Source organism: Solwaraspora sp. WMMB335, from assembly GCF_049179075.1.
Taxonomy (GTDB): domain Bacteria; phylum Actinomycetota; class Actinomycetes; order Mycobacteriales; family Micromonosporaceae; genus Micromonospora_E.
Map to the genome: position 1 here is coordinate 5,173,874 of NZ_JBMHMF010000001.1, position 57,671 is coordinate 5,231,544.

General features: G+C 70.6%; 50 protein-coding genes, 1 tRNA gene and 1 pseudogene (2 of these 52 running past the window's edge). 39 read left to right on the forward strand and 13 right to left on the reverse strand.

Going from position 1 to position 57,671, the window contains the following annotated elements; genetic code table 11:
• The 5 genes from ACN27F_RS22520 to ACN27F_RS22540 form a co-directional block, all read left to right on the forward strand.
• Positions 1-1,385, forward strand: the 3' portion of a protein-coding gene (locus ACN27F_RS22520) for a vWA domain-containing protein (protein WP_421436551.1). 259 nt of this gene lie to the left of the window's left edge; only the last 1,385 of its 1,644 coding nucleotides appear in the window; its start codon lies off the left edge, out of view; it ends in the stop codon at positions 1,383-1,385.
• Entirely contained in the window at positions 1,382-1,978 is a 597-nt protein-coding gene (locus ACN27F_RS22525; protein ID WP_421436554.1) for a 5-bromo-4-chloroindolyl phosphate hydrolysis family protein, read from the forward strand. The genes ACN27F_RS22520 and ACN27F_RS22525 overlap by 4 nt, the downstream gene beginning before the upstream one ends.
• Before the next feature lie 49 nt (positions 1,979-2,027).
• A complete protein-coding gene (locus ACN27F_RS22530; protein WP_421436555.1) occupies positions 2,028-3,137 on the forward strand; it encodes a hypothetical protein in 1,110 nt (369 codons plus the stop codon).
• A 10-nt stretch (positions 3,138-3,147) separates the two neighbouring features.
• Entirely contained in the window at positions 3,148-4,458 is a 1,311-nt protein-coding gene (locus ACN27F_RS22535; protein ID WP_421436558.1) for a toxic anion resistance protein, read from the forward strand.
• 182 nt (positions 4,459-4,640) lie between these two features.
• Entirely contained in the window at positions 4,641-5,933 is a 1,293-nt protein-coding gene (locus ACN27F_RS22540; RefSeq protein ID WP_421436560.1) for a serine hydrolase domain-containing protein, read from the forward strand.
• Between the two features lie 97 nt (positions 5,934-6,030).
• Here the strand turns inward: ACN27F_RS22540 and ACN27F_RS22545 are convergent, their stop codons facing one another.
• Positions 6,031-6,714: a maleylpyruvate isomerase N-terminal domain-containing protein gene (locus ACN27F_RS22545; protein ID WP_421436562.1), complete on the reverse strand. Its 684-nt coding sequence runs from the start codon at positions 6,712-6,714 to the stop codon at positions 6,031-6,033.
• A 78-nt stretch (positions 6,715-6,792) separates the two neighbouring features.
• Positions 6,793-7,059 carry a DUF7660 family protein gene (locus ACN27F_RS22550; RefSeq protein WP_421436565.1) on the reverse strand — a complete coding sequence of 89 codons (267 nt, stop codon included), beginning with the start codon at positions 7,057-7,059 and terminating at the stop codon, positions 6,793-6,795.
• 433 nt (positions 7,060-7,492) lie between these two features.
• Here ACN27F_RS22550 and ACN27F_RS22555 point away from each other — a divergent pair, with 433 nt between their 5' ends.
• The 3 genes from ACN27F_RS22555 to ACN27F_RS22565 all read left to right on the forward strand — a co-directional run bounded on the left by ACN27F_RS22555 (position 7,493) and on the right by ACN27F_RS22565 (position 10,574).
• The gene (locus tag ACN27F_RS22555; protein ID WP_421436567.1) at positions 7,493-8,698 is read left to right on the forward strand and encodes a cytochrome P450; all 1,206 of its coding nucleotides are present in this window, start codon (positions 7,493-7,495) and stop codon (positions 8,696-8,698) included.
• A gap of 137 nt (positions 8,699-8,835) precedes the next feature.
• Positions 8,836-9,201, forward strand: a complete 366-nt coding sequence (locus tag ACN27F_RS22560; RefSeq protein ID WP_421436568.1) for a PadR family transcriptional regulator — start codon at positions 8,836-8,838, stop codon at positions 9,199-9,201.
• On the forward strand, positions 9,198-10,574 hold the full coding sequence (locus tag ACN27F_RS22565) for a permease prefix domain 1-containing protein (RefSeq protein WP_421436571.1): 1,377 nt from the start codon (positions 9,198-9,200) through the stop codon (positions 10,572-10,574). Before ACN27F_RS22560 ends, ACN27F_RS22565 begins: the two co-directional genes overlap by 4 nt.
• 193 nt (positions 10,575-10,767) lie before the next feature.
• Here the strand turns inward: ACN27F_RS22565 and ACN27F_RS22570 are convergent, their stop codons facing one another.
• Positions 10,768-11,673, reverse strand: coding sequence for a DMT family transporter (locus tag ACN27F_RS22570; protein WP_421436572.1), 906 nt, complete (start codon positions 11,671-11,673; stop codon positions 10,768-10,770).
• 518 nt (positions 11,674-12,191) lie between these two features.
• Here ACN27F_RS22570 and ACN27F_RS22575 point away from each other — a divergent pair.
• Both ACN27F_RS22575 and ACN27F_RS22580 read left to right on the forward strand, forming a co-directional pair.
• Positions 12,192-12,890, forward strand: a complete 699-nt coding sequence (locus ACN27F_RS22575; protein ID WP_421436575.1) for a bacteriorhodopsin — start codon at positions 12,192-12,194, stop codon at positions 12,888-12,890.
• Between the two features lie 266 nt (positions 12,891-13,156).
• On the forward strand, positions 13,157-14,773 hold the full coding sequence (locus ACN27F_RS22580; protein ID WP_421436578.1) for a DUF885 domain-containing protein: 1,617 nt from the start codon (positions 13,157-13,159) through the stop codon (positions 14,771-14,773).
• Positions 14,774-14,843: 70 nt separating this feature from the next.
• Here ACN27F_RS22580 and nudC read toward each other — a convergent pair whose 3' ends face one another.
• Together nudC and ACN27F_RS22590 are read right to left on the reverse strand one after the other, a co-directional pair.
• On the reverse strand, positions 14,844-15,686 hold the full coding sequence (gene nudC / locus ACN27F_RS22585) for an NAD(+) diphosphatase (RefSeq protein ID WP_421436580.1): 843 nt from the start codon (positions 15,684-15,686) through the stop codon (positions 14,844-14,846).
• Positions 15,687-15,704: 18 nt separating this feature from the next.
• Positions 15,705-16,442 (reverse strand): hypothetical protein, encoded by a 738-nt coding sequence (locus tag ACN27F_RS22590; protein WP_421436582.1) that lies wholly within the window; start codon positions 16,440-16,442, stop codon positions 15,705-15,707.
• A gap of 224 nt (positions 16,443-16,666) precedes the next feature.
• Here ACN27F_RS22590 and eno point away from each other — a divergent pair, with 224 nt between their 5' ends.
• The 13 genes and pseudogenes from eno to ACN27F_RS22655 form a co-directional block, all read left to right on the forward strand.
• Complete coding sequence (eno, locus tag ACN27F_RS22595; protein ID WP_421436585.1) at positions 16,667-17,950, forward strand: phosphopyruvate hydratase; 1,284 nt, start codon at positions 16,667-16,669, stop codon at positions 17,948-17,950.
• Positions 17,951-18,118: 168 nt separating this feature from the next.
• Positions 18,119-18,850: a septum formation initiator family protein gene (locus tag ACN27F_RS22600; RefSeq protein WP_421436588.1), complete on the forward strand. Its 732-nt coding sequence runs from the start codon at positions 18,119-18,121 to the stop codon at positions 18,848-18,850.
• Complete coding sequence (locus ACN27F_RS22605) at positions 18,847-19,428, forward strand: DUF501 domain-containing protein (RefSeq protein WP_421436591.1); 582 nt, start codon at positions 18,847-18,849, stop codon at positions 19,426-19,428. The genes ACN27F_RS22600 and ACN27F_RS22605 overlap by 4 nt, the downstream gene beginning before the upstream one ends.
• Positions 19,421-19,942, forward strand: coding sequence for an amino-acid N-acetyltransferase (locus ACN27F_RS22610; RefSeq protein WP_421436592.1), 522 nt, complete (start codon positions 19,421-19,423; stop codon positions 19,940-19,942). Before ACN27F_RS22605 ends, ACN27F_RS22610 begins: the two co-directional genes overlap by 8 nt.
• Before the next feature lie 63 nt (positions 19,943-20,005).
• Positions 20,006-20,962, forward strand: coding sequence for an exopolyphosphatase (locus ACN27F_RS22615; RefSeq protein WP_421436593.1), 957 nt, complete (start codon positions 20,006-20,008; stop codon positions 20,960-20,962).
• 175 nt (positions 20,963-21,137) lie between these two features.
• Positions 21,138-21,845, forward strand: coding sequence for a dienelactone hydrolase family protein (locus ACN27F_RS22620; protein ID WP_421436595.1), 708 nt, complete (start codon positions 21,138-21,140; stop codon positions 21,843-21,845).
• 48 nt (positions 21,846-21,893) lie between these two features.
• The gene (locus tag ACN27F_RS22625) at positions 21,894-22,634 is read left to right on the forward strand and encodes a uracil-DNA glycosylase (RefSeq protein ID WP_421436597.1); all 741 of its coding nucleotides are present in this window, start codon (positions 21,894-21,896) and stop codon (positions 22,632-22,634) included.
• Between the two features lie 50 nt (positions 22,635-22,684).
• The gene (locus tag ACN27F_RS22630) at positions 22,685-23,428 is read left to right on the forward strand and encodes a DUF4129 domain-containing protein (protein ID WP_421436599.1); all 744 of its coding nucleotides are present in this window, start codon (positions 22,685-22,687) and stop codon (positions 23,426-23,428) included.
• Positions 23,421-24,005, forward strand: a complete 585-nt coding sequence (locus ACN27F_RS22635; RefSeq protein ID WP_421436601.1) for a hypothetical protein — start codon at positions 23,421-23,423, stop codon at positions 24,003-24,005. Before ACN27F_RS22630 ends, ACN27F_RS22635 begins: the two co-directional genes overlap by 8 nt.
• A complete protein-coding gene (locus ACN27F_RS22640) occupies positions 24,002-25,027 on the forward strand; it encodes an AAA family ATPase (protein WP_421436604.1) in 1,026 nt (341 codons plus the stop codon). The genes ACN27F_RS22635 and ACN27F_RS22640 overlap by 4 nt, the downstream gene beginning before the upstream one ends.
• A complete protein-coding gene (locus ACN27F_RS22645; RefSeq protein ID WP_421436605.1) occupies positions 25,024-26,505 on the forward strand; it encodes a DUF58 domain-containing protein in 1,482 nt (493 codons plus the stop codon). The genes ACN27F_RS22640 and ACN27F_RS22645 overlap by 4 nt, the downstream gene beginning before the upstream one ends.
• Positions 26,502-27,065, forward strand: coding sequence for a hypothetical protein (locus ACN27F_RS22650; protein WP_421436607.1), 564 nt, complete (start codon positions 26,502-26,504; stop codon positions 27,063-27,065). The genes ACN27F_RS22645 and ACN27F_RS22650 overlap by 4 nt, the downstream gene beginning before the upstream one ends.
• 147 nt (positions 27,066-27,212) lie before the next feature.
• Positions 27,213-28,517 (forward strand): annotated as a pseudogene (locus tag ACN27F_RS22655) (NAD(P)/FAD-dependent oxidoreductase); the annotation flags it as partial.
• 85 nt (positions 28,518-28,602) lie between these two features.
• Here the strand turns inward: ACN27F_RS22655 and ACN27F_RS22660 are convergent.
• Positions 28,603-30,483 carry a hypothetical protein gene (locus ACN27F_RS22660; protein WP_421436609.1) on the reverse strand — a complete coding sequence of 627 codons (1,881 nt, stop codon included), beginning with the start codon at positions 30,481-30,483 and terminating at the stop codon, positions 28,603-28,605.
• 140 nt (positions 30,484-30,623) lie between these two features.
• Here ACN27F_RS22660 and ACN27F_RS22665 point away from each other — a divergent pair.
• The 3 genes from ACN27F_RS22665 to ACN27F_RS22675 all read left to right on the forward strand — a co-directional run bounded on the left by ACN27F_RS22665 (position 30,624) and on the right by ACN27F_RS22675 (position 32,157).
• Positions 30,624-30,704, forward strand: a tRNA-Leu gene (locus tag ACN27F_RS22665).
• 93 nt (positions 30,705-30,797) lie between these two features.
• Positions 30,798-31,634: a Bax inhibitor-1/YccA family protein gene (locus tag ACN27F_RS22670; protein WP_421436611.1), complete on the forward strand. Its 837-nt coding sequence runs from the start codon at positions 30,798-30,800 to the stop codon at positions 31,632-31,634.
• Between the two features lie 121 nt (positions 31,635-31,755).
• Positions 31,756-32,157 (forward strand): hypothetical protein, encoded by a 402-nt coding sequence (locus tag ACN27F_RS22675; protein WP_421436614.1) that lies wholly within the window; start codon positions 31,756-31,758, stop codon positions 32,155-32,157.
• Positions 32,158-32,215: 58 nt separating this feature from the next.
• Here the strand turns inward: ACN27F_RS22675 and ACN27F_RS22680 are convergent, their stop codons facing one another.
• Positions 32,216-33,022: an SGNH/GDSL hydrolase family protein gene (locus ACN27F_RS22680; RefSeq protein ID WP_421436616.1), complete on the reverse strand. Its 807-nt coding sequence runs from the start codon at positions 33,020-33,022 to the stop codon at positions 32,216-32,218.
• A 42-nt stretch (positions 33,023-33,064) separates the two neighbouring features.
• Positions 33,065-34,207 (reverse strand): SGNH/GDSL hydrolase family protein, encoded by a 1,143-nt coding sequence (locus ACN27F_RS22685; protein ID WP_421436618.1) that lies wholly within the window; start codon positions 34,205-34,207, stop codon positions 33,065-33,067.
• A 158-nt stretch (positions 34,208-34,365) separates the two neighbouring features.
• On the opposite strand from ACN27F_RS22685, the gene ACN27F_RS22690 reads away from it, so the two are divergent.
• Both ACN27F_RS22690 and ACN27F_RS22695 read left to right on the forward strand, forming a co-directional pair.
• Positions 34,366-34,722: a YkvA family protein gene (locus ACN27F_RS22690; protein WP_421436620.1), complete on the forward strand. Its 357-nt coding sequence runs from the start codon at positions 34,366-34,368 to the stop codon at positions 34,720-34,722.
• Between the two features lie 166 nt (positions 34,723-34,888).
• Positions 34,889-36,286 carry a cystathionine beta-synthase gene (locus ACN27F_RS22695; protein WP_421436623.1) on the forward strand — a complete coding sequence of 466 codons (1,398 nt, stop codon included), beginning with the start codon at positions 34,889-34,891 and terminating at the stop codon, positions 36,284-36,286.
• Between the two features lie 298 nt (positions 36,287-36,584).
• Here ACN27F_RS22695 and ACN27F_RS22700 read toward each other — a convergent pair whose 3' ends face one another.
• Entirely contained in the window at positions 36,585-37,094 is a 510-nt protein-coding gene (locus ACN27F_RS22700; RefSeq protein WP_421436624.1) for a GNAT family N-acetyltransferase, read from the reverse strand.
• A 757-nt stretch (positions 37,095-37,851) separates the two neighbouring features.
• On the opposite strand from ACN27F_RS22700, the gene ACN27F_RS22705 reads away from it, so the two are divergent.
• Positions 37,852-38,919 carry a helix-turn-helix domain-containing protein gene (locus tag ACN27F_RS22705; protein WP_421436627.1) on the forward strand — a complete coding sequence of 356 codons (1,068 nt, stop codon included), beginning with the start codon at positions 37,852-37,854 and terminating at the stop codon, positions 38,917-38,919.
• 45 nt (positions 38,920-38,964) lie between these two features.
• Here ACN27F_RS22705 and msrA read toward each other — a convergent pair whose 3' ends face one another.
• Entirely contained in the window at positions 38,965-39,621 is a 657-nt protein-coding gene (gene msrA, locus ACN27F_RS22710) for a peptide-methionine (S)-S-oxide reductase MsrA (RefSeq protein ID WP_421436629.1), read from the reverse strand.
• Positions 39,622-39,744: 123 nt separating this feature from the next.
• On the opposite strand from msrA, the gene ACN27F_RS22715 reads away from it, so the two are divergent.
• From ACN27F_RS22715 to ilvA, 3 genes are all read left to right on the forward strand, one after another.
• Entirely contained in the window at positions 39,745-40,887 is a 1,143-nt protein-coding gene (locus ACN27F_RS22715; RefSeq protein ID WP_421436631.1) for a cystathionine gamma-synthase, read from the forward strand.
• A gap of 69 nt (positions 40,888-40,956) precedes the next feature.
• Positions 40,957-42,351, forward strand: coding sequence for an amidase (locus ACN27F_RS22720; RefSeq protein WP_421436633.1), 1,395 nt, complete (start codon positions 40,957-40,959; stop codon positions 42,349-42,351).
• A gap of 60 nt (positions 42,352-42,411) precedes the next feature.
• A complete protein-coding gene (ilvA, locus tag ACN27F_RS22725; protein ID WP_421436635.1) occupies positions 42,412-43,638 on the forward strand; it encodes a threonine ammonia-lyase in 1,227 nt (408 codons plus the stop codon).
• Positions 43,639-43,715: 77 nt separating this feature from the next.
• Here the strand turns inward: ilvA and greA are convergent, their stop codons facing one another.
• On the reverse strand, positions 43,716-44,216 hold the full coding sequence (gene greA, locus ACN27F_RS22730) for a transcription elongation factor GreA (protein ID WP_421436637.1): 501 nt from the start codon (positions 44,214-44,216) through the stop codon (positions 43,716-43,718).
• Between the two features lie 78 nt (positions 44,217-44,294).
• Positions 44,295-44,747 carry a DUF4307 domain-containing protein gene (locus ACN27F_RS22735; protein WP_421436638.1) on the reverse strand — a complete coding sequence of 151 codons (453 nt, stop codon included), beginning with the start codon at positions 44,745-44,747 and terminating at the stop codon, positions 44,295-44,297.
• A gap of 114 nt (positions 44,748-44,861) precedes the next feature.
• Here ACN27F_RS22735 and mca point away from each other — a divergent pair, with 114 nt between their 5' ends.
• The 7 genes from mca to purE all read left to right on the forward strand — a co-directional run bounded on the left by mca (position 44,862) and on the right by purE (position 53,492).
• Positions 44,862-45,743, forward strand: a complete 882-nt coding sequence (gene mca / locus ACN27F_RS22740) for a mycothiol conjugate amidase Mca (protein ID WP_421436640.1) — start codon at positions 44,862-44,864, stop codon at positions 45,741-45,743.
• Positions 45,744-45,800: 57 nt separating this feature from the next.
• A complete protein-coding gene (locus ACN27F_RS22745) occupies positions 45,801-46,094 on the forward strand; it encodes a hypothetical protein (protein WP_421436643.1) in 294 nt (97 codons plus the stop codon).
• 284 nt (positions 46,095-46,378) lie between these two features.
• Positions 46,379-49,150: a putative bifunctional diguanylate cyclase/phosphodiesterase gene (locus ACN27F_RS22750; RefSeq protein ID WP_421436646.1), complete on the forward strand. Its 2,772-nt coding sequence runs from the start codon at positions 46,379-46,381 to the stop codon at positions 49,148-49,150.
• A complete protein-coding gene (locus tag ACN27F_RS22755; protein WP_421436648.1) occupies positions 49,147-49,734 on the forward strand; it encodes an HAD-IA family hydrolase in 588 nt (195 codons plus the stop codon). Before ACN27F_RS22750 ends, ACN27F_RS22755 begins: the two co-directional genes overlap by 4 nt.
• Before the next feature lie 13 nt (positions 49,735-49,747).
• Positions 49,748-51,808, forward strand: a complete 2,061-nt coding sequence (locus ACN27F_RS22760; protein WP_421440403.1) for a thioredoxin domain-containing protein — start codon at positions 49,748-49,750, stop codon at positions 51,806-51,808.
• Between the two features lie 12 nt (positions 51,809-51,820).
• Complete coding sequence (locus tag ACN27F_RS22765) at positions 51,821-52,972, forward strand: 5-(carboxyamino)imidazole ribonucleotide synthase (protein WP_421436650.1); 1,152 nt, start codon at positions 51,821-51,823, stop codon at positions 52,970-52,972.
• Between the two features lie 25 nt (positions 52,973-52,997).
• Positions 52,998-53,492, forward strand: a complete 495-nt coding sequence (gene purE / locus ACN27F_RS22770) for a 5-(carboxyamino)imidazole ribonucleotide mutase (RefSeq protein WP_421436652.1) — start codon at positions 52,998-53,000, stop codon at positions 53,490-53,492.
• Positions 53,493-53,566: 74 nt separating this feature from the next.
• Here the strand turns inward: purE and ACN27F_RS22775 are convergent, their stop codons facing one another.
• Positions 53,567-57,671, reverse strand: partial view of an SCO7613 C-terminal domain-containing membrane protein gene (locus ACN27F_RS22775; protein WP_421436655.1) — the 3' portion only. 1,049 nt of this gene lie beyond the right edge of the window; only the last 4,105 of its 5,154 coding nucleotides appear in the window; its start codon lies off the right edge, out of view; its stop codon occupies positions 53,567-53,569.

Sequence of the window (57,671 nt, forward strand, 5' to 3'; positions counted from 1 at the left end):
CCGACTACGACGCGTACTGGTTCGCATCGAGCGTCTTTTCGCAGATCGGCGACCAGTCCGGCAAGCTGCAGGACGTCAGGACGATGTTCCTGACTCCGGTCGTCTTCGCCGGCTGGCGAAGTGAGATGCAGAAGCTCGGCTTCGTCGGCCGGGCCGACGTCTCCATCGGCGACATCCTGCAGGCCGTCGAATCGGGCAATACCAAGGTGTGGGCGACCAACCCGACCCAGTCGAACTCGGGTGCCACCGTGTTGTTCGGATTCATGAACTACTTCGCCGGCAACGGGCCCGGCACCGCACTCACACAGGAGCAACTGGACTCGGCCGCGGTCGAGGACGGGATCACCCGGTTCATCGAGGCGATGGACCAGACACCGCCGTCGACCGGCACGCTGATGGACCGGTGCGTGGAGCAGCCCGACGTGTGCCGGACAATGTTCACGTACGAAGACTTGGTGATCGAGAAGAACCAGGGGTTGGTACAGGCCGGCAAGGAGCCGCTGGTCGTGGCGTACCCGCGCGGGTCGCTGGCGATTAGCGACGCGCCCCTGGGATTCTTTCCGCACGGCAACAGCGTCGATCCCGCTAAGCGGCAGATTCTCAACGAGCTGCAGGACTATCTGCTCGAAGACCCTGAGGCGCAAGCCAAGCTGCTGAAGCTGGGTCGGCGACCGGCGACGAGCATCGGGCTGACCCTCGACAACCCGGACACCACCGTCTTCAACCCGGCGTGGGGCATCCAAGCGACGATCAACGAGCAGGGAATCCAGTACCCATCCGCGTCGGTCATCCAGGCCGCGTTGGACCGCTACCAGACTCGCTACCGGCGCCCGGTCAATACCTACTACTGCCTCGACGGCAGCGGCTCGATGTTCGGCAACGGCGGATGGAACGGTGTCGCGGAGGCCGCACACCAGGTCTTCGACCAGGACCAGGCGGCGTTGAACTTTCTGCAGAGCCACCCGCAGGACGTGACCACCGTCGCCATCTTCAACAACGGCGTCACCGGCGGCAGCCCGTGGACCGTTCAGGGCAACGAGGCGCAGGCGTTGCACGGACTGACGGAGAAAATCAACGGATACCGTCCTGGCGGCGGTACCGACATGTACACCTGCCTCAACCAGGCCGCAGACGAGCTTGCCAAGCCACAGACCGACAACCGCAAAGGTCTGGTGGTGCTGATGACCGACGGTCAATCGGAGACCGGCCAGCGAGACTCCGCGCTGGCCGCATTGCAGCGCGCCGACGTGCCGGTCGTCGCGATTGCGTTCGGCAGCAACGCTGACCCGAGCCAGTTGGAGGAAGTCGCGGCCGCCACCGCAGGCGCATTCGTCCAACAGACCGACCTGGTGGCGGCGCTGCGTCAGGCAGCGGGTTACAAATGAGGTGGCGGTTCGCCGCGCCGGCCGGGCTCGTCTCGGCCCTGCTGGTGTTCGGGTCCGTCTTCGTGATCACGCGCAGCTTGCTGTGGGCGCCGATCCTCGCCGGCGCGGCGGCGATCGGTTTCTATCTCATGCTCGACGACCGCAACCAGGCTCGGGTCAGCAGCGACGACTACGCCGCCGAGGCCCGCCAAAAGGTGGACGAAGCGCTCGAGCTCATCCGTGGTATCGAGCGCCTCGCCACGGAGGTACGGACGCCAAGCGCACGCAAGGCGCTTGAGTCCGCCTGCCACTATGTGCCTGAGTTGTTCACCCGGGTACAGGCAAAGTCACCGAACAGTCTGTACTCGACTGCCAGCCAGATCTGCGGGCACCTGCGCAGCCTCGACGGCGCGGTGCACCAGTACCTCGACATCCAGCGTCAGCCCGTCCTGTACCGCGATCCGGACGCCCTGTGCGGCAGCGGCGAGCAGGCTTTCCAGCGCTTCGCGGACTTCACCCTGGAAAGCGTGCGGCTGGTCAACCAGGGCGACCTTGCGCAGTACAAGGCGAATCTCGACACCGTCGCGCCGCCGAAGCTTCCTGAGTTGGGATGAAGGAGTCACGTTGAGACTGCCAAGCATCCGGTTCCTGATCGGGCTGGCCATGGTGATCATTGTCTGTATCGCCGTTGCCGTCCTGTGGCCGACGCTCGGCCAGCCGGACGGCCAGCCGGACGGCCAGCCGGAGAAGACGCTGAGCTGCCTGGGCGGCTCCGAGAAATCCGAGCTCATGGCCGATGCGAACGTCAAGCGCATCCTGCACGACAAGTACCGTCTGACGATCGACTTCCAGGCGCTGGGCTCCTACGACCAGGTACAGCTGAGCACCGACGAACTCAAGGCGCGCAATCTCGACTGCTTGTGGCCGTCCAGTGCCAGCGCGCAGAACGTCTTCGAGGCACAGCACCAGGGCGAGTTCACGGAGTATCGCGTGGAGAACATCCTGCAGTCGCCCGAGGTGATCTACGCCGGGCCGCGTGGCACCGACGCACTCGTTGCCGAGGGCATCGTCGAGCTACGCGACAACCGGTACTACATCGTCGACATGAAGTCGCTGCTGCTCGACTACGTCACCAAGAAGCAGACCTGGGAGAGCATCGGTGCCGCCGACCTGCGTGGCCCGATCACGGTGTCGAGCACCGACCCGGCCAGGTCCAACAGCGGGTTCGTCCTCGCGCAGCTCCAGCTGAACATCCTCGCGACGGAGGACGTCTTCTCGGCCCCGAACCTGGACCAGGCGCGCAAGGTGCTGCCTGTGGTGAGGGCCTTGTACGACGCCCAGGGCTTGCAGGCACGCAGCTCTGACGCCGGGTTCCGGGAGTGGCTCACACAGGGCGGCGAGTTCAAGTCCCCGCTCTACGCCGGATACGAAAACCAGGTTATCCAGCAGGTCGTTCAGGCTGGCGTAAACAGTGCCGGCATTTTGAACAATGTCAGGGTGCTGTACCCCGACCCGACCATCTACAGCGACCACCCGGTGCTCGCGCTCAACGCCGACGCCGCCCGGTTCATCGAGGCGATGAAGGACTCCGAGATCCAGACGATCGCGTGGAAGAGCTACGGCTTCCGCTCCGCCGTGCAGGTCGGCGCCAACGACACCGCCGATTTCAAGGACATCAGCTTGGCCGAGCAGGTCCGTACCACGGCGCCGCCGGCCGCCGATGTGACTCTGGCGCTGCTCAGCTGCATGAAGGACGCCAAGACCTGTCAATGAAAGGACCGACATGAGCGACGGACTTCAGATCGACTTCGGCGACCTCGTCGGCGGTCCCGCCGAGCCGGAGGCGGGTTCGGCCGACACCGCCCTCACGGCGGCAGCCGCCGTGAGCGAGCCACGCGCTCTCGTCTGTAAGGACTTACTCAGCCCGGCGCAGATCCAGCAGGCGGAGGCGGCCGCCAAGCAGCTGTATCCGATGATGCTCGCCAACACCGATCAGCTGGCCTCCTTCGGCAACAGCGCGATCGACGGGGTCAACAGCCAGGTGACCCGAATCTTCCGCGAGGTCGGCCACGTCAACATCCCCGAGCTCACGGACATCATGCACGAGCTCAACGACCGGATGCGCAGGTTCCGCCGCAAGTACGACCCGAGCGACCCGAAAGTCCGCGAAACCTTCAACAAGTTCTCGGAATCGATCAGGGGACTGTTCCTCAAAGGCCGCGACCTGCTGGAGATGCTGTTCGAAGAGGCGAAGACCGTCGAACAGCAACTCGACAAGGTCGCCGGTCAGCTCAGCGACAAGCAGCGGCAGCTCAAGCGCAATGTGGTGCTGTGCGACGAGCTTTACAAGGCCAACGAGACCGCGATCGGCCAGCTCGTTGGCGCAATCGCGGTGATGGAACTGATCCGCGACGTGGCCCTGGAAGACGCCCGTTCCGCCGGGATCGTCCCGGGTACACCTGACGAGCACGACCGGCGGGAGCGGCTGTCACTCATCACGGAATTCATCCAGGCACTCGAGGTGCGCATCAACGAGTTCCAGCAGCGGCTCTTCGTCGCCTGGTCCACCTCGCCGCAAGTGCGCAACATCCGCACACTCAACTACGGCCTGGGTCAGCGGCTCGCACTGCTCCTGAACCTGACCATTCCAACGATGAAGCTGACCATCGCCCAGTGGGCGCTACTGTTCCAGGCCAACCAGGCAGCGGACATGCAGCAGGCGGTAGCGGACGGCGCCAACGATGTCCTGTCGGCCTACGCGCAGGCGTCCAGGACGGCGGTACCGCAGATCGCCCGCGTCATCCAGGCCCCGACGGTCCGCCCGGAAACCATTCTGGAGATCGCCGACTCGATCGACGCGCAGGCCCGCGGTATCGAGGAGGCCGTGAAGTACGGCCAGCAGAAGCGGGCCGAGGTCGTCACCGCGATCGTCACGGCCAACGAGTCCATGTCGCAGACCTCGCAGCGGCTGAGCAAGACCGTGGTCGAGCTCATTTCCCGGGCCAAGGCCCCTCTCGCACTGCCGGCCGGCCCGCAGCTGCCGGCGTCGATCCTCGATCAGGTCCCGGCCGTGACACCGAAGGCGGACGCCTGACCGTCGCCGTCGACGAAGCCGGCGGCACGACTCGACCACGAGGGCGGCACGGTGCGCAAATTCGACGTCCATATCAAGAACCTCAGTGAACGACAGCCCTGACCGTGCGGATCTCGGCGCGGGTCGTGGCGCCGAACTGGTGGCGGGTCCACCGCGTACGGCAGGCTTGATACGGAGTCGGGGTGCTGGCGGCGAACACGGTACCCGTAGTCGGCAATTCCGTTGCCGGGCAGCGGGGTCATCGTGAAGGATGTGACCGCTCTGGTCTTCCGAAGGGGATGACGTTGGCAGAGGGCGAGGTGCGCGGATCTGTCCGTGAGGACGTCACGGGCGTCCGTGCCGCGTTCGAGCAGAACTTCACCGACGGCCTCGAAGTGGGCGCATGCTTTTGCGCCACCATCGACGGTGAGACGGTCGCCGACCTCTGGGGTGGGTACGCCGACGCGGCCCGCACCCGCCCCTGGGAGCGGGACAGCATCGTCAACGTCTATTCGGTCACCAAGACCATGGCGGCCTTGACGGCACTGCTGATCGCCGACCGTGGCGAGCTCGACTTCGACGCGCCGGTGGCCCGATACTGGCCGCAGTTCGCGGCCAACGGCAAGAGCGAGATCACGGTGGCGCAGGTGATGAGCCACTCTGCGGGGCTGTCCGGCTGGCGCGAGCCGCTGCGACCTGAGGACCTGTACGACTGGGAGAAGGCGACCGCGTCGTTGGCGGCCCAGGAGCCGTTCTGGGAACCCGGCACCGCTTCGGGCTACCACGTGGTCACCCAAGGGTTCCTGATCGGTGAAATCGTACGGCGGATCACCTGCCGGTCGCTGGGTACGGTGTTCCGCGAGGAGATCGCCGAGCCGCTCGGCGCGGACTTCCACGTGGGACTGCCGGAATCCGAGGAGTCTCGGGTCGCCGAGCTGGTCCCGCCCGATCAGGAGCCCTTTTCCGACGACGTGACAGAGTTGCAAGACAACGCGGCGCACAACCCGCGGCTCGACGCGTCGGTGGTCAATTCACGGGCGTGGCGTGCTGCCGAGATACCCGCAGGCGGCGGCACCGGTAACGCGCGCTCTGTCGCCCAGGTGCACACGATTCTTGCCAACGGCGGTATCGCCCAGGGCCGGCGCTTCCTGTCCGAGGCGACATGTCGCAAAGCCCTCGAGGTCCAGATCGAAGGCCGGGACCTCGTTCTCGGCGTACCCGTCCGGTTCGGGCTCGGATTCGCGGTCGGTGGCGCCTTCATGCCCAATTCCAACACCCTGTTCTGGGGCGGCGCGGGTGGTTCGCTGGCCATCATCGACATGGACACGCGTGCGACCTACGCCTACGCCATGAACAAGATGGATGGCGGTCGCACCGGCGACATGCGCGCCTTCGCGCCCATCTTCGTTGTCTGGGAAGCTCTCGCCAGAGCCGGTCGCAACGCGACAGAAGAAGGCAAGGCTCGGTGCAGCGCTGGCCGTGGCAACGCCACGTGAGCTGAGCCGAGGCAGCGCACGGTCGGCGGCAGATCCGGGCGTGTGATTCTGGAGGCGGGTGGCGGCAGCGGTGATCCGCAGGTATCCAGGAAGGTTGCTAGACGACGCTGAATCCGTCCGGCAGGGTGGCCCGGCCGGTGAGTGCCCGCAGCACAGAGGCGCCGTCACCGACGACTACGGCGATCCGTGCCGCCAGGACGAGGGCCTCGGCCAGGACGTCGTCGGGGATCTGTGCCGGTACGTCGGTGGCTGCGGCGATGTCGAGGCTGTGGGTGGCCAGTTCGAAGGTGCGCGTCGGTAGCCAGGCATCGATCGGCATGCCGCCGGCCACTGTGGTGACCACGGTAGTGGGGGCGATGCCACCAAGTCGGTGTTCGACGGCCTCGACCAAGTGTCGGATCGTTCCGGCAGGGTCGGTGCCCAGGGACTGCCCGGTGCGCCGCGCCGCGTGGGCAGACGCGGTCACAGCGGCGTCGTACACCGCCGGATCAACGGTCCTGGCCAGGGCGTAGTACCGCTCGGGTGAGGGGATCGCGACTGTGTCGGTCACCCGGTCGAGCGCGTCCAGAACCTCCTGCAGGCCGCCGCTGACCGTGTGGCCGACCAGTTCGCGCAGCGTCCAGATGCCGAGTCCGGCGCCGTCCCAGGGTTCGTCGCTGATTCGCTCGGCCAGATCGGCGAACGTGGTGGCGGCAGCGAGGTATTTCTGGCGGGTGTCCATGCCGAACTGTTCCACACCGGGCCGCGCCGGCCAGCGGCGCCCCGGTCTGCCGATCCACACAGAAACGGACACCGGAACCTAGATCAACCGATTTCAATCAAAAACGCAACCGTGCGGGTCACGGCATGAGCGTAAGGGCTACTCGTATCCGGTCGCCGCCTGAACGAGCTGGGCGAACAGGCGCCAGGAGGCCTGCTCCTGCTCTTGTTTCGGTTCGTCGACGAGTCGGGCCTCCGCGACCGCCGAGAACGCCTCAAGGAAACGATCAAGCGTGCCGTTCTCCCACTCGGATGCCCCGGTCGATCGGAAGTCGACGAGCACAGCGGAGAGGAAGTCAGTGAACTCCTCGCGCGTCTCTACATCGCTTGGGTTGGCGTCCGTGGCTCGTCCGGTCTCATAGGTCACCGAATCATGCTGGCACGGTTCAGGACTGCACGCTCACCGGCAGTTCCGGATCCGATTGACCTTGCCCGAGTGCCGTCCTTGCGGTAAATGGTCAAACTGACGGACCGGCTACGGACGATGTCGTCGGCCACGGTCATCGTGCCAGCGTAGCGAGCGCGCAGGCCGTGTCCGTGCCGCGCCCGCAGGACTGAGAGCTCGTCATGCACGGCGGAGGCGGTGACCGGCGTTCGTACCGCGCATGGTCGTCGGCTGCGCCGTCCGGAGTAGATGGCGTGGCGTGCTACTACGGCGGGCGCAGCCAATGTGCCGCCGCCGGCTGGATGCGACGGGTCCGCCGAGTCGGCCACGCTGTCGGCATGATGTCCAGTACCATTGATGTTTTTGGGACCGGTTCCCAAGGTCTCTTCCTGCCAGCCGCGTCCGCCGTGGCGTCATGAGGGCTGTCGATCTCGCCCGCCGCCACGAGACGCGGCTGCTGGCCGCCAGCAGGCCCGCCTTTCCGGCGCTGCTGACGCTTGGCCGGATCGCGCGACCGATTCGCCGTATCCCCGGGTTGGGCTGGGTAGTCGGCGATCCGGCCACGATGCGCCGGATCCTCACCGATCGCGGCCATTTCACGATCGTCGGCGAGGGCGTCGTCGGTCACCTTTGGGCCCGGGTACTGGGCGACTGGGTCTACGACATGTTCGACGGAGCCGGTCACCACGCCCTGCGGAAGACCACCCGGGACCTGTTCACCGAGGACCGTGCGGCGGCGCTGGTGTCGCGGGCGGCCGGGCCGCGACTGCGGCGGTTCACCGCCGACCTCGTCGCCGGTGCCACCGTCGACGTCGCCGATCTGGCCCGGGTGGTGGTTGGCCGGATCGTCGCCGATCTGCTCGGGCTACCCATCGGCCGGTCGGATCGCAGCCGTGCGCGGCCGGACGACGACCCCGCCTACCGGGGGATCTTCGACACCGGTACGGCGTTGGCCGCGCTCGCCGCGGGCACCACCACGTCGGCCCGAGTACCTGAGCGAACGGTCGTCGCCGGCCGGACGGTCGTCGCCAGGATGACGAGCGAGGTCGCGGCCGGATGGCGCGACGCGCCCGACGACACACTGCTCGGCCGTTGCCGGGAACTGGGACTGGGACTGCGCGAGACCGAAGGGCTGGCAGCCTTGTTGGTGGTGGCCGGAACGCAGACCACCGCCAGCGCGATGGCCCGGACCGTGGCGCTGCTGCACGACACCGGCCAGCAGGGTAGGTTGCGGGCGGACCCGGGGCGGGTCGCCGACGCGGTGCGCGAGGGACTGCGCGTCACCACCCCGGTCCCGGTCATCGGCCGGTCGGTCACCGCCGACGTCGTGATCGCCGGTCGGCGGCTGCGCGCCGGCCAACGTGTCCTGATGCTGACCCATACGGCGAACAACGCGTACGGCGGGTTCGACCTCGACCGCGTGAGCCCGGCCGATACCCGGCCCCTGTGGTTCGGTGCCGGCAACCACTTCTGTCTCGGGGCGCCGGTCGGTCGAGCCGAGCTCTCAGCACTGCTCACGGCGCTGCTCGCTGCCGGCCGGCCATGGCGGATCGCCGGGCGGCGCTACGGGTCGAGGACACTCATCCCGGCGTACGACCGGCTGCGGATCGTCCTGGCTTGAACCCCCGCCGGCCGTGGTGAGCGCCGCCGCCATCCGTGGCCTCGTTCGGGACGAGACCCGTGGCCCGCCGTTGCGCCCAACAATACCTAAAGGTACTATGCATCGCAGTTCTAGGTGTTGGAGTGGGGTGAGGTCTCGTGAAGATCACCAAGGACCTGGTGGCCGCCTCGGCGACACCGATGGTTCTCGGCATCCTGGCCGAGGGTGAGAGCTACGGCTACGCCGTCCTCAGGCGGATCAACGAGCTGTCCGGGGGCGAGCTGGACTGGACCGAAGGACTGCTGTACCCGCTGTTGCACCGGCTTGAGCGCCTCGGCCATGTCGAGTCGAACTGGCAGTCGGTCACCGGCGAGCGAAAGCGCAAGTACTACCGCATCACCGACAAAGGCCTGGCTGAGCTGGCCGAGCAGCGCCGGCAGTGGGACACCGTCGTCGACGCGCTCAAGGAGATCTGGCATGACCGTGTGCCGCTGACCGTGAACCCGCTGGAGGGTCTCGCATGACGGAGCAGGACCGACAGGCGGAGTTGGAAACGCAGTTCGAACAGTGGCGCCAGTACGTGCTACGCCGCAGGGAGCTCCAACCGTCGGACGCAGACGAGCTCGAAGACCACCTCCGCGGCTCCGTCGACGAACTCGTCGCGGCAGGCCTGAGCCCGGACGAGGCGTTCCTGGTCGCGGTCAAACGGATGGGCAGCCTCGACGAACTCTCCCGCGAGTTCGCCCGGGAGCATTCGGAACGACTGTGGAAGCAGCTGGTGCTGACCGGCGACACCGGCGGCTCGGCCGCCGACACGCGCTCCCGGCGGGACCTGTGGGCCATGGCCATTTGTGCGGCCGGCGCGGTGGTGTCCGTCAAGGCGCCGGCACTGTTCGGGCTGGGCTTCGACGACGACAGCTCGTTCTACGCTCGGAACTTCACCCTGTTTGCGCTGCCCTGGCTGGCGGCGTTCCTGGCCTGGCGCCGCAAAGCCCGACGGTCGGTGATCGCGATACTGGTGGCGCTGTTCGCTCTCGGCGCCGTGGCGGCCAACGCCTACCCTCTGGCGGACACATCGCAGTCCGTGGTCGTCACCAGCATCCACCTCCCCATCGCCCTGTGGCTCGTGGTCGGTCTGGCCTATGTCGCCGACGACTGGCGCTCATCCCGTCATCGCATGGACTTCATTCGCTTCACCGGCGAGTGGTTCATCTACTTGGTACTCATGGCCCTCGGCGGCGGCGTACTCTCCGCGTTCCTGTTCAACACCTTCAAGGCGATCGGGATTCTACCGGAGGAGTTCATTTCGCATTGGCTCCTTCCCTGCGGCGCTGCTGCGGCGGTCGTCGTGGCCGGGTGGCTCGTCGAGGCCAAGCAGAGTGTCGTCGAGAACATCGCGCCGGTCCTCACGCGGCTGTTCACCCCGCTCTTCACGGCGGCCCTGCTCGCCTTCCTCGTCGCCGTCGTCTGGACCAGCGACGGCATCGACGTCGAGCGCGAAGCGCTGATCCTGTTCGACCTCCTGCTGGTCGTGGTGCTGGGGCTGCTGCTCTACTCGCTCTCGGCCCGCGATCCGCTGACCCCGCCCGGCCCGTTCGACAAGCTCCAGCTCGCGCTCGTGGTCAGTGCGTTGGCCATCGACGTCCTGGTGCTGCTGGAGATCACCGGACGCATCACCGACGAGTACGGCAGTACGCCCAACAGGGCGGCCGCGCTCGGCGAGAACGTCATCCTGCTGGTCAACCTCGCGTGGTCGGCGTGGCTTCTGCTGACCTTCATCCGTCGGCGCACGCCATTCGGGGCGCTCGAACGTTGGCAGACCGGTTATCTGCCGGTGTACGCCGTGTGGGCCTGGATCGTGGTCCTCGTCTTCCCCCCGTTGTTCAGCTACGTCTAACCGAGAATGTCCACTCAATTTTCGCTGATCAAAGCCGGCGGCTGTACCGGATTCTCGCGCTGCTCGGTGCAGCGCCGGCCGTGGCGACGCCAGGTGAGCTGAGCCGAGGCAGCGCACGGTCGGCGGCAGAACAGCTCACTCGATCTTGCTGCACGAACCGCAGTGCGTAAGCCAGCCGTATCCGCGCCTCGACTCATGGACTGGACGTTGTGCCGCTGCGGTTGAGGGCCAGAACCGCGCCGAGGATGAGCAGTGTCCCCGCGAGGCCGGGGATACCGATCCTCTCGTCGAGGAACAGCGCGGCAACGACGGTCGCCGTGACCGGTTCGAGGAGCGCTGCGATCACGGCCGCGCTTCCAGGGACGGTTCGTAGTCCGGCGTACAGCAGACCGTAGGCGAGCGCCATCGTGAAGATCCCTAGGTAGAGCAGCGTCGCAATGGTTGTCGGGTCGGAAGTCACGAAGGGTCCCCCGCCGATCGCCGCCATCGGGATGAGCAGGAGCGTCCCGGCGGTGGTTGCGACGGCGTTCAGAGCGAGCGGTTGCGTGTTGGTGGCTGCTCCACGTGAGATCGCTGTGGTCAACGCCCACAGCGAACCGGATGCCACCGCTTCGATCACGCCGCGGACGGGATGCCCGCCGGATTCTCCTCCGCCTGCAGCGCTGACGAGCACGAGTCCCACCAGCGCCGTCGCCAGTACGGCGGTCTTCATCCGGCTTGGTCGACGGCGCGCACGGACAGCCTCGCCGATGGTAAGTAGCACAGGCGCGACGCCAAGGCTGATGACGGTCGAGACCGTGACTCCAGCATCCAGCACCGACGCGAAGTACAGCGCCTGATAGCCGCCGGTGCAGACACCGGCCAGTGCCGCGCGTACGGGATGGCGAGCCAGCAACGATCGCACCTCAAGCGCTGCACCGCGTACGGCGACGAGTGCGGTGAGCACGACGGCGGCGATGCCCATGCGCCACGCGCTCACTGTAAGAGAAGTCAAGGAGGAGTGGTCGGCGACAAGTTCCATGCCGAACCCGCCGGTACCCCACAAGACACCGGCGAACGAAACCTGAAACAGCCCAAGACGGGCATGCTGAGTAGACAAGGAGTGCTCCAACGACAGAGAGAAATCGATGCTTGTCGGAGCACGACAAAGGACCGCCGCTATTCGGCGGTCGGAGGCGCTCCGGTCAGAGGACCGGAGGCGGAGAGACGGAGCGGAAGCGCGAAGTCACGGGCCAACGGTACCGGGCCGCGCCGGTCACCGAACCGCAGGCCCTCGCCCAGGGGCCATTGCATAGTTGATTGAGGAGTGACTGAGCTGGGCTTCTGTGGAAAACCGTCCGCGTCGCAGTGGGCATGTGTCCACCGGGCCGGGTCCAGGTGGCCGAGGTTGGCCGCCGCCGGCTGGTCGGGGTGGACCGCGTCGCGCCGGCTGAGATTCGCTGCCGGCCGTCCGCCCGTACCGTCCCTCCCGAGCGGCAGGCCGTCGGCGGTGCCGTCGACCGCTCGACCTCCCGGTATAAGCTACAGCTACGCATGAAATAGCCCATAACAGGGATAACCACGAGATATTCCGGTGACAATACTCTCGGCAGTCTTCCCGACCGCAGAGGGTTCGCGGTGTCGCAATGGTGGTTGTGGTCCTTCGTGGTGATCGCGTCCGGTGCCGTGCTGTGGATCGTTCGCTGGATTCGCGAGCCCAAAGGTGTCCCGGTCACCGCCCACCTGCTCGCGGCCGTCATCCTGATCTGGTCCGCCATCTGGCACGCGGTGATGGCGCTCGGCGGTGCGCACATCACGACCGGCCACCACGAGGTGCACTGGGGGTACTACGCCGATTGGATCGTCACCGCGCCGTTGCTCGGCTACGCGCTGGTCCTGACCGGGACGCACGCCCTGACCGGTAAGAGGACCGATCTGGTGGTGCTCATAGCAGTGACCAGCGTTTCCATGGTTTTGTCCGGTCTGGTTGGTGACCTGGCACTCGAACCGACCCCGCGATATCTCGCCTACGGCGTCGGCGTCCTCGCGCTCGCGGCCAACTTCGTGGTGATCTGGGGGCCGTTGCGGTTGGCCGCAGCCCGGCAGCCGGCCCAGATGGTGGCGCACTTCATCCCGCTGGCCGGGCTGCTCAGCGTACTGTGGCTCGGCTTCACCCTGGCCTGGCTGCTGGGGCCATCCGGTCTTGGCGTGCTCGACGACCCCACCACGACCGCGGTGTTCGTGGTCCTGTCGGTGTTGATGAAGGTCGTCTGGAGTGTGCTCGACCTGAGGCGGCTGCGGTTGCTCGCCGACCGTGACCATCTGCAGGTCGGATGAACGCCAGCCGGTGGCCGCTGCGCCGACCCCAACGACGCTGTCGCGCCGGCCGCACTGTGTTCTGGCTTGACCGGCAGGGTGCCCGGCACGGGGGCGCCGGGTTCCGGGGGAGCCGGGTTCCGGGGCCAGTTTCCACCCGTCCCGCAGGTCAGGCTGAGCGCAACGTCATGCGGATCCGGCCCGCCGAGCGGGTCCGGACCCGCAGCGCCGGGCCCAGTCGCGCCGCCAGCCCGGTTACGTCGGTGGCATGGAATAAGGTCGGTGCCATGGCGCCGTTCGTACCCTTGGCCGAGCGCATCGTCGATGCACTGTTGGCCAGCGACCCAGCCCTGGCCGCGTCCGCCGGTGACCACCGGTTCGACGACCGGCTGCCGGACCAGTCCGCCGACGCGGTCGCCGCCACCGCCACCATGCTGCTGGACGCGACGAACGCGCTCGCCGAGGTCGACACCGACGCGCTGTCGACTCAGGAGCGGGTGGACCACGCGATCCTGTCGGCCATCGTCGACCGACGGTTGTTCGAGCTGACCGAGATCCGGTCCCGGGAGTGGAACCCGCTGATCTACAACCCGGGCCCGCTGTTGCACGGGCTGATCGCCCGCCCGTTCGCCCCGGCCGAGCAGCGGCTGATCAGCCTTGCCGGCCGGCTCGGTGCGGTCCCGGATGTGCTGGCCACCGCCCGCGAGACGCTGCGTGGCATTCCGGCGATCCACGCCGAGACCGCCGCCGGTCAGTTCGCCGGTACCGCCGAACTGGTCCGCAGTCAGGTGCCGGCGCTGCTGGCGGCGGAGCCCGGCCTGCGCGACAAGGTCGAGCCGCTGGCCGCCGAGGCCGTGCACGCGCTCGACGAGTTCGCCGGCTGGCTGCGCGAGGTTCCGGGCCCCGACGGCGACCGGCGCGACCCACGGCTGGGCCGGCGGCTGTGGGAGGCCCAACTGTGGCACACCTTGGACATCGAGCTGACCGCAGCCGACGTTCTCGACCGGGCGTGGGCCAACCTGGACCGGATCACCGGCGAGATCCGTGCGGCGGCGGCCGAGCTGACCGGCGGGCCGGCCACCGACGCCACGGTCCGCGCCGCGCTGGACCAACTCGCCGGCGATCACCCGGATGATGCGTCGATAGTCGGGCTCGCCCAGACCGCGATGCGCGAGACGACGGAGTACGTCGCCACTCACGACCTGGTGTCGTTGGTGGACGACCGGTGCGTGATTCAGGAGATGCCGGAGTTCGCCCGAGGCGTCGCCGTGGCGTACTGCGATCCGCCCGGGGTGCTGGAGCGGGCCGATGTGCCGACGTTCTACTGCATCGCGCCGACCCCGGCGGACTGGTCGGCGCAGCGGGTCGAGTCGTTCTACCGCGAGTACAACGACCACATGATGCGCAACCTCACCGTGCACGAGGCGATGCCCGGGCATTTCCTGCAGATGGCGCATGCCCGCCGGTATCTCGGCACCACCCGGGTGCGGGCCGTCGGCCGCTCCGGGCCGTTCGTCGAAGGCTGGGCGGTGTACGCCGAGGAGCTGATGGTCGGCACCGGGTTCGGTGGTCTGCCGGTACGCCTGCAGCAGCTCAAGATGCAGCTGCGGATGACCATCAACGCCATCCTCGACCAGCTGGTGCACTGTGCGGATCTGCCCGAGGCCGACGCAATGGAGTTGATGACCGGCCGTGGCTTCCAGGAGGAGGGCGAGGCGGCCGGCAAGTGGCGGCGCTCCCTGCTCACCTCCGCCCAGCTGTCCACCTACTTCGTCGGCTACCTGGAGGTGGCGCAGGCAGCGGCGGCCCGGCCGGCTGGCGTGCCCGTGCGGCAGTGGCACGACGCCATGCTGGCACACGGCTCACCGCCGCCGCGCCACCTGCCGGCCCTGCTCGAGTTCTGAGCGGCGATCAGCAGGCGGTCAGCAGGCGGTCAGCACCAGCGAACATCCAGCGGCCGCCTACCCCGGCCAGCTACGCGCCGCGCTGATGGTCGATCAGCCATCGGGAGATCGAGTAGGGCGCCGGCAACTCGGCCGGCAGTTCGTCGAGCGGGAACCACCGGGCCTCGGCGATTTCCCGGCCGTCGACCACCGGCTCGGCGTCGCAGCGCGCGCGGGCGGTGAAGCCGGCGAGCACCACTCCCGGTCCGGACATCGCCCATGGCTGGCTGCCGAAGTAGGCCACCTCGTGCACGTCCAGGCCGACCTCTTCGGCCACTTCCCGGTGGACGGCCTCCTCCAGCGACTCGCCGGCTTCGACGAACCCGGCGATCAGCGCCCAGATCGCGGTCGGGCCGTAGGTGTGCCGGACCAGCAGCAGCTGTTCGGCGCGGCCGGTGCCGACCGGCCGGGTGATGGCGGCCAGCACCGCGGGCGAGAGCTGCATCGGTACGTACAGGTCGCAGGCGGGGCAGCGGCGGGCGTGTTCGCCGGACACGTCGACGAGCTCCGCGGTGCAGGCGCCGCAGAACCGATGGGTACGCCGCCAGGTCATCACCTGCAACGCCCGTCCGGCCAGCGCGGCGAGTGGCTCACCGTGCTCACTGGCCATGGCCGGCCAGCTGCGCCAGGCACCGAGGGACTCGTCGGTGTCGGGCAGCCCGGCTGCCCACACCCGGGCACCGTCCAGACTGCCCAGCGGCACCCACTCGATCCCGGTCGGCAGGTCGGCCACCCGCAGCAGTTGCCCGCTGCCCCCGACGAGCAGCCGCCGTCCGGCGACGACCAGGCACGGATCGTCCGGGTCGGCGGTCGTGCCCGCAGCGGCGTCGGGCAGGAACCGCCGACCTCGGCCGGGAGCCGGTCCACCGATCATCGGCCTGCCCTTCGCCGGTCAGGCCGGTCCGGGGCGCCGATCGACCGAGCGGGCGCCGTCGGGCAGTTCGAACGCGGTGGCGTCGGCGGTGTCACGGTACCGGCTTATCGCTATCTCGACGGCTTGTCCATCGACCACCCCGGCGAAGCTGCCCAGCGCGCCCTCGGTGGTGATACAGGCGTCGAAACGTGAGGCCGCGGCATTCTGCACCTGGCTGATCTGTACACAGGTGGCGTGCCGTCCGGCGACGGTGGTGTCGTTCTGGGTGACCACCGCGGCCGGATCGAGCGCGGCGGCGTTGAGCAGCGAAATCACCACCGGTGGGGTCACCAGCCCTCCGGCGTTGGCATCGCTGAACACTTCCGGATCGGGCTGGTTCGACGGTGACGGCGGCGCGGTGAGCGTGCAGAGCGCGCGATCGGATCCGAGATCACACTCTGTGGTCGCGCTGGCGGTGACGATCAGCTTACCGCCCGGATAGCTGTACGCGACGCGTTGCGGATCCTGCGCCTGCACGATGCTGGCGCTGGCTCCGCCGGCGAGCTGGTACTCGGCCGAGTAGGTCAGGGCGCTGGCGCTGTCGAGCCGGATGGCGAGTTCGTTGACCAGGTCGGCAGGCTGGATGGTCTGGCCGGCATCGGCGATGGTGCCGCAGCCGGCTGCGAGCAGCAGCACCCCGGTCAGCCCGGCGACCAGCCGCAGCGCGGGCGGCGGGGCCGACTTCCTCCGGCCGCTCCGCCACCCTGTTGTACGCATGGTGACAGCCTGACCGATCCGGTCCACCAGCCGCAAACTCGTTATCATCAATGTCGGCAAATGGCACTGATGCGGGAAGCGGGCCGAAGCGGACTGTTTCGGTGGTTGACATCCCGTTTCCGCCAAGGCCATGCCCGGGGTGTCACCGCAGCCGGTTACGCTGCCACCGGACGGTCGGCCGCACCGCTGCGGCCTGCGGGAATTTGATCACGAGGAGCGACTACGTGGCTACCATCGAGGGAATCGTCGCCAGGGAGATTCTCGACTCGCGCGGAAATCCGACCGTAGAGGTCGAGATCGGGCTCGACGACGGCACGGTCGCCCGCGCGGCGGTGCCGTCCGGGGCCTCCACCGGCGCGTTCGAGGCACTGGAACTGCGCGACGGCGATGCCGAGCGGTACGCGGGCAAGGGCGTCGAAAAGGCCGTCACCAACATCGAGGAGCGCATCGTCGATCAGCTCGTCGGCCACGAGGCCAGCGAGCAGCGCCTGATCGACCAGAAAATGCTCGATCTCGACGGCACCGCCGACAAGTCCGAGCTGGGTGCGAACGCGATTCTCGGCGTCTCCCTGGCCGTGGCCAAGGCCGCCGCGAACAGCGCCGAGCTCAGCCTGTTCCGCTACCTCGGCGGGCCGAACGCGCATCTGCTCCCGGTGCCGATGATGAACATCCTCAACGGCGGTGCGCACGCCGACTCGAACGTCGACGTGCAGGAGTTCATGATCGCGCCGATCGGCGCGCCGACCTTCCGCGAGGCGCTGCGCTGCGGGGCCGAGGTCTACCACAAGCTCAAGGCGGTGCTGAAGAAGAAGGGCCTGGCGACCGGGCTCGGCGACGAGGGCGGCTTCGCGCCGGACCTGCCCACCAACTCCGCGGCGCTGGACCTGATCGGCGAGGCGGTCGGGGCGGCCGGCTACCAGCTGGGCACCGACATCGTGTTGGCGCTCGACGTGGCGGCCACCGAGTTCTACTCCGACGGCGCCTACGTCTTCGAAGGCGCCAACAAGACCGCCGACGAACTGGTCGCGTACTACACCAAGCTGGTCGGTGAGTACCCGATCGTGTCCATCGAGGATCCGCTGGCCGAGGAGGACTGGGCCGGCTGGTCGGCGATGACCACGGCGCTCGGCGACAGGATCCAGATCGTCGGTGACGACCTGTTCGTGACCAACCCCGAACGGATCGCCCGGGGCATCGCCGAGCAGGCCGCCAACGCCGTACTGGTCAAGGTGAACCAGATCGGCTCGCTGACCGAGACCTTCGACGCGGTCGAGCTGGCGCACCGTAGCGGCTTCCGGTGCATGATGAGCCACCGGTCCGGCGAGACCGAGGACACGACCATCGCCGACCTGGCGGTCGCCACCGGTTGCGGACAGATCAAGACCGGTGCGCCGGCCCGGTCCGAGCGGGTGGCCAAGTACAACCAGTTGCTGCGTATCGAGGAGGAGCTGGCGGACGCGGCGCGCTACGCCGGGGCCGGTGCCTTCCCCCGGTACCGTTCGGCATGACGTCCCGCCGCCGGGCGGCTTAGCATCTCGCCGCCCGGCGGCGTAACATCCGCCGGTCGAGTGGCCGATGGTGCCTGGGTGGGCTGACCAGCCGGTCGATCGGTCGGCCGCCCGGGCACCAGCACGGTGCCCGGTACAGCCAGCCGCCCGGGGGGAGGCGTGACGACGATGACGCAACGGCGTACACCGAGTGGGCAGGGCCCGACCCGTCGTTCCGGGCCGGGGCAGGCGGGCCGCTCCGGCGCCCGTGGCCCGGTGCGGGTCACCGGTCGGGATGCCGGTCCGCGTACCGACCGGCGGACCGCCCCGCTGCGTCCAGTTGCCGACGGCGCCGGCGGCGACCGTACCGCCAGCGGTGCCCGGTCCGCCGGCGGTGCCCGGTCCGCCGGTGGTCGCCCCGCGAACGGCCGGGCCAGCGATCCCGACCGCCCCGCCAGCCGGCCAGCCGCTGCCCGGCGGGTGCCCGCCGGGCAGGTCAAGCGGATGTCGGCGGCACAACCCAACCGGTTCACCGGACGGGCCACGGTCCTGTTGGTCGTTCTGGTCGCGTTGGCACTGGCCTACACCTACCCAGTGCGGATCTACCTGAGCCAACAGTCTGACATCGCCCGGATGGAGCAGGCCCAGCAGGCACAGCGGGAGCGGATCGCGGAGCTGACCGAACAGGCGGAGCGCTGGCAGGACCCGGACTTCATCCGTATCGAGGCCAAGCGGAGGTTCTACATGGTCTATCCGGACGAGGTGCCGTTGCTGGTGCTGCACGACCCACAGGGGGCGGCCCGCGACGCGGGTGCGCCCGTCGAGGCGGTGCCGGGGGACCGTCCCGCGCCGGCCGACCCGTGGTACGACACCCTCTGGTCGAGCGTCCGGGCGGCGGACGCCGAGGGGATGTCGCGGTGACCGGCGCGACGCCACCCACCGCCGCCGACCCCACCCTGCCGGTGGACGAGCAGGATCTCGCCGCGGTCGCCGCGCAGCTCGGGCGAGCGCCGCGCGGCACCCGGGCGGTCGCGCACCGTTGTCCGTGCGGGCTGCCGGACACGGTGGAGACGATGCCGAGGCTCGCTGACGGCACGCCGTTTCCGACGGTGTTCTACCTGACCTGCCCGCGCGCCGTGGCGGCGTGCAGCCGTCTCGAGTCGGCCGGGCTGATGCGGGAGTACGCCGCGCTGCTCGCCGAGGATCCCGAGTTCGCCGCCGGCTACCGGGCCGCGCACGAGGACTACCTCGCCCGACGGGAGGCGATCGGCCACGTACCCGAGATCGCCGGGGTGTCCGCCGGTGGCATGCCCGGCCGGGTCAAGTGCCTGCACGTCCATCTCGGGCATGCGCTCGCGGTGGGCCCAGGGGTGAACCCGGCTGGTGACCGGGTCCGCGAGCTGATCGGACAGTGGTGGGCCACCGGCCCGTGCGTGCGGGTTGAGGCCGGGCCGCCGCCGGCACAGGACCGGGCCAACGGCGACGGCGACGATGCCTGAGGTGGACACCGAGGTGGTCGTCCGGCGGGCCCGCACCCGGGACGTACGCGGCATCCGCCGGTTGATCGACCTCTACCGCCCCGACCGCCGGCTGCTCAGCAAGGCCACCGTCACCCTGTTCGAGGATGTCCAGGAGTTCTGGGTGGCGGAGCGGTCCAGCGACGGGGCGATCGTCGGTTGCGGGGCGCTGCACGTGATGTGGGAGGACCTGGCGGAGATCCGCACCGTCGCGGTGGACCCACGGTTGCGGGGCCGCAAGATCGGGCACCGGATCGTGTCCGAGCTGCTCGCGGTGGCCCGCGAGCTGGGTGTGGCGCGGGTGTTCGTGCTGACCTTCGAGACCGAGTTCTTCGCCGGGTTCGGCTTCGCGGAGATCGACGGGGCGCCGGTGCCGCACCAGGTGTACGAGCAGCTGCTGCGCTCGTACGACGAGGGGGTTGCCGAATTTCTCGGCCTGGAGCGGGTCAAACCGAACACCCTCGGCAACACCCGGATGCTGCTGCATCTCACCTGAGGCAAGTTCCACCGGCCGGCGACGACGAGCACGACGGTCGAGCGGGACGGTAACGTGACGCGCGTGGCGAAGCGGGTAGCGGGGATCGACTGCGGCACCAACTCGGTTCGGTTGCTGGTGGCCGACCTCGCCGAACCGGGTTCGAGCCGGTCCGGCGGCGGACCGTTGACCGACGTGGTCCGCCGGATGGAGATAGTCCGTCTCGGCGAGGGGGTCGATCAGACTCAGCGGCTCGCCCCGGCCGCGATCGAGCGGACCAGGCTCGCGCTGACCGACTACGCGGCCCAGATCCGGGCCTGCGGTGCCGAGCGGGTACGCATGTGCGCCACCTCGGCCACCCGGGACGCCGGCAACGCCGCCGAGTTCGTGACGATGGTCGAGGCCACTCTCGGCGTCACTCCTGATGTGCTCACCGGTGCCGAAGAGGCCCGGTTGACCTTCGCCGGTGCGGTCGGTGGGCTGGCCGGCGTGGCGCCGGCCCCGTACCTGGTGGTCGACATCGGTGGGGGTTCCACCGAGTTCGTCCGTGGCACCGGCACGGTCGAGCGGGCGGTGTCGGTGGACATCGGATGCGTCCGGATGACCGAGCGCCACCTGGCCGGGGATCCGCCCACGGCGGCACAGATCACCGCCGCGCAGCGGGACATCACCGCCGCCGTCGACCGGGCCCTTGGCGCGGTCGACCTGCCGGCCGGGGCGGGCCGGCCACAGGTCACCCTGGTCGGGCTGGCCGGGTCGGTGACCACGGTGGCCGGGATCGCCCTGGGGCTGGACGAGTACCAGCCGGCGCTGCTGCATCATTCCCGGATCAGCTACGACCAGGTCGCGAAGGTGACCGCCGAGCTGCTCGCCATGCCGGTCGCGCAGCGGCTGCGTGTCCCGGTGATGCATCCCGGCCGCGCGGACGTGATCGGTGCCGGCGCGCTGGTCCTGCGGATCATCATGGAACGCGCGGCGGTGCCCGTCGTCGTCGCCAGCGAGCACGACATCCTCGACGGAATCTGCCTCAGCCTGCGCTGACCGGTGCCCTGCCCGGCTGCATGCCTGGTGACGGCAGAGCATCCGGCAGGTCACCAAGAGGCGTACGCCACCCTCCGCGTGCCTTCCCCGGGCCAGGTCGCGCGTGTCAGGCTACCCGGACACGTGAGCCACTGCGCGCCAGCCAACGATGACTGACCGACAGGAGGACCCGGCCATGGGTGAGATGGTGAGCTACCGCAGCAACGGCGGGACCAGCGAGGGATATCTGGCCACGCCGGCACCCACCGGGTCCGGTTCGTCGGCGACCGGCACACCTGCGGTCATCGTGATCCAGGAATGGTGGGGGCTGGTCCCGCACATCGTCGCGGTGGCCGATCGGTTGGCCGAAGCCGGTTTCGTCGCGCTCGCTCCCGATCTCTACCACGGTGTCGCGGCCACCGAGCCGGACCAGGCCCGTCGGCTGCTGATGGGGCTGGCGATGGACCAGGCGGCCAAGGACATCGCCGACGCCGCGGAGTTTCTCGCCGGCCGCCGCGACACGGCGGGCGACAGCGTCGGTACGGTCGGCTTCTGCGCCGGGGGCAGCCTGGCACTCTGGTCCGCCACGCTCTCCGACCGGATCACCGCCACGGTCGGTTTCTATCCCACGCTGCCCTGGGAGCGGATGCGCCCCGACTGGTCGGGTTACGCCGGCAAGAACGCGGTGATCCACTGCTCCGAGCAGGACGGCACCTCCGCCGCCGACGGCATTCAGCAGGCCAAGAAGTACGTCGAGGCGGCCGGTGGGCAGTGCGTCGTGTACGACTACCCTGGCACCCGGCATGCGTTCTTCAACGACGATCGTCCGGAGTCGTACGACGACGACGCGTCGACGCGCGCCTGGGCGCGGACCTTGGAACTGTTCCGGACCCGGCTCGGCTGATCCGGCGACGTCGGCCGGCGGGTCAGCCCCGCCGCCGCAGGGAGCGCGGTGGTGATCCGTACCGCAGACGACGTAGCCGCCACCGCGGCGCACGCACCGGATCTGGCCGTGCTGGACCGTGCGGTCGTGCGTTGTCGGGCATGCCCGAACCTGGTCGCCTGGCGGGAAGAGGTCGCGGCGACGAAGCGGGCGGCGTATCGCGACCAGACCTACTGGGGGCGGCCGGTTCCCGGGTTCGGGCCGGCTGATGCCCGGATCGCCGTCCTCGGCCTGGCGCCGGCGGCGCACGGTGGCAACCGTACCGGCCGGGTCTTCACCGGCGACCGCTCCGGTGACGTGCTGTTCGCCGCGCTGCACCGGGCCGGGTTGGCCAACCAGCCGACCAGTGTCGCCATCGACGACGGCCTTCGGCTCGCGGACACCCGGGTGGTCGCCGCGGTGCGCTGCGCACCGCCGGCCAACAAGCCGACCCCGGCCGAGCGGGACACCTGTGCGCCCTGGCTGCACCGGGAGGTCGCGTTGCTGCGGCCTACCCTGCGGGTGGTGGTCGCGCTCGGCGCGTTCGCCTGGGCGGCGTGGTGGCCGGCGATGACCCAGGTGTACGGCCGGCGTGCGCCCACGCCCCGACCCGTGTTCGGCCATGGGGCACACTGGTCGGGCGGCGGGCCGGTGCCCGACGTGCTTGGCTGCTACCACGTGAGCCAGCAGAACACGTTCACCGGCCGGCTCACCCCCGCCATGCTCGACGAGGTGTTCAGTACGGCGAACCGCCTGGCGGGGCGGAGTTGACCGGGACGCGAGTCGACCTGGTGGAGGATTCGAGAGGCGTCACGACGTCAATGGATTTCGCGGCTTTCCGCCGGCTGTGGCCACTCGCTGCGGTCGCCGTCCTGCTTGCGCTGACCGCGGTCGCGGCGGCGAACTCGATGCTGCCGCTGAATCCCATCGGCAGCAGCGGCGGGCGGGAGCTACCGGCCCTGCCGGACTATCAGCAACCGCAGCCCGCACCCACCTATCAGCCGCCGCCGGACGACTTCGCCGCCGCCGAGCAGCAACAGATCGCGTCGTGGATCCCGGTCCTCGCCGCCGCGTTCTGCGGCATCACCGTGCTGGTGGTGATCGGGCTGGCGCTGTGGTCACTGCTCCGTGACCTGTTCAGCAGCCGGCACCGGCGTGCCCTGGCCTCGACGCTGCGGCGCCGCCGCAGCGGGCCCGGCCCGGCCAGTGCGGCAGAGGTGGTCGCTGCGGTGGACGCCGGCCTGGTCGAGCTCTCCGACGCCGACGCCGATCCACGCCGCGCGGTGATCGCCTGCTGGGTACGCCTGGAGCAGGCCGCCGCGGCGGCGGGCACCCCACGCCAGGTCGGCGACACGCCGACCGACCTCGTCACCCGGCTGCTGGCCGGGCACGCGATCAGCGCCGAGGTGCTCAGCGCGTTCGCCGCCGTGTACCGGCAGGCCCGGTACGCACGGCGGGCCGTGCACGAGCAGACCCGGGTACAGGCCCAATCGGCGCTGCGCCGGCTGCGCGGCGAGTTGACCGCCAGCGTACGGGCGACCGGTGGGGGGCGGGTCGATGAGTGACCAGTCCACCAGCATCGACGACCTGCTCTACCACGAGGAGGAGACGCCGGCGCGGGACCGCCCTCGCCGTGGCCGGGTCCGGTCCTGGGCCACCGCCGGGCTGATCGCTGCGGCGTGCACCGCCATGGTGGTGTTCGGGGCCCGGATGTTCGGCTTCGCGGTGCCGGCCACCGCGGCCTTCGCCGGCTGCCTGGCACTGGTCGTGTTGCGCCGTACCGTCCGGTCGGTCGCCGCGCCGGCGCCGGCGCGGCTGCGCCGGGTCGGCGCCGACCCCGAAGACGGCAGCTACGTCTTCGGCAGCCAGGACGGACTGCGGGAGGCGGTACACCGGTGGGAGACGCGGCTGCGATGGACGCAGCACGACGCCAGCCGGTTCACCGAAGTCATGCTGCCTGTCCTGGGCGGACTCGTCGACGAACGGCTGCGTCAGCGGCACGGGCTCACCCGGGCCAGCGACCCGGCGCGGGCCCGGGTGATCTGCGGCGAGGAACTGTGGGCCTTCCTCGACAACCCGGGCCGGCGCAAGCCGTCGGCAAAGGACTGTGCGGTCTTCGTCAGCCAATTGGAGAAACTATGAACGACGTGGTGGCTGCCCCGGCCGCCGAAGCGAACCGGCTCGCGCACGCCGTCCTGGATTCGGTCGGCACAGTCGTGGTCGGTAAGCGGGACGCGCTGGAACTCGTCCTCGCCGGGATCCTCGCCGGCGGGCACGTGCTGCTGGAGGATCTGCCCGGACTCGGCAAGACACTCACCGCCCGCTCGTTCGCCCAGGCTCTCGGGTTGGACTTCCGCCGGTTGCAGTTCACGCCCGACCTGCTGCCCGCCGATGTCACCGGCTCCTTTCTCTACGACCAGCGCAGCGCCGACTTCAGTTTCCGGGCCGGGCCGGTCTTCACCAACCTGCTGCTCGCCGACGAGATCAACCGGACGCCGCCGAAGACGCAGGCGGCGTTGCTGGAGGCGATGCAGGAGAAGCAGGTGTCGGTGGAAGGCGTGACGTATCGGCTCGAAGTGCCGTTCCACGTGCTGGCCACCGCCAACCCGATCGAGTACGAGGGCACCTATCCGCTGCCCGAGGCGCAGCTGGACCGGTTCCTGCTGCGGGTGTCGTTCGGCTACCCCTCCCACGACGAGGAGTGGGAGGTGCTGCGTCGGCGGATCTTTCGCCGCCAGGAGGAGACCGAACTGCCGGCGGTGGTCGACGCCGCCGGGCTGCGGGGGATGCAGGCGGCTCTGGAGAACGTGGTGGTCGAGGACTCGATCGGGCGGTACATCGTCGCGCTCACCGCAGCCACCCGCGAGCACCCGTCGGTACTGGTCGGGGCCTCCCCCCGGGGCTCGCTGGCGCTGCTGTTGCTGGCCCGGGCGAAGGCGGTGCTCGCCGGGCGCGACTTCGTCATTCCGGAGGACGTCAAGGATGTCGCCGCCCCGGTGCTGGCGCACCGGATCACCCTGCGACCGGAGATGTGGCTGCGGCGGGTCGACCCGTCCTTCGTGGTCGCCGAGGTGTTGGCGCAGACTCCGGCACCGGCCAGTGGGGCGCTACCCAGCTACGCCGGTGAGTTGGGCGCGGCGGCCGGCCGCCGCCCGGCGCCATGACCGGCACCGGTACGCCGCCCGACACCACGTCCGGCACGGAATGGCTGCCCACCCGGGCGCTGGGCCGAGCGCTCGGGATCACCGGGCTGCTGCTGATCGCCGGGGTGATCCTCGGCCGGGTCGATCTGGTCGCGCTCGCCGTACCGTTCGCGGTCGGCACCGCGTACGCGCTGCGCCGGCGCCCCGACCGCGGCCCGGTCCTGGACGTGGCCGCGGTCGACGACCATCTGGTCGAAGGCGGGCAGATGGCCGCGACGGTCGGGGTCGCCAACCCCGGTGATGCCGGGTACGACCTGGTCGTGGTCCGGTCGCTGGTGTCGCCGTGGCTGCGTATCGGCCAGGTCGGGCTGCTGCCGCCGGTGGCCATCCGCGGTGACCGGGCAGCCGTCCCGGCGGCTGGGCCCGGCGGAGTGGCGGATCCGGTCACCGCCGAGGTGGTGGAGCAGTTGGGCGAGGCACCGCGGCTACTACCGACCGGCGGCGTGCCCGATCGACCGTTCGGCCTGGTGACGCCCACCGGGACCGCCGCCGGGTTCGAGCTGCGCGGGGTAGCGTCGCGCTGGGGACGTCAGCTGGTCGGCCCGGTCGCCGCGCGGGCGATCGCCTGCGACGGGCTGCTCGCCTGCCGGCCGCTGGTAGCCGAGCCGGTCGGGGTGCCGGTCTATCCGGTCATCGAGCCGTTCGAAGCCGACGAGGCGATGCCCCGGGCGGCCGGCCTGGTCGGCGGGCACCGGTCCCGTCGGCCGGGGGAGGGCGGCGAGCTCGCCGGCGTCCGCATCTTCGGCCCCGGTGACCGGCTGCGCCGCATCGACTGGCGGGTGTCGCTGCGGGCCCGTCAGCTGCACGTCGCGGCCACCCTGTCCGACCGCGACGCCGAGGTGGTGCTGCTGCTGGACGTACTCACCGAGGTGGGCGATTCCGGCGGGGTGTCCGGTGGCGCCTCCGTGCTGGACACCACGGTACGGGCGGCGGCGGCCATCGCCGAGCACTACCTGCACCGGGGGGACCGGGTCGCGATGCTGGAGTACGGCCCGTCGGCCCGGCGGCTGCGTCCGGCCACCGGTCGTCGGCAGTACCTGACCGTGCTGGAGTGGCTGCTCGACGTCAAGGCCGAGCCGACCCCGTACGAACCGTACGATCAGGTCTTCGGACCGCAACTGCTCTCCTCGAACGCGCTCGTCGTGGTGCTCACCCCGCTGGTGGACCCCCGCTCGGCGGAGATGCTGGCCCGGATGGCCCGCTCCGGGCGGATCGTGGTCGCCGTCGACACACTCCCGGCCGCGGTGCCGTCGCCACCGCACCGCGGCCCGTGGACCGGGGTGGCGTTCGGGCTGTGGCGGCTGGACCGGGACAACACCATCGGGCAGCTGCGCGAGCACGGCGTGCCGGTGGTGGCCTGGGCCGGCGCCGGCAGCCTCGACCAGGTACTGCGGGACGTGGCGCGGTTGGCCTCGGCGCCGAAGGCGGTGCTGCGGTGATCACCGCCGTCCGCGACCGGGTGGCTGCCGTGCGGACCTGGTTCACCCGTGCCACTATCGCCCCGATACTGCTGCGGGGGGCGACATCGGTCGCCGCGCTGCTGGCCATCGGGCTGGCGTATCCACTGAACCTGCTGCTCAGCCGGCTCGGCCTGGCGCTGCTCGCGGTGGCCGCGCTGCCGGCGCTGGCGCCGCGTGGGCTCGCTCCGGCCCTGGCGGTGTCGACCGGGATCGCCGGTTGGGTCGTGACTACCACGGTGTACGGAATGCCGGTGCAGTTGTGGCGGTTGCTCGCGGTCGGCTCGCTGCTCTACCTGACGCACAGCCTCGCGGCGCTGGCCGCCGCGGTGCCGTACGACGTGCTGCTCGCGCCCGAGGTGCCGATGCGCTGGCTGAGCCGCACCGCCGGGGTGCTGCTCGCCGCCGCGGTGCTGGTGGTGCTGCTGCTCACCGTCGCCGGCCGAGCGGCCGGTGAACCGTTCCTGCTCGCGATCGTCGTCGGGCTGGCGGTCGCGGTCGGTGCGGTGGCCATGCTGACCTGGCTGGTGCATCGCCGCTGACGCCTGATCCGGGTCGCGCAGGTCGGTGACGGCCGCCGACCTGCTGACCGCATCGTCACAACCGTGCTGCGGCTCACACGGGCTAGCTGGGTCACATATCCGGCTTTGGAGTCCGCGTCAAGAGGCGAACGGGAGCAAAATGAAGACGTGAAGCCGCAGCGGATTCTTGTCGTCGGTGCCGGGCACGTCGGTCTCTACGCCGCCCTGCGCCTGTCCCGCAAGTTGCGTCGGGGCGAGGCGGAGGTGATCGTCGTCGACCCGCAACCCCACATGACCTACCAGCCGTTCCTGCCGGAGGCGGCGGCGGGCAACATCTCGCCGCGGCACTCGGTGGTGCCGCTGCGTCGCGAGTTGCGCCGGTGCCAGGTGATCGCCGGCGCGGTCACCCGCATCGAGCACGCCCGCAAGGTGGCCAGCGTGCAGCCGATCGTCGGTCCGGCCCGCGAGATCTCCTACGACCACGTGATCGTCGCGCCGGGGTCGGTCTCCCGGACGCTGCCGATTCCGGGGCTACGCGAGCACGGCATCGGGTTCAAGACCATCGGAGAAGCGATCTACCTACGCAATCATGTGCTGGAGCGGCTCGACGTGGCGGCCGCGACCGCCGACCAGCGGGTCCGCCGCAGGGCACTGACCTTCGTCTTCGTCGGCGGCGGCTACGCCGGCATCGAGGCGCTGGCCGAGATGGAGGACATGGCCCGGGACGCGCTGCGCTACTACCCGGAGCTCAAGCCCACCGACATGCGCTGGGTGCTGGTCGAGGCGACCCAACGGGTGCTGCCCGAGGTCGACCGGGACATGGGCGCGTACACCGTCGCCCAGCTGCTCAAGCGGGACATGGACATCCGGCTCGACACCCGCTTGGAGTCATGCGTCGACGGCTTGGTCCGCCTCTCCGACGGAGACGGCTTCGACGCCGACACGATCGTCTGGACCGCCGGGGTCAAGCCGTCGCCGATGCTCGACGCCACCGACCTGCCGCGCGACGAGCGGCGCCGGATCAGTTGCCGGCCGACCCTGCAGGTCGTCGATGGCGACCAGGTGGTCGACGGCGCGTGGAGTGCCGGCGACTGCGCGGCCGTGCCGGACCTGACCGGCCCGCCCGGGGCGTACTGCTCGCCGAGTGCGCAGCATGCGGTGCGGCAGGCCAGAACGATGGCGGACAACATCCTGGCGGTCATCCGTGGCCGCCAGCCGGTGGCATACCGGCACAAGCACGCCGGTAGCGTGGCCAGCTTGGGTCTGCACAAGGGCGTGGCCCAGGTGTACGGCATCAAGACGACCGGTCTGCCGGCCTGGTTCATGCACCGGACCTACCACATGAGCCGAATCCCTTCCCTGAACCGCAAGGTGCGGGTGATCGTCGACTGGACCCTCGCGCTCTTCCTCAAGCGTGAGGTGGTGGCCCTCGGCCAGTTGCACGATCCGCGTGAGGAGTTCCTCGGCGCCACCCCGCAGCTCAACCTCAGTACGTCAGGCAGCAGCGAGTCCGCCCCACAAGGGGAACCGGCCCGGGGACAAGGGGAACCGGCACAGGTCAGCTGACCGGCCAGAGCCAGGCGTCCGCGACCCGCCGCCCCGGGCCGAGCAGCTCCTCGGTGACCTGCCGCAACTGGCCGGCGTTGGCTGTCCCGTCGACGAGCACCAGACAATCGGCCGCCCAACGGGCCAGGTCCCGCTCGGCGTGGGCACGGGTCTCGTCGGTGATCTCCGGTACCTCACCGGTCCGGGCGACATCGGCGAGCAGTCGGGACGTCGGCTGTTTGAAGGTGCCCATCGACGCTCCCCCGTCGGAACCGTAGGGGCCGATGAAGAAGCCCTCAGGCATGCCGAAGGCGACCGTGGTGGCGGTCGCCCAGGCCATCGGCCACGGCTCCCGGGGGGTGGCGGGCGGCACCGGGACGAGGACCCCACCCGGTGGTACGCATTCCCGCCAGTGTCCGGCGGCGATGAACTCGGGCAGCGGAGCCCGATCCACGCCGGGCAGCGGGGCCGGCACCACCGGCAGCAGCGCGACCACCACCGCGGCCGGAATCAGCAACCGAACCGGTCGGCGACGCCAGCGCGTCCGCAGCGCCTGATCGACGGCGAGCACCAGGATCGTGGCGACCAGCGGGATCACCGCCAGCGCGAACCGCATCGGCAGCGCGCCGTCGACCACCGGCAGCCCGTCCAGCAACGCGTACGGCCCGGCCACACCGGTTTCGGTACCGCCGACGATGATCCGTGGGCCGAGCGACAGGCCCGCCATCAGCACCGCCGCCACCGCACAGGTGGACACCACCGGCCGCCGGATCAGCCAGACGGCACCGGCCAGCGCGGCGATCAACAGCGGCCAGCCGAGGAAGGTGTTGTACTCTGCCGGACCGGTGGTCAACTCCGCCGCCTCGGCAGAGCCGGCGACCGACAGCTCCGAGACCGCCGGCCAGCTCGCCAGGTCGGCGGAGAAGTACGCAGGGTCGAAGACCCCGTCGGAGACGCCCTGCGGGCCGGCGAACTGGAACCACAACGGATACGCCAACAGCACCACGCCGACCGTCACGGCGATCAGCATGCCGGCGACGAACCCGGGCAGGATCCGCCAGCTGTAGCGGGGCCGGACCGTGGCGAAGGCGAGCGCCATGATGATCAGCGTGGCCGCGGTGAGAAACAGCACCTCTTCGCCGACGAACACCTGCAGCGTGACGACCACCCCGAGCCAGATCCCGGACGAGACCAGCCGGCGGAGGTCGGCGGGACCCGCCGGCCCGAGAATCCGTCCGTCGGGTGCCGATCCGGTCGGGTCCGCGGCGCGCATCATCCGGACCAACAGCCAGACCATGGCCGGAATGAGCCAGATCGCGGTCATGTGCAGGTGGCTGTTGCTCTGCGAAACCATGCCGGGGGCGAACCCGCAGAACGCGCCGCCCAGCGCGGCGGCCAGCCGGTGTGCCTGGGCGACCCGGCGGAACAGAAGATGGAACGCGATGGCGCTGGCGGCGAGATTGCCGGCGACGAGCAGCGCGAACGTGACCGGTGCGCCGAACAGCAACGTGACCGGGGCGAGCAGGAAACCCAACGCGATGACCGTGGTGTTGGTCATCAGGTTCACTCCGTCTGGTGCGTTGAGCCGGTCACTGAGCAGGGCGAAATCGCCCAGCAGCAGTCGCGCGTCGCTGGCCAGGAACCACTCGTACAGGGTCTGGTCGGCGGGGTTGAAGGCGAGTAGCCGGGTGCCCGGCACCGGCCATAGCTCGTGGGTCAGCCAGCCCGCGAAGGCGATGAAGACGAGGCATATGGCAAGATCTGCCCGGTAGCCGCGGGCCGCCGCAGCGAACCGAAACGGCCTCGGGTGGCCTGCCGGTGCAGCTGGGGTGCTGGTTTCCGGGCAGGCCGGACCAGGTCCGGTGTCCTGCGCGGCGGTGGCTGAGCGGGTCACCTTTCGAACCCTAGTGCCGGGACCCGGCCGGGCTGCGCTTGGCTGGGCTCGACCCGCTACCGTGACATTCTGCGGTCGCGTCCGTGCGCGGTGCGGGCCCGGCGACGAGCCGGGGCACCGTCGCCCGATGACCGGCCCGGGCCCGGGTGGTGGAACGGCAGACACGGCTGCCTTAAAAGCGGCTGCCGAAAGGCGTGCGGGTTCGAGTCCCGCCCCGGGCACCGTGCGCTGCGGTGCATGCTCCACAACCTCGAGGAGGCCGTCTACCCTTGAGTCACGCTCATCGTGTGAAACCCCCTTAGGGAGGCTGGACAGTGAAGACATCCAACCCGGTCCTGGCCCGGCTCGGCCAGGCGGCCGAGCGGGAACGGGCGGCCGGGTACGCCCCGGCCGGCGCCTACGGGCAGCCCAGCGGGCAGGCATATCCGACGGCTGCAGGCTACCCGACCCAGGCCGGCTACCCCGCCGCGCCACCCACCGTGCAGCCGATGACGGTCGACGACGTCGTCGTCAAGACCGTCACCCTGCTCGGGATCACCGGTCTGTCGGCCGCGGCGGCCTGGATCCTGGTCCCGGACGCGATGCTGTTCGGCGCCTGGATCGGCGCGGCGGTCGTGGGCCTCGTTCTCGGCCTGGTCATTTCGTTCTCGCGGGTCGCGAACCCGGCTCTGGTGATCACCTACGCCGTCGTCGAGGGCGTCTTCGTCGGCCTGGCAAGCAAGGTCTTTCAGGAGATCGCCGGCCACCAGGGCATCGTCCTGCAGGCCGTGGTGGCGACCTTCGGCGTGTTCTTCCTGATGGCCGCGCTCTACAAGATGAAGGTCATCAGGGCTACCCCGAGGTTCACCCGCGGGCTCATCGCCGCGATGGCCGGGGTCTTCGCGGTGATGCTGATCAACCTCGTGCTGGCGCTGTTCGGTGTCGACACCGGCCTGCGTAGCGGAGGCGGCCTCGCCATCGTCTTCAGCCTCGTCTGCATCGTGATCGCCTCGCTCAGCTTCGTGCTCAGCTTCCACGAGGTCGAGGAAGGCGTGCGGCTCGGCCTTCCGCAGCGGTACTCCTGGACCGCCGCTTTCGGCATCCTGGTGAGCCTGATCTGGCTCTACATCGAGATCCTGCGACTGCTGAGCTTCCTGCAGGGCGACGATTAGTTTCGGCTGGTCGACCGGCTCCAACGACCCGGAAGCGGTTGGCCCGGCCAACGTCGGTGCCCGGTCGGCGGATACCCGCCACCGGGCACCGACGTCCTGGTGGCCGCACTAGACTGCGCCGGTGACCGGTGCGGAGTCCACCCGTGACACGGTGCCGGGTCGACCGGTCGCCGGGTCCGACCCGACCGCACGGCCTGGTTCGACCCCGGGGCCCGCCTCGGTCGCGGAGCTGACCCGGGTGGTCGATCTGTTGGTGCGCCAGGTGGCGCACTGGGAAGCCGCGCGATGGGCGAGCGGTGACGGGCGGCGCGCAGTCGTGTTCCACCAGCTCGTCCAGCGGATCGCGGACCTGGGGGCAATCGCCGAGAACCGACCCGGTCGGCCGGTACCACGGCTGCCACACGACACGGCGTTACCGGACCAGTTGCGGGTGGTCACCGCAGACCTCATCCGGGTTGAACCGAGTACGGCGCTGCTGGCGACCGCCGTCGCCGCGGTCACCGAGGCTCGTGGCAGGTTGTGACCGACTGCGTCGGGTGCGGGTACCGGTCGCCGTAGGGACACGGGCCGGCCGGCCGCGGTCAATGCCGGGAGACAGCCGCCGCCGCGCCCAGGACCGCCGGCAGGAGGGCATGCGCCCACACCCGGTAGCCGTCAGCCGACGGGTGGAATCCGTCGTAGCAGTAGGCTCCCGGGTCGGCACGGAACACCGCACCGGTTTCGCCGGCCAAGTCGACCACCCGTGCCCCGGCGTCCTGGGCCGCGCGGGCCTGCGCCTGCGCGGTGCGTCGGCCCAGCCAGCCGGTCACCTGCCGCAGCGGCGGCGCGATCGCCCGGGTGGCGCCGAGGTCGGGGCAGGTGCCGACGACCACCTCGGTGCCGGCGCCACGCAGCCGCCGTACCGCGGCGGCGAGGTGGACCGCCGACTCACCGGGGCGGCGTAACTGGGTCGCGTCGTTGCTGCCGATCAGGACCACCGCCACGTCTGGGCGCTCGCCCAACAGCGCCCGGGCGACCTGGGTCGCCAGATCGCTTGAGCAGGACCCGGCAACACCGACGCTGGACAGCAGCACCCGGTAACGAGCGGTGCCCGACCCGCGGTCGTGCTCGGCGACCAGCCGGGCCACCTGCCCCCCGACGGTGTCGGCCGCCCGGTCCACTCCGACGCCGAGCGTCACCGAGTCACCGAGGAGCACCAGTCGCAGCGGAACCGCCCCGGCCGGCCCGACCGCGGCCCGGACAGCCATCCCCAGCTCGGGTTTGGCATACCGGCGATGCCGGGCGGCGAGCATCTCGGTGACCAGCACGGCGGCGCTGCCGACCGTCCCGGCGACGGCTGCGGCGGCGGCCGCTTGCCCGATTCGTCCGGCAACGCTTTTCGGGCTCACGGTGGTCACCTTTCGTCCGGGCGGCGGTGGCGAGGCACTTCCTCAACAGTCCTGGGCGGTCGTCGACAGCCCCGGCTGAGAGCCGGTCGGCATCGGCTGTTGTGGATGATCGGTCTCCCGTTCCACGCCTGCGCCGGATGGGCCGAGCAACCAGCGCAGCGCGACGGTCTGCCAGGACCGGCCGGACAGGGCCGGCCGGCGGCGTAGGCGTGCCCAGCGTCCGGCCGGCCCGCGTTCGTGGCCGCCGACGCGGGTCCCACGGACCTCGGTTCCCGCGTGGCGGACCGCCTCGTGGGCGGCCTGTGGCAGCGTCCGCACCTTCTCCCGGCCGGCGACCGCGGTCCGCGACGCGGTGCTGGCGCCGAGCGCGCCGAGCGCAGCCGGTAGCAGCACGGCCGCGGCCACCGCGTAACCCTCGGCCGAAGGGTGGAACCGGTCCCAGGAGTACAGCCGGGTCGGCTCGGCGGCGAACCGGGGGCCCAACAGGTCGCCGAGGGAGACGGTCCACGCTCCGGCCTCGACCACCGCCACGGTCTGCGCGGCGGCCAGTTGCCGGCTCCAGCGCCGGGCCAACCAGCGCAGCGGTGGCTGGATCGGCTTGATCGCGCCCAGGTCGGGGCAGGTGCCGACGACGACCTCGGTGCCAGCTGCCCGTAGTCGACGTACCGTGTCGACCAGATGGCCGACCGCTACGTCGACCGGCGTGCGGGCTGTCACGTCGTTGCCACCGATCAAGATGACAGCCAGCTCGGGCCGCAGCTCCACCGCTGCCTCGACCTGCGGAACGAGGCCTTCCGAGCGGGCGCCTACCACGGCCAGCCGATGCAGCCGCACCGGTCGACGCAGCCGCCGCGAGATCCCGGTGGCCAGCAGCGCACCAGGTGTTTCCCGAGGACGGTGCACGCCGTACCCGGCGGCCGACGAGTCGCCGAGCACCACCATGGTCAGCGGCTTGCCGGGCAGGCGAGCTCCGTACAGCCCGTCGCAGCGCGGCGGCGGCGCTTCGGCCAGCGGAATGATCCGCCGCGCCTGCCTCGCCTGGCCGTACAGCAGCCCGGCGGCGGCGATCGCGGTGGCGGCGGTGGCACCGGCGCTGAACGCGGCCAGCTGGGCGGTACGGACGAACGTGGTGCGGCCGATCGTGATCCGGCCTGTTGGGCTCGGCCTGTGGCCAACCGTGCTCATCGCGCTCCCCGACTGCGGTCGATGCTGCGGCCGTGCTGCGTGCTTCGAGATTATCTCGGTTCGTCGTCGCGGATGGGCCGCACTGCGGTGCTTGCCCGCAGCGGGCATCATGGAAGCAGGCGACGTGCAGTACGGCGACCGTGACGAGGAGGCGGCCGATGGCCAGGACACTCAAGCGAGCTGCGGCGTTCGCCGCATTGGGCCGGGCGCTGACCGCCGGTGCCCGCGGCGGCCCGTCGCTGGGGCGCCGGATCGCCGCGCTGCCCCGCATGATCCTCGCGACGATGCGCGGCGAGTACGACGGTGGGCTTCGCCTGGCGTTGATGACCGCCGCTGTCGCCTATGTCGCCTCCCCCTTCGACCTGGTGCCGGAGGCGTTCCTGATGGTGCTCGGTCTCGCCGACGACGCGCTCGTCGTGACCTGGCTCGCCGGCAGCGTGCTCGCCGAGACCGAACGCTTCCTGGCCTGGGAGGCACGCCGTGACTCGGTGGTGCCGGGCCAGGTCGTCGGCTGAACCGACCCACCGCTGACACGTAGGCTGACGGCAGAAGTCGGCCGCCGCGTTCCGCGTAGGCTGACAGCGACTGTCAACGCCTACGCCGGCCGCGGGGGCTGTCGTCGGCTGACGACCTCAACCTGACGATGGCGCCTCGCCGGCGCCAGCAGAAGGGCACAACGAGGTGCGTTACCACGACAACGTCGTTGATCTGATCGGCAACACCCCGCTGATCCGGCTGCGCAACGTCACCGCCGGGATTTCCGCGACCGTGCTTGCCAAGGTCGAATACTTCAACCCGGGCGGTTCGGTGAAGGACCGCATCGCACTGCGGATGGTCGAAGCCGCGGAACGGGCCGGGCTGCTGCCACCTGGCGGCACGATCGTCGAACCCACCAGCGGCAACACCGGAGTCGGCTTGGCGCTCGTCGCTCAGCTGAGAGGGTATTCATGTGTCTTCGTCTGCCCGGACAAGGTCAGCGAGGACAAGCAGAACGTGTTACGGGCGTACGGAGCCGAAGTGGTCGTCTGCCCCACGGCGGTGGCGCCGGAGGACCCACGCTCCTACTACCAGGTGTCCGACCGGCTTGCCGCGGAGATCCCCGGTGCCTGGAAACCGGATCAGTACGCCAACCCGGCCAACCCGCAGTCGCACTACGACGGTACCGGGCCGGAGCTGTGGGAGCAGACTGACGGACGGATCACGCACTTCGTCGCGGGGGTCGGCACCGGCGGGACGATCTCGGGCGTCGGCCGCTACCTGAAGGAGGCGTCGGATGGCGCGGTCCGGGTGATCGGGGCGGATCCGGAAGGCTCGGTCTACTCCGGCGGGTCCGGCCGGCCGTACCTGGTCGAGGGGGTTGGTGAGGACTTCTGGCCGAAAACCTATGACCGGTCGGTCTGCGACGAGATCATCGAGGTTTCTGACCAGGAATCGTTCGGGTTGACCCGCCGGCTGGCCCGGGAGGAGGGTCTGCTCGTAGGCGGTTCGGGTGGAATGGCGGTGGCGGCGGCGTTACGGGTGGCCCACCGGGCCGGGCCGGGCGACGTGGTGGTGGTGCTGCTTCCCGACGGTGGCCGCGGATACCTGTCCAAGATCTTCAATGACGAGTGGATGGCGCGGTATGGCTTCCTGGAAACCGACGTCACCGCGCCGACCGTCGCCGACGTGTTGGCGGCCAAACCGGGCGGGCTCCCCGAACTGGTCCATGTGCATCCGACCGAGACCATCCGGGACGCGATCGACTACATGCGCGAGTACGGGATCTCGCAGTTGCCGGTGCTGAAAGCAGAACCTCCGGTGGTTACCGGTGAGATCGCCGGCTCAGTGGCCGAGGGCGACCTGCTGGACGCGTTGTTCAGCGGCAAGGCGCAGCTGTACGACACGATCGAGCGGCACATGAGTGATTCGTTGCCGATGGTCGGCGGCGGGCAACCGGTCCGCGACGCGGTGACGCTGTTGGCCCGCGCCGACGCGGCGTTGGTGTTGGTCGACGGCAAACCGCGTGGCGTCATCACCCGGCAGGATCTCTTGGCGCATCTTGGAAGTGCCGGTGGCCAGTCGCACAGTGTGTCCGGTTGACGGCGTCTGGTTGAGGTTCACTTGGTGCATGGAAGTTCGTGGTGCGGTGTTCGCTGCCGTGACGGACAACCAGCAGGCGTCATCCCTGCGGTGACCCCGGGCGCCCGCCAGCATCCCGGAGTCCCGCACCGATGCCCGCCTACAACCGATCAACCGGCACGCCTCCGCCGGTTGAGCGCCTTCGGCCAGGCGTTTTCCCCCGGTTACGGCGGGCAGCGTCGGGCGAGAGTACGGGGCTGGACGGAACCCCCGCAGCAGCGGTCCCGTGCTCTCGCCCGGTCGTCGGCGCATCGCCGCCTCACAGACCGCGCCCGTAACGTAGTTGGGTGACCGGATCGGGGCCGAGCCACGCGTCACGCTCGATGCCGTCCGGTTGCCAACCGTTGTGTTCGTAGAACCGCCGGGCCGAGCGATTCGCGCGGTACACCCACAGCACCCCTCGGTGGCGTCCGGCGGCGCGCATCGCGTCGACCGCGTCACCCAGTAACAGCGTGCCGATACCGTGCCCGCGCCGGGACGGCTCGATGTGGATGGCGTACAGCTCCCCGGTCAGCCGGTCGCCGCCCTCGTGTGGTCCGAGGTAGGTGAAGCCGGTGAGTTCCCGCTGGCACTCGGCGACGGTGAGTCGGTGCGTGTCCCGTTCGTAGCTCCATCGTTCGACCCACCATTCGGCGGTGGCGTCGGCCGAGACGGCGTCCAGCGCACCAGGGGACACGATGCCGTGGTAGGCGCTGCGCCGGGACCGGTGGTGCAACCGCCCGATCGCGATGACGTCGTCGATGCGGGCCGGACGCAGGGTGACCTCCACCCGGTGAGCCTACTGCGGGCCGATCGCGATCCCTGAGATGCGGCGACCCCCGGGGCTTCCGCGCCGTGACGCGGGCCGGCTGGACTGGGCCGGCACCCCGGGGGTTGGGTGGCTGTCGTGGATTCGCCGCACCGCTGCCACACGGTCTCGACGAACGAACTGTCAAGGACAGCGGCTAGCGGGCAGCCACCTCACGAGTCCTATGGCTATACAAAGCTGGACCACCTCCCTTCCCGTGTACGGCCACGCTAGCCGGACCGGAAGAACAACGGCAATGGTTTTTTGGCACCCGGGTAGCTGCCGTGGGCCTGGCGGCGGTCGGCGAGGCGGTGGGCTCAGGCGTCCGTCGACGGCGGTCCGGGACGCCGGTGCGCCAAGACCAGCCGACAACGATAGCTACTTATCGTCGCTATGTGACTACTAAATGTGTTGAAGGCCTGGATTCTGATTGATTACCGTCTTATCGCCTGACTCGTGAGGCGAAGTGATCTCTCGGCGTCGTGCAAGTTGTTCTCGGCTACTTGTCTCGTGTGTTGGTATCTGTCATGGTCTTTGTGGGTAGTCGGCGGTTTGCTGGTATGGCTTGATTGCCTGGGTGGGCCGCGAGGTCGGCGGGTCGTTACGTCGAGTCGGTGGAGGGCGTCCAACGCGTCCGCGCCATCCCCGCGGCCCGCCAATAGCGTTCTGGTGACGCCGATGGTGGCGAAAGTGCGGAAGAGTTTTCAGCAGGTCTTCAATAGAGGCAGGCGGGCACGATATGGGCGACACAGGTGAGACGCTGAGGAAGGCCCGAGAATCCGCTGGTATCAGCTTGGCGAAAATGGCGGCGCTGAGTCACTTCAGCAAGGGTCACCTGTCAAACGTCGAGGCAGGGCGGCGGACCGCGACATCCGACGTGGTGACCGCCTATGAACAGGTTTTGGGAGACCACATGCAACGTCGGGGTCTGATCACCGGGCTGGCCGCCTCCGTGGTGGCTCCCGCCGCCGTCTCCGAGTTGATCCACCGCGGGTTCACCGCTGCGCTCACCGACCGGGCGGCTGAGGACAAGTGGCAGGAGCGGGCGGACAACCTCGGTCGCGACTACATGTCGATCGGCGCGGGTGAACTGCAGGACCGACTCGCCGGCGATCTCGTGGTGTTGCAGCAGCACCTCGGTACGCCGTTGATGTGGGGGCTGGCCGCCCGATTCCTCAGCGTCTACGGCAAGACCACCGGTGAGGCACGGGAAGCGATCCGGTGGTACCGCCTGGCCGCCGTGGCTGCTGACCGTAGCGGCGACACCGCGGTCCGGGTCTGGGTGCGGGGCAGGGCCGCGCTCGCCCTCGGCTACGAGGGTGCGGCCCTGACGGTGGCACAGGACCTCGCGGACCAGGCGATCGCCCTGGCCGACCGTCCCTCGCTCGGGCGCCTCAACGCGTTGATGGCCAAGGCACACGTTGCCGGCATACGTGGTGACCGCGCCGGTGCGCTGGCCCACCTCGACGCGGCCCGGCGGGTGTTCGACCAGATCGGCTCGGACGAGCAGATATCGGACTTCGCGGTCCCGCAGTGGCGGATGGCGACGTTCACCAGCATGTTGCTCGCCCGGCTGGGTGAACCGGCCGCCGTCGGCGCCCAGGACTGGGCGGACCGGACCCGCCCGGCGAGCCTGCAGCGGTTCGCCACCCACATCGAACTGCACCGTGGGCTGATGCTGGTCAGGTCGGGCGACCGCACCGAGGGTCTGCGACAGGCCCGTACCGCGCTGGCCCGCTTGCCGCAGGCCAAGCACAGCCAGTCGCTGCGGCTGATGTTACGGGAGGTGGAGCGCGCCGCCGCGTGAGCGGCGGCGCATCGAAGTCCGCGCCAGGCGGCGGACGCTCCTCGGTCAGCCGTCGGTCCGGGCCACCCCTACCGGACAGCTCATCCCGTTCGGGCCGTGGTTGCAGTAACCACCGGGGTTCTTGTGCAGGTACTGCTGGTGATAGTTCTCGGCGTAGTAGTACCGGTCCAGTGGTCGGATCTCGGTGGTGATCTCGCCACCGACGGCTCGGGCGACCACCGGCGCGAACGCGGCGCTGGCCTCGGCGGCTTCTGCGGCCTGCCCGGCGTCTGTGGTGTAGATCACCGACCGGTACTGGGTGCCCACATCGTTGCCCTGACGCATCCCCTGGGTCGGATCGTGGTTCTCCCAGAAGACCTTGAGTAGGTCGGCGTAGTCGATCCGGGCGGGATCGAAGACCACCGCGACGACTTCGGCGTGCCCGGTTCCCCCTGAGCAGACCTCTTCGTACGTCGGGTTCGGCGTCTCACCACCGGCGTAGCCGACCGAGGTCGAGACGACTCCCGGCAGCCGCCAGAACAGCCGTTCCGCTCCCCAGAAACAACCCATCCCGAACACCGCGAGCCGGGCGCCGTCGGGCCACGGTCCGGTCAGCGGCGTACCCAGCACGGCGTGCCGGTCCGCGACCGGCATCGGCACGTCCCGGCCGGGCAGCGCCTGACCCGGCGCGGGCAGACTGGCTTTCATCGGTCGTAGGAACACCCCGACTCCTCTCGTCGTAACCATCCTGGTAACACCACCGGCGGCGAGGTCGTTCCCGTACGGGTTACCCGCCCGCCGCCCACCCAGGCATCCCCGCCCCCGGTCATGGCCTAGCCTCGACCCATGACACCCGGGTTCGACACCCTAGCCATCCACGCCGGCCAGGAGCCGGACGCCCGTACCGGTGCGGTCGTCCCACCGATCTATCAGACCAGCACCTATGCCCAGGACGAAGTGGGTGCCCCCCGGTCGGGATACGAGTACAGCCGGTCGGCCAATCCGACGCGTGACGCACTGCAGGAATGCCTGGCCGCGATCGAAGGCGGCCGGCAGGCCCTCGCCTTCGCCAGTGGCCTCGCCGCCGAGGACACCCTGCTGCGCACCGTGTGCCGGCCCGGTGACCACGTGGTCATCCCGGACGACGCGTACGGCGGCACCTTCCGACTGTTCGCCCGGGTCGCGCAGCGGTGGGGACTGACCTGGTCCGCGGCCCGGATCTCCGACATCGACTCGGTCCGGGCCGTGGTCGAGCCCGGACGGACCAGGGTGATCTGGGCAGAGACACCGACCAACCCGTTGCTGGGTATCGCCGACATCACCGCGCTCGCCGGTCTGGCGCGCGACCACCAGGCGCTGCTCGTCGTCGACAACACGTTCGCGTCTCCCTACCTGCAGCAGCCGCTCGTGCTCGGCGCCGACGTGGTCGTCCACTCGACCACCAAGTACCTGGGTGGACATTCCGATGTGGTGGGCGGCGCGCTGGTGGTCACCGACCCCGGACTCGGTGCCGAACTCGCCTTTCACCAGAACGCGATGGGGGCGGTCAACGGGCCCTTCGACGCCTGGCTCACCCTGCGTGGCGTCAAGACCCTCGGCGTACGGATGGAACGTCACTGTGACAACGCCGAGCGTGTCGTCGACCTCCTCGACCACCACCCGGCCGTGGGACAGGTGCTCTATCCCGGACATCCGCAACACCCGGGGCACGAGACGGCGGTCAAGCAGATGCGCCGCTTCGGCGGCATGGTGTCGTTCCGGGCGGTCGGCGGACCGGCCGCCGCGGTACGTATCTGCAACCGCGCGAAACTGTTCGTGCTCGCCGAGTCGCTCGGTGGGGTCGAGTCGTTGATCGAACATCCTGGACGAATGACCCACGCCAGCGCCGCCGGGTCGCCTCTTGAAGTCCCGGACGATCTCGTGCGACTGTCAGTCGGCATCGAGACCGTCGACGACCTCCTGGCCGACCTGGAACAGGCGCTCGGCTGACCGGACCGATGTCGCCGCGACCCACGACCCCGTGACCCCGTACCGCCTACCGGCCTGCCTGGAGGTGCCGTGCACGACATCGTTCCGACCTGGGTGGGCACCACCGCCCGACAGATCGCCCGGGCGGTGCGCCGCGGTGACACCTCCGCCACCCAGGTCGTGGCCGACCACCTCGACTACATCGCCCGCGCCGATCCGGTGCTGTCGGCGTTTCGGGCGGTGCGGGGCGGTGCGGCGATAGCCGAAGCCGAGAAGGTCGACGAGCAGGAGGACCTGGCGAACCTTCCGCTGGCCGGGGTGCCGGTGGCGGTCAAGGAGAACACGCCGGTCGCCGGGTTGCCGACCTGGCGGGGGTCGGCCGGGGCACGGGCCGCGGTGGCCGAGGACGACCACGAGATCGTCCGGCGGTTGCGTGGTGCCGGCGCGGTGGTGGTGGGTGTCACACGGATTCCGGAGTTCGGACTGTGGGCGACCACCGACGACCCGACGGCGGTCAGCCGCAATCCGTGGAATCCGGCACGTACGCCGGGTGGTTCCTCCGGTGGCGCGGCTGCCGCGGTGGCCAGCGGGATGGTTCCGATCGCGCACGGCAACGACGGGTTCGGGTCGATCCGGATCCCGGCGGCCTGCTGCGGCCTGATCGGGCTCAAGCCTGGCCGGGACGTGGTGCCGCGCCAGCTCGGCACGGGCGACTGGTTCGGCCTCACCGAGCACGGCATCCTGGCCACCTGCGTGGTCGACGCGGCGGCCGGGTTCGCCGTACTGGCCGGGCGTCGGCCGGAGAAGCTGGTCGAACCGAGCCGCCTGCGGGTCGGTGTCTCGCTCACCTCGCCGGTGGCCGGGGTGCGGCTGGACGCGCCGAACCGGGACGCGGTGACCGCGACGGCCCGCCGGCTGGCCGGGGCCGGGCACGATGTCGCCGACGTCGAACTCCGTTATCCCACGTCGTTGGGCCTGCGCGGGTTGGCGACCTGGTTCGCTGCCGCCGCCGAGCAGGCCAGCTCCAGCCGCGACGGCGGGCGCGACCTGCAGACACGGACGAGACGGCATGCCACGTTGGGGCGGTTGGCACAACGCCGGGGGTACGTGCGGGACGCCGACCGGGTCGCCTGGCGGGAGCGGATGATCGGCTTCTTCGCCGACCAACCGGTGGACGTCCTGCTCATCCCGGCCCTGGCCAGCGCGCCCCCGATGGCGGTCGGGTGGTCTCGGCGGTCCTGGGCGGCGAACATGCTGACCTGCATCCGGTACGCCCCGTATGCCGCCGCGTGGAACATGGCCGGGCTGCCGGCTCTGGTGGTCCCGGCCGGTCTGCGTCCCGACGGCCTGCCGGTCGGGGTGCAGCTGGTCGGACCACCCGGCTCGGAGGTGCGGTTGCTCGCCGTAGCCGGTCAACTGGAGATGGCGGCACCGTGGCCGCGGCACGCACCCGCCTGGCCGCTGGTGGGCACGCCGGCCGGCTGAGTCGCGCCCGTGGCCGGCCGCCGTGAGCGGCCCGGCCCGGCTGATGCGACGATCGGTGCCATGTCGGAACTCGTCACGTTGGCGGACGTGCTCGCTGCCCGGGAGGCGTTGCGGGACGTCGTACGGGTCACCCCGCTGGAACCGTCCCGCCCGCTGACCGCGTTGCTCGGTGGTCCGGTCTGGCTCAAGTGCGAGCACCTGCAACGGGCCGGCTCGTACAAGGTACGCGGCGCCTACCTGCGAATTTCCCGCCTGTCCGACGAGCAGCGGCGGTGCGGGGTGGTCGCGGCGAGCGCCGGCAACCACGGGCAGGGCGTTGCGCTCGCGGCCGGCCTGCTGGGTATCACGGCAACGGTGTTCATGCCGGTTGGCGCGCCGTTGCCCAAGGTGACGGCGACCAAGAGATACGGCGCACAGGTCGAGTTCGCCGGCACTACGGTGGACGAAGCGTTGGTGACCGCCCGGGAGTTCGCCGAGCGGACCGGCGCGGTATTGATCCATCCGTTCGATCATCGGGACGTCATCGCCGGTCAGGGTACTGTGGCCGTTGAGCTCCTGGAGCAGTGTCCGCAGGCGTCCACGATCGTCACCGGCGTGGGCGGCGGCGGCTTGATCTCCGGGATCGCGGTGGCCGCGAAGGCCCTGCGCCCGGACATTCGAGTGATCGGGGTGCAGGCGGAGGGCGCGGCCGCTTATCCGCCATCGCTGGCCGCCGGTGCGCCGGTACGGCTGGACAAGTTTCGTACCATTGCCGACGGCATCGCGGTAGGCCGACCTGGTGATCTCACGTTCGCGCACGTCAGCAAGCTCGTCGACGAGGTCGTCACCGTCTCGGAAGAGGACATTTCCCGGGCGCTGCTGATGCTGTTGGAACGCGGCAAGCAGGTCGTCGAGCCGGCCGGCTCGGTCGCGGTGGCGGCGTTGCTGGCCGGCGCGGTACGGCCGGCAACGCCGACGGTCGCGGTGCTCTCCGGCGGCAACATCGACCCACTGCTCCTGCTGCGGGTCATCGAGTACGGGCTGGCCGCCGCCGGACGCTACCTGCGTTTCACTATCCGCTGTGGTGATCAACCGGGTCAGCTCGCGACGCTGCTGTCGCTCATCGCGCGGCAACGGGCGAACGTGGTCGATGTCGAGCATCGGCGCCGCAGCCCACGACTGCGGCTCGGCGAGGTCGAGGTGGACCTGTCCGTGGAGACGCGGGGGCCGCAGCATTCGGCCACCCTGGCGGCCGTGCTCCGCGAGCACGGTTACCAGGTGACCTTCGCCGCGGCGGAGAAGGACTGACCGGTCCAGCCACTGCCTGCTCGGCTGCCCGGCCCAGCGCTGCCCGGCCCAGCGCTGCCCGGCCCAGCGCTGCCGGCTCAGCCGCCGAACGGTTGGAACTTGTCGACGGTGACCTTGATGTCCGCCCCGCTGGGTGCGGTGTAGGTCACCGTCTGCCCGGCACGCGCGCCGAGGATCGCGGTGCCGAGCGCGGACTCCGGGCTGTACACGGTCAGGTCCGTGGTCGAGGAGATTTCCCGGGAACCGAGCAGGAACGTCTCGGTGTCCTCCGGATCGTCGTCAAAGTGGATCGTGACGACGGTCCCGGGGGCAACGGCATCCGCCTTGGGAGCCTCGCCGACCTGCGCGGTGCGTAGCAGCTCCTGCAGGTAGCGGATGCGCGCCTCCTGCTTGCCCTGCTCCTCGCGAGCGGCGTGGTAGCCGCCGTTCTCGCGGAGGTCGCCTTCCTCGCGCCGGGCGTTGATCTCGGCGGCCATCGCCGTCCGACCGGCGATCAGCTCGTTGAGCTCGGCCTGTAGCCGGTCGTAAGCGTCCTGGGACAGCCAGGTGGCGGGCGCCTCGCGGTCGGTCGTGGACACAGACGAACTCCTTGTTGGCTTGCGGGCGGACGAGGTCGAACTACTAACGTACCAGCGATGCGCAGCTACGCGCCGTGGTTAATCGCCCGACTGGGTGGCCTGGTCCGCTGGCCGGCAACGAATCACTTCACCGAGAAATGCTCGGCTGTCGGTCGCCAACCGATATGCGGTGCGCACCTGCCGTTCGTCCGGTTCGGCGTGTACGGTGACCTCGGCCCGGCCGACCTCGACGCCATCTCTGGAGCGGGCCCGGACCAGGCAGACGGCAGACCCGCCAGGGGGTACGTTGACCGTAAAGTCGATCACGACTCCGTCGTCGGTGACCCCGGTGTACGTGATCACCTTCGGATCGTAGGTCGGATCGCCGTACAGGCCGTAGAGCCGGACCGCGACGGCCGTCCCGGCCACCACCACGACCGCCACCAGCAGCACCAGCCAGGGGTACCGACGTCGGGGCGTGCGGCGCCGGCCGTACCGCCCGGGTGGGAACACCGGGGCGCTCGGTGCGGTTGTGGCGTTCGGGTCGGTCACCGGGGGCGGATCTCCTTGGCGATGGTGTCGGTGCCGTCGGCGAGAATGTTCGTAGGTCCAATTGTCGCAGCCGGGGGCCGCGACAACGTCGGCAGGGGACAAGGGAGCAATTCGTTGGCAGAGCAGTTGCGTCTGATGGCGGTCCACGCACATCCCGACGACGAGTCGAGCAAGGGCGCGGCGGCGATGGCCCGCTACGTCGCCGAGGGCGCTGAGGTTCTCGTCGTCACCTGCACCGGTGGTGAGCGGGGCAGCGTACTGAACCCGAAGCTGGATCGGCCGGACGTCTGGGAGAACATCGCCGAGATCCGGCGGGCGGAGATGGACGCCGCCCGGGCCATTCTCGGCGTCGAGCAGGCCTGGCTCGGCTTCGTCGATTCGGGGCTGCCCGAGGGCGATCCACTGCCGCCGCTGCCGGAAGGCTGTTTCGGGCTGGAGGACGTGCAGGTCGCGGCCGGTCCGCTGGTCCGGCTCATCCGCGAGTTCCGCCCGCATGTGGTCACCACGTACGACGAGGACGGCGGCTATCCGCACCCGGACCACATCATGTGCAACCGGATCAGCGTCGCCGCGTTCGACGCGGCGGGCGACCCGGGGCGGTATCCGCAGCTGGGCCCGGCGTGGCAGCCGATGAAGCTGTACTACTGCATGGGATTCACCCGGGCCAGGATTCTCGCCCTGCACGAGGGCATGCTCGCGGTCGGGCGCGAGTCGCCCTACCGGGAGTGGATCGAGAAGTGGGACGAGCGTCCCGACAAGGGCGACCGGATCACGACCCGGGTGGAGTGTGCCGACTACTTCCCGGTCCGCGACGACGCGCTGCGCGCCCACGCGACCCAGGTCGACCCGGACGGGTTCTGGTTCCAGGTGCCGATGGAGGTGCAGCGGCAAGCCTGGCCGACGGAGGACTTCGAGTTGGTACGTTCGGTCGTTGACAGTCCACTGCCTGAGTCGGACCTGTTCGCCGGGGTCCGGGAGCGGCTGGAGCGGTCCTGAGATGTCAGGCGTAGCGTGTCCCTGTCGTCGTGGTGAGCGCATCCAAGGAGCCCGGTCATGCTGAACGCGGTGCACGTCCTCGCGGTGGGCCATGCCCCGGTGGCGGATCTCGTCCTGGCAACCAACAACTTCGGGGACACCCGTAACGGCGGGCTGGCCGGTCCGATGGGTTTGTTCCTGCTCCTCCTGCTTGCTGCGGCGACGGTGTTCTTGATCCGCAACATGAACACCCGGCTGCGTCGGTTGCCGGACCGCTTCGACAACCAGGCGCCGGCCGATAGCACGGAACCGGCCCGGCCGGATGTCCTTGATCCGACAGAACGCGATGTGCGCCCGGGATCGCCGATGTAAGCGCTTGCAAGCGCTCCCACCAGCGAGTTTTATGCCTCTGAGTGGCCGTGCGATCCTAATCCGACCCTGCGGCCCCTGTTGCCGCAATCCGCTTTGGCTTAGCCTTCCGCCGGGGACTTCAGTTCCTCCACCGCGCGGAAAGGGGCGACGATGGACTACCCAGCCGACGCCCTGCGTCGCCGGCGGTGGACGCGAGTCGAGTTCGCGAATATTGATCATTGTAGGACGGCGGTCGGTCACGTGAGCTGCGGCGGTACGGCATCGGCCGGCACCGGGAGCGGTCCGTGACGTCGTCGCAGCAGCCGGGACTCGGCCCTGACGGTCCGGCACCCGGACCGGGTGCCGCCGGGCGTGGTGCCCACTGGCGGCTGCCCGCGTTCACCGCCGCCGCCTTCGTGTCCGCCCTCGCCACCATCGCGATCGGGTGGTTCACCGAAACGGCGTCCGGGGCAACCGGCGACGTCCCTGCGGCGGCCCGGTTCGCGATCGTCGCGCTGCTGCTGGGCGTCGCCCAACTGGCCCGTCTGCGGTTCCGTATCGGCACCGGCACGGTCAGCTTCACCTGGGGCGAGGCCGCGTTGATCGTCGGGCTCTATCTGATCCCGACCGGCTGGCTACCGGCCGCGGCGGCGCTCGGGGTCGGCGCGGCGTGGGCCCTGATGTCCGTGTTCGCCGAGCCGCGTACGGTACCCGAGGTCATCCGGGTGAGCGCGTCGCTCACTGTCGCCGTCGGGGTAGCCGCGACCGTGACCGGCATGGTCGCCGAACCGCATGGTCGGCCGATCACCCCGGGCCTGGCCGCCGCCCTGGCGGTCGGCGGGCTCAGCTATCTGTTGCTGACCGCGGCGCTGGCCACCGTAGCCTTGACGTTGCGTTACGGGCGCCCGTTCTGGTCGACCCTGCTCCACGCGCTGCGCAACAAGCTGCTGATGTTCGTCGGGAACGTGCTGATCGGTCTGGTCACGGTGACCATGCTCAGTCACGACCCGCGGTGGCTCCTGCTCCTGCCACCGGCCCTGTGGCTGCTCCAGCAGACCTACGGCCACTGGCTCAGGGTGGAGGACGAACGCCGGGCCTGGCAGGAATTCGCGCAGGCGACGCACGCGCTCAACCAGCTCGACGAATCCGGCGTCGCCAGCGCCGGGGTGGCCGGCGGGCTGGCGCTGTTCGGTGCCGAACGAGTCGAAGTCGACGTCCAACGTGCCGATGGGCGTCGCTGGCGCTACGCCGGCGACGCGAGCGGAGCCCTGCACCGTTCGGAGCTGCCCGCCACGGCCGCATGCGACCCGGCCGGACCCGCGAACCCCGTGGCGGTCCCCGGGCCACGTACCGAGCCGAACACCCTGTCGCCCGCGGAAGCCGCGGCGCCGGCCGTCGTCGACGGGAAGCTGCCGGCCGAGTCCGACGAAGGTCGACCAGGCGACGTCGAAATCACCGACCAGTGTCTGGTCCACCCGCTCGCTGTCGGACGTAACGATGTCGGCGTGCTGCGTGTCCACCTGCCGGCGACCGCGCTGCCCGGTCCCCGTGACCGCGACGCGCTCTCGGCCTTCGGCGACGCCCTCGCCGCCGCGCTGCACGATGCGGCGACGCATACCGAGTTGCGCGATCTCACCGCCCGGGTGGCGCACGAGTCGATGCACGACCCGGTCACCGAGTTGCTCAACCGCCCGGCGTTGCTGGCCCGTGGGGATGCGGCGCTGCATGAGCTCGACCACGACCATCCGATCGCGTTGCTCATGCTGGACATCAAGCGGTTCAACGAGGTGAACGACACGCTCGGTAACGCGGCAGGTGACGAGCTGCTGCAATCGGCCGCCAGCCGGCTCAAGGCCCGGCTGCGTCCCGGCGAGCTGCTCGGCCGCCTCGGCAACGACGAGTTCGCCGTACTGCTGACCACCCTTGCCCGGCCGGACCTGGACGGCACGAACGGTGCCGGGCCGCCGACGGACGCACGGGTCTGTGCCCCGACCCGGCCCGCCGCCGCGATGGAGCGGCCGTCACCGACCTCGATCGCGATGGGCCGGGCCCGGGAGATCTCCGCTGTGCTGGCCGAGCCGACCGAGGTCGCCGGGGTGTGGATGTCGGTCGAAGGCCTGCTCGGAGTGGTGGTCGCCGGGGCCGGCACCGCCGACATGAACGAGTTGCTGCGCCGGGCGAACATCGCGATGAGCCAGGCGCGGGAGATCGGCGGCAACATCGCGGGGTACGACAGCGCCAAGGATGCCGCGAGCACCGACCAACTCGCGTTGCTGGCCGAGCTGAGGGTCGCACTGGGCGTTGACGACCAGCTCGAACTCGCTCTGCAGCCCGCCGTGGATCTGGTCACCGGCGCGCCCACCGGCGTCGAGGCGTTGATCCGCTGGCGGCATCCCCGTCGCGGCCGGCTCACCCCGGTCGATTTCGTCCGGGCCGTCGAAGGCAGTGAGCTGCTCGGTCCGTTCACCCGCTACGTCGTCGACCGAGCCCTGTCGGTCGCGGCCGAGTGGGCGGCGTGTGGCATCGACGTCCCGATCTCGGTCAACATCTCCGCCCGTAGCCTGCTCGATCCGCAGCTGCCGGCGGAGATCGGCGAACTGCTGCGTCGGCACCAGGTTCCTGCCCGACGGCTGGTGCTCGAAATCACCGAGACCGTGGTGATGAGCGATCTGGAGATCATCGACGAGGTGCTGGCCAGGTTGCGCGAGATGGGCGTACAACTGGCGGTGGACGACTTCGGCACCGGCTTTTCGTCGCTTGCCTTCCTGTCCCGGGTCACCGTCGACGAACTGAAGGTCGACCGGTCGTTCGTCGTACGGATGGCCGACTCGCCACGGGCGGCGGCGATCGTGCGGCACACCGTGTTCCTGGGGCGGGAGATGGGGCTACGGGTGGTCGCCGAGGGCGTGGAAACCGCCGATCAGCGTGCCACCCTGGCGGCACTCGGTTGCGCCGCCGCGCAGGGCTACCACTTCTTCAAGCCGATGCCCGCCGACAAGATCATCACGGTGCTCCGGTCACTGCTCGATTCCGCCCAGGCCCAGATCTATCCGCTGCGTGCCGACGGGGCGTCGTGAGCAGCTGGCTCGTGTTCGACTACGGCCAGGTCATCTCGTTGCCCCAACCGTCCGCCGCGGTCGCCGCGATGGCCGAGACGGCGGGTCTACCACTGGCCGAGTTCACCCGGCGCTACTGGCGTCACCGGGACGAGTACGACGGCGGCTGTTCTCCGCAGCGATACTGGAGCCAGGTCGTCGGCCGGCCGCTGGCCGCCGAAGCCCCGCTGGTCACCGATCTCGACCGCCTCGACGTCGCCAGCTGGTCACATCTCAATTCGCAGACCCTCGACCTGCTGGACGCTTTCACCGCCGCCGGTCACCGACTGGCGCTGCTGTCCAACGCGCCCGCCTCGCTCGCCACCGCGATCGAGGCGGCGGCTTGGGCCGCCGGGTTCGAGCATCTGCTGTTCAGTTGCCGGCTGGCGCTGGCCAAGCCCGATCCAGCGGTCTACCGGGCGTTACTTCGCCGGCTCGGCGCGCAGCCGAGCCAGGTCACCTTCGTCGACGATCGGGTGGAGAACGTCCGCGCCGCTGCGCGCTCGGGCATCACCGCGCTGCACTACCCGCAGCTGGCTATCGTCGCGGTAGCCGACGATGAGTGAGGAGTGGGCCACGGTGAACCGGCTCGGCGAGGCGACCAGCCCGTACCTTCAGCAGCATGCCGACAATCCGGTCGACTGGTGGCCGTGGTGCGACGAGGCGTTCGCGCAGGCACGCCGCCGCGACGTACCGGTGCTCATCTCTGTCGGCTACGCGGCGTGCCACTGGTGCCATGTGATGGCGCACGAGTCGTTCGCCAACGAGACGGTCGGCGGGCTCATCAACGACAACTTCGTCGCGGTCAAGGTGGACCGGGAGGAACGCCCTGACGTCGACGCGGTCTACATGACCGCCACCCAGGCGATGACCGGGCACGGCGGCTGGCCGATGACGGTCTTCGCCACCCCGGACGGCACACCGTTCTTCTGCGGTACCTACTTCCCCCGACCGAACTTCGTCCGGCTGCTGCAGTCGGTCACCATCGCCTGGCGGGACCAGCGCGAGGCGGTGCTGCGCCAAGGCGCGGCCGTGGTGGAAACCATCGGCGGGGCGCAGGCCGTCGGCGGTCCGACCGCACCACTGACCGCCGATCTGCTCGACGCCGCGACGGCCACCCTGCACAAGGAGTACGACCCGACGCATGGCGGCTTCGGCGGCGCGCCGAAGTTCCCGCCCCATCTCGACCTGTTCTTCCTGCTGCGCCACCACCAACGCACCGGCGACGCGCAGAGTCTGGAGATCGCGCGGCACACCTGCGAGGCGATGGCCCGGGGCGGCATCTACGACCAGCTCGCGGGTGGATTCGCCCGGTACGCCGTGGACGGCACCTGGACCGTTCCGCACTTCGAGAAGATGCTCTACGACAACGCTCTGCTGCTGCGGGTATACACCCTGCTGTGGCGACTGACCGGCGACCGGCTGGCCGCCCGGATCGCCCGGGAGACGGTCGGCTTCCTGGCCGAGGCACTGGCCCTGCCCGGCGGCGGGTTCGCGTCGGCCCTGGACGCCGACACCGAGGGCGTCGAAGGCGCTACCTACGTCTGGACCCCGCAGCAGTTGAGCGACGCACTCGGCGAGCCCGACGGCCGGTGGGCCGCTGACCTGTACGGTGTCACCGCGGCCGGCACCTTCGAGCACGGCACCAGCGTGCTGCGCCTGGCCCGTGACGTCGACGACACCCCGCCACCGCAAGTGGATCGTGTCCGGTCGGCGCTGCGCCGGGTCCGGGCGGCCCGCCCGCAGCCGACCCGCGACGACAAGGTGGTGGCCGCCTGGAACGGTCTCGCGATCACCGCTCTGGTCGAATTCGCCACCACCGCCAGCGCCCTCGCCGCCGACCCCGGCAGCGCCGAGAACACCCATCCCCGCACCGCCGCCGATGCCGCCGTCGACAGCCCGGCCGACGGGGAACTGGCCGCCGAACTCGCCATCTCAGCCGGTGCCTACCTGGCCCGTACCCACTTGGTCGAGGGCCGGCTGCGGAGGGTGTCGCGGGACGGGCTGGCCGGCGCTCCGGCCGGCGTGCTCGACGACTACGGGTGTGTCGCCGAAGCGTTCTGCGCCCTGCACCAGCTGCGTGGTGAAGCCCGCTGGCTCGACCTGGCAGGTGAGCTGCTGGAGGTCGCGACAGACAGGTTCGCCAGTGGCAACGGTGGCTTCTTCGACACCGCCGACGACGCCGAGCGGTTGGTCGCCCGGCCGGCCGACCCGACCGACAACGCCACCCCGTCCGGCCTCTCCTCGATGGCCGCCGCACTCACCGCGTACGCCGCGCTGCGCGGCTCGCCACGGCACCGGGCGGCGGCCGAAGCGGCGCTGGCGACCGTCGCCCCGATCGTCGCCCGGCATGCCCGGTTCACCGGGTACGCCGCGGCGGTCGGCGAGGCGCTGCTCTCCGGACCGTACGAGATCGCGGTCGTCACCGACGATCCGGTCGCCGAGCCGCTGCTGCGGGCGGCCCGTCGGCATGCCCCGCCCGGTGCCGTGGTGGTCGCCGGCGCGTCCGACCAGCCGGGGGTACCGCTGCTGGCGGACCGGCCGATGGCCGGCGGTGCCCCGACCGCGTACGTCTGCCGGGGCTTCGTCTGCGACCGTCCGGTCACCTCACCCGCCGACCTGGTCGGTCAGCTGGGTTAGGCTGGCGCCGCCATGGATACCCGCACGGGTCTGCCCGTCGTCGCGATGGTGGGCGGTGGGCAGCTTGCCCGGATGACCCACCAGGCCGCCATCGCGCTCGGCCAGTCGCTGCGCGTGCTCGCGCGCACACCGGAGGACGGTGCGGCGCTGGTCACCGCCGACGTGCAGTACGGCGAACACACCGATCTCGCCGCCCTACGCACCTTCGCCAAGGGCTGCGACGTGCTGACCTTCGACCACGAGCACGTGCCCGGCGAGCACATCCGGGCGCTCGCGGCCGACGGGGTACGTGTGTATCCGGGTGCCGACGCGTTGCGCTACGCGCAGGACAAGGCACTGATGCGCGAGCGGCTGGCCGAGTTGGGCGCGCCGATCCCCCGGTGGCGCCGGATCGCCACGACCGACGACCTGGCCGCGTTCGGTGCCGAGGTGGGCTGGCCGGTGATCGTCAAGACCGCGCGGGGCGGCTACGACGGTCGCGGGGTGTGGCCGCTGCGTTGCGCCGACGAACTGGCCGCAGCCGGCTTGGACCCGTCGGCCACCCCGTTGATCGCCGAGGAACGGGTCGCGTTGACCCGCGAACTCGCGGTGCAGGTGGCGCGCTCGCCGTTCGGGCAGATCGCGGTGTATCCGCTGGTGGAGACCGTGCAACGGGACGGCATCTGCGTCGAGGTGCTGGCTCCCGCGCCGAATCTGCCGGAGCCGCTGGCCCTGCGTGCCCAGCAGTTGGCGATCGACCTGGCCGGCGCGCTCGACGTGGTCGGGTTGCTCGCGGTGGAGCTGTTCGAGGTCGCCGGCGACATCCTGGTCAACGAACTGGCGATGCGCCCGCACAACTCCGGGCACTGGACCATCGAGGGAGCCCGTACCTCGCAGTTCGAGCAGCATCTGCGGGCGGTGCTGGACTATCCGATGGGGGACACCGCCCTGACCGCGCCGGCCGTGGTGATGGCCAACGTCCTCGGCGGTCCGGACGGACCGATGGGCATCGACGAACGGTTGCACCACCTGTTCGCGGCCGATCCGGGGGCAAAGGTCCACCTGTACGGCAAGGAGGTCCGCCCCGGTCGCAAGATCGGCCACGTGACGGCACTGGGTACGGATCTCGTCGAGGTGCGGGCCCGTGCGGCGCGGGCCGCCCAATGGCTGCGGGAGGGCCGTTGACCGGCACCATTGCGGGTGAGAGCCGATGATCGGCGTCATCATGGGTAGCGACTCGGACTGGCCGACCATGCGGGCGGCGGCCGATACGCTCGACGAGTTCGGCGTCGATCACGAGGTGCGGGTGATTTCGGCGCACCGCACGCCGCAGGCGATGCTCGACTATGCCGCGACGGCCGCCGACCGTGGCCTGCAGGCGATCATCGCCGGTGCCGGTGGCGCCGCCCACCTGCCGGGCATGGTCGCGGCGGCGACCCCGCTGCCGGTGATCGGGGTGCCGGTGCCGTTACGGTACCTCGACGGGATGGATTCGCTGCTGTCGATCGTGCAGATGCCCGCCGGAGTCCCGGTGGCCACCGTGTCGATCGGTGGTGCGCGCAACGCCGGCCTGCTGGCCGTACGGATTCTCGCCGCCGCGGATCCGGTGCTGCGCGCCCGGATGGTCGACTTCCAGCGGGAGCTGGTGAACCTGGTGGCGGCCAAGGACGCCGCTCTGCGGGCCGACCGCACCGCCCCGATCTGACTCCTACCGCCACCCCACTCCTACCGCCACCCCGGCGATCTTGGAGCCCAAGATCGCCGAGGGGTGGGTGGCGGTCAGCGCATGCCGCGTAGGGCGCCACGGAGGCGCTCCTGGGTGTGCCGACGCCATTCGCTGCTCGCGCCCAACGCCAGCAGCACCAGACCGACCGGGATCAGCACCAGCCACGGACCGAAGAAGGTCAGCGCGTGCAGCGCCGTGATCGCGCTGACCACCGTGCCGATCACCACCGGCGCCTGTTGCTGGCTCATCGCCCCGACCAGCAGCGTGCCGACCGCGCCGAGCAGCAACAACACCTGCCGGATGCTGTTCTCTCCGCTGCCGATCACGATCACCAGGGTCGGCAGGAAGGCCGCCGCCAACGCCGGGCCGTACGCCGTCCAACTGCTCAGGTCCGGCCGGTGTCGCAGCTCCAGAACGCCGACCAGCAGGGCGAGTGCGGCGAACGGCAGGGTGTACGCCTCGGCGAGGGTCACATCGGCGATCCGCATCAACATCCACCAGGCGGTGATTTCGCAACCCACCGCCACCCAGAACAGCACCCGGCGCTCCATGGCCCGCCGGCCCGGGCGGGTGGCGGCCACGCCGAGCACCGCCCCCCAGCCGGCCAGCAGACCCGCCAGATGCGGGTTCGAGTCGTACGCGAGCGCGAAGGCGAGCAGCGCCGCCGCGTAGCTGCTCCACTCGACCACCGCCGCCTCGCGGATCGCCTCGGGATGGTTGAGCCGGGGCAGCCGCGTCGCGGACAGCAACAACGCGGCGCCGACGCCGAGCACCCCGAAGGCCGACCAGGCCGGCGCCAGCCCGGCGACCAGACCCACGGTCAGCACGAACAGTTGCGCCATGATCGAGGCGAACAGCCAGCCCAGGATCCGGGCCGGTTGGCTGCGCCCGGCGAACGCGGCGACCGCCCCGACCACGACCGCACTGGCCAGGGTGAAGACGGTCAGCCCGTCGTCGGCGAGCGCACCGGTGAGGCCGGCGCCCCCGGCCGCGAGACCGATCACGAACAGCAGTCGCCGCGCGATCCGCAGCGGTCGGTGGCGTTCGGTGTCCGGCGGGGGTGTGGTCAACGCCAGCCCGATCATCGCCACCGCGAAGACCAGCAGCGCCGCGCTGGTACTGGCCGGCCACCCGACGCCGAGGGACATCGGTGTGATCAGCAGGGTGATTGCCACCCCGGGCAACACCACCGGCACGGCCTGTCCGGGCTGGTCGGTGTTGAAGCCGGTCGCGGCGAGTGCTGCGGCCACGGTGAGCAGCAGCGCCGCCAGGACGTTGGTCGGGTCGACCGCGTCCGCCGGTGGGTTCAGCAGGCTGGGTGGTGGACCCTGCCAGATGGCGGTCAAGCTCTGGTACGGCTGGACCAACGCCGCGATCAAGGTCGGTGCCACCGCCGCTACCGCCAGCGCCGTCGGCAGCGCCGCGGCGGCCAACGCGCCCCGCACCGGGCTGATGGTCCACTCCCGGCCGATCTCCAGCGAGCCGGGACGGCTCCACCGACCGCCGAGCATCGTCCATCGCCGGCTCGGCCGGGCCAGGTCGGGCGGTGGCGGGGTCGCCGCCCGCAGCAGTTCGGCGAGGACGCCGAGCAGTGCGGCGCCGGCCGCGTACATGCCGGTGGGCAGGTCGGTGGGCAGGGACGCGAGGGCGGTCACCGTGGCGCCACCGACCAGGCCGACGGTGGCGTACGGCAGATAGTGCGGGATCCTCTGGCGCGCCACCGCGAGTACGGCGACCCCCAGCGCCGAGGCAGCCAGTGCACCGGTCAGCAGGATCTCCGCGCTCCACCCCAGCGCTGCGGCGAGCGCCGCCACCGCGCCGGGCAGGGCGAGCAGAGCGGCGCCGGTAGCGGCTCCACCGACCTTGGCCAGGTGCGCCGGCATGGCCGCCGGATCGGCCGGCACCGGCACGGCGAGATCGTCGTCGGCGTAGCCGCGGTCGTCGTCGGCGGCTGCCGGCACGTCCGGGTCACCGGTCTGCCGTCGGCCATCGTCGGAGAGCGTGACGGTCGCGATCACCCGGCCCAGTACGGCAACCACGGTGCAGGTCAGCACGATGACGCCGAGCGCGGCGGCAGTCGTCCACGGCCGGACCAGGCTGGCGCCGACGGCGTACAGCGCCACGGCGGTGGCGACGCCGGCGCGGGCGGTGGCGGCACGCGGGTCGTCGGCTGCCACCGACATGATCCCGTACCCGATCGCCACCAGGAGGCCGACCATGATCGGCGACCACCAGGGCAGGCCGAGCGCGGCGGGCGTGCCGACCGTGGCGAGCGCGACGAGCACCCCGGCCGCATGGAACGACCATGGCCGGGGCATCACCACGGCGGCGGCCATCGCCAGCAGCACCAGGGCGAGTGGCACCTGCCAGGCGTTGGCCGTCACGTCGGTGGACCACGCGCTGAGATCGGCCTGCCAGAGCTGTCCCGGTGTGGCCAGCGCCCGGGCACCACCGGCGACGGCCGTATAGCCGGCCAGCACGGCGACGACGCCGCCGCTGATCGCGGCGCCGAGGATCGGCCCGCGCCGCCACTGATCCGGCATGGCCCGGATGCCGACCGCGACGACCAGGGCCATGGCCGCGCTGGTGACCAGCTCGACGCCGGGTACCACGATGACGCTCACCCGGGCCAGCGTGCCGACCAGCGCGGCGGTGGCGGCGGCCGCCGCGTAGTCCGGCCCGTCCAGCAGATGGTCGGCCCGTCGACCCGCGTCGATCGACCGGGCCAGGAACAGCAGCACCGCGGCGACCAGCAGCGCGACGGCGACCCAGGCGTCGGCGACGGTGGCACCCGGCGAGCCGAACGCGGCGGCGGTCACCGCCAGCGCGCCCAACCCGGTGCCGACCGCCAACGGCCGGGGGATCTGACGCTGAACCACCTGGGCCAGCGAGGCGTAGCCCAGTGTCCCGCACACGGCCAGGAAACCGGCGGCGAGGATCGGCGCGGTCGCCTCCTGCAGCGCCAGCGGGGTCGGGCCCGGGGGCGGTACCAGCGCGGTGACGAACGCGACCACCCCGCCGGGCAGCGCGAGTGCCGCGCCACCGGCGGCCCAGCCACCGATCGCGTCGCCGGCCGGCCGGCGACGCACCTCCGGCAGGGTGCCGGCGACCGCGATCAGCACGCCTGCGGCGGCAAGCACCAGCAGCACCGCCGCGGTCGACCCGGGTCTGGCCAACGCCGCTCCGGCACCGGCCACGCCGAGTACGGCGGCGCCACCGACGTGCACGTGGGCGGCGCGTTGCGTGTCGGCCAGGTAGCCGCTGGCCGCCACCGCCACGGCGGCCAACACCGGCAGCCACGGGGCGGCGTACCAGGCCAGGCCGAATGCCGCCGGAACGGCGAGCGCGGTCAGCGTCACACCGGCGACCGTGGCCTCGCGCCGCCACTCGGCGGGCATGGCGACCGCTGCCGCGACAGTGATCAGTAGGGCGGCGACCGCCAGTTGCCAGTCGGCCGGCCCGGAGAATTCGGCCAGCCGTTGCGGGTAGGCGGTGAGATCGGCTTCCCAGGCCGGCCAGGCAGCCCGAACCGGGGCCAGCGCGGCGCGTAGCGCCCCGCCGGCCACGAGCACCCCCAGGAGCGCCAACGCCGCCGCGGAAGCCAGCTGGGGGCCGCGCCGCAGCGACTCCGGCAGCGACCGTACGGCGAAACCGGCGACGGCTACCACGGCGGCGATCAGCAGCAGTGCCCGTCCCGGTAGCGCGACCGCCACCACCCGGCTGGCCGCGCCGACCACCGCCAAGGTGAACACCCCGGCCGCCAGGTCGGGTAGCGGTCGGTAACGCAGGATGAACGCGCCGGCCAGCCCCGCTCCGGCGGCGATCACCAGGACCGCACCGGCACCGAACGCGACCGGCACGGTCGCGGCGCGCAGCACGGCGGCGGCGGCGAAGACGAGCGCGGCGCAGACGGCCAGGCCGTGCAGCGCCCAGATCAGGTCCCGCAGCCAGAGCAGCGCCGCGCCGGGGGCCGGCGGGGTCCAGCCCGGCCGCCGTCCACGGCCCGGTCGTCGGCCGACGCCGCCGTCGCCGCCGTCGTCCCGGATCGTGCCGGCGCGGCCCGACGCGCGGATCGGCTCGCCGTCCACGACCGCGTCGGACTCTTCCGGATCGCCTTCCGGCCGGACGCCACCGGCCTCGGGCGGTTGCGTCGCCGCG

Excerpts from the sequence above, each read along its gene's own strand:
- ACN27F_RS22525 (WP_421436554.1), top strand. The coding sequence starts at position 1,382 with ATGAGGTGGCGGTTCGCCGCGCCGGCCGGGCTCGTCTCGGCCCTGCTG.
- ACN27F_RS22530 (WP_421436555.1), top strand. The coding sequence starts at position 2,028 with ATGGTGATCATTGTCTGTATCGCCGTTGCCGTCCTGTGGCCGACGCTC.
- ACN27F_RS22535 (WP_421436558.1), top strand. The coding sequence starts at position 3,148 with ATGAGCGACGGACTTCAGATCGACTTCGGCGACCTCGTCGGCGGTCCC.
- ACN27F_RS22555 (WP_421436567.1), top strand. The coding sequence starts at position 7,493 with ATGAGGGCTGTCGATCTCGCCCGCCGCCACGAGACGCGGCTGCTGGCC.
- ACN27F_RS22565 (WP_421436571.1), top strand. The coding sequence starts at position 9,198 with ATGACGGAGCAGGACCGACAGGCGGAGTTGGAAACGCAGTTCGAACAG.
- ACN27F_RS22580 (WP_421436578.1), top strand. The coding sequence starts at position 13,157 with ATGGCGCCGTTCGTACCCTTGGCCGAGCGCATCGTCGATGCACTGTTG.
- nudC (WP_421436580.1), bottom strand. The coding sequence starts at position 15,686 with ATGATCGGTGGACCGGCTCCCGGCCGAGGTCGGCGGTTCCTGCCCGAC.
- ACN27F_RS22590 (WP_421436582.1), bottom strand. The coding sequence starts at position 16,442 with ATGCGTACAACAGGGTGGCGGAGCGGCCGGAGGAAGTCGGCCCCGCCG.
- ACN27F_RS22600 (WP_421436588.1), top strand. The coding sequence starts at position 18,119 with ATGACGCAACGGCGTACACCGAGTGGGCAGGGCCCGACCCGTCGTTCC.
- ACN27F_RS22610 (WP_421436592.1), top strand. The coding sequence starts at position 19,421 with ATGCCTGAGGTGGACACCGAGGTGGTCGTCCGGCGGGCCCGCACCCGG.
- ACN27F_RS22620 (WP_421436595.1), top strand. The coding sequence starts at position 21,138 with ATGGGTGAGATGGTGAGCTACCGCAGCAACGGCGGGACCAGCGAGGGA.
- ACN27F_RS22630 (WP_421436599.1), top strand. The coding sequence starts at position 22,685 with ATGGATTTCGCGGCTTTCCGCCGGCTGTGGCCACTCGCTGCGGTCGCC.
- ACN27F_RS22635 (WP_421436601.1), top strand. The coding sequence starts at position 23,421 with ATGAGTGACCAGTCCACCAGCATCGACGACCTGCTCTACCACGAGGAG.
- ACN27F_RS22640 (WP_421436604.1), top strand. The coding sequence starts at position 24,002 with ATGAACGACGTGGTGGCTGCCCCGGCCGCCGAAGCGAACCGGCTCGCG.
- ACN27F_RS22645 (WP_421436605.1), top strand. The coding sequence starts at position 25,024 with ATGACCGGCACCGGTACGCCGCCCGACACCACGTCCGGCACGGAATGG.
- ACN27F_RS22685 (WP_421436618.1), bottom strand. The coding sequence starts at position 34,207 with ATGAGCACGGTTGGCCACAGGCCGAGCCCAACAGGCCGGATCACGATC.
- ACN27F_RS22690 (WP_421436620.1), top strand. The coding sequence starts at position 34,366 with ATGGCCAGGACACTCAAGCGAGCTGCGGCGTTCGCCGCATTGGGCCGG.
- ACN27F_RS22705 (WP_421436627.1), top strand. The coding sequence starts at position 37,852 with ATGGGCGACACAGGTGAGACGCTGAGGAAGGCCCGAGAATCCGCTGGT.
- ACN27F_RS22715 (WP_421436631.1), top strand. The coding sequence starts at position 39,745 with ATGACACCCGGGTTCGACACCCTAGCCATCCACGCCGGCCAGGAGCCG.
- ilvA (WP_421436635.1), top strand. The coding sequence starts at position 42,412 with ATGTCGGAACTCGTCACGTTGGCGGACGTGCTCGCTGCCCGGGAGGCG.
- ACN27F_RS22745 (WP_421436643.1), top strand. The coding sequence starts at position 45,801 with ATGCTGAACGCGGTGCACGTCCTCGCGGTGGGCCATGCCCCGGTGGCG.
- ACN27F_RS22765 (WP_421436650.1), top strand. The coding sequence starts at position 51,821 with ATGGATACCCGCACGGGTCTGCCCGTCGTCGCGATGGTGGGCGGTGGG.
- purE (WP_421436652.1), top strand. The coding sequence starts at position 52,998 with ATGATCGGCGTCATCATGGGTAGCGACTCGGACTGGCCGACCATGCGG.